This window comes from Hahella sp. CR1 (assembly GCF_029813005.1).
Classification (GTDB): domain Bacteria; phylum Pseudomonadota; class Gammaproteobacteria; order Pseudomonadales; family Oleiphilaceae; genus Hahella.
This window is the reverse complement of record NZ_JAPELK010000006.1, coordinates 287,869-345,539: the sequence shown is the minus strand read 5'-3', so window position 1 is coordinate 345,539 and position 57,671 is coordinate 287,869. Positions and strand designations below refer to the sequence as shown.

The following is a 57,671-nucleotide window of genomic DNA, read 5'->3' as shown; positions in this document are numbered from 1 at the left end:
CAGCAGATTCGCGACGGACTCGTTGCGAATGGAGATGCCTTTGGGCGCGCCGGTGGTGCCGGAGGTGAAAATAAAATAAAACTCGTCTTCGGGACGCCGTTGCGACCAAAACGCCGGCAGTGGGGACGGGACATTGCTGTCCGTTTGCGTCGCCAGCGACGCCTCTATTTCCAATAGAAGACAGCCGCTATCCGCGCCTAATTCGGCGATCAGAGCCGCGTCGCACAGCACGATGCCGCAGCCTGCCAGCTCCAATAAGGTCTGCTTGCGCGACGTCGGGTCTTTCGGGTTGAGATAAAAGTAGCTGCCGCCGCTGAACAGGATCGCCAGAATCGCCACCGTCGATCCCTCGCCTTTCGGCGCATGCACGCCTACCCGGTCGCCGACCACAAAGCCGGCGCGCGCTAATTGCGCCTGCACGCCGGCGATGCGTTGCGCCAGTTCGCGGTGGCTGATGCGGCGTTCGCCGTCGATCAGTCCGACGTGATGCGGCGCCTCGATCAGACGTTGACGGATACCCTGCAAGGCGGCGTTGATGTCCGCCGTTGCCGTGGTCGCTCCCGCCACCAGATGGCACGCCTGCGCCTGATCCGGGACCAGCTGTAACAGGCAGTCCGCAATCGGCGCGTCGTCCGCCTGCGCGACCAGATCCGCCGCCAGGCTGTCGAAGGCGTGAAACGCCGCGGTCACTGCAGCGGGATCGCCGCTGAAGGTTTCGCCCGCGCTTAACTCGACTTTCCAGGCGTCCGCGCCGGAAACTGTGAGGGTCAGGCCGAAATGGGTGGTTTCCTCGGTATGCAGATCGGTCAGGCTGGTGACGTAGGACGCGTCCTGCAAACTGGGGTCGATAGGATAGTTGTCGAACACGACCAACGAGTCATACAACTCTTCTCTCTGACCCGCGATTTCACGGATCAGCAACGGCGGCGTTTTTTCGTGGGCCTGAGTGCGCTGCAAGGTCTGGAACATCGCGCGCAGCGCCTTTTCCAGAGTCCAGGCCCCGTCCAGGGTCAGCAACAGCGGCGTCGTGTTGGTGAACAGTCCCAACGGCTGCTGCTCTGCATTCTGCGCCAACGCCGCCTCGCGCCCGGAAAACGCGCAGCCGAACGCCACGGTTTTCTGAAAGGTAAGTTTGCTTAAGGTCAGCGCCCAACACAGGTACACAAAACTCGCTGGCGTCACGCCGGCGCGACGGCACAGCGCCTCAATCTCCGCCTTACGCTCTTGCGGCCACAAACGCCCGGCTTTTGCGGTAATCTCTGCGAGCGGCGCGTCGTCAGGGTTTGATTTTGATGTCGCACGACGGAACAGGGGTTCATCCAATAATTTTGTGGTGACGGCCACATCCCTGTCGTCAGCGTCCTGCAACGCATCGCGCCAATACTCCCGACTGCGTTGCAGCGCTTCCGGGTCAAGCCCTTTCCAAAGCTGCTGCGAATACAGCCGCGACGCCAGCGGCGGGATAGGCTGGCCACGCAGGCCCTGCATCCACAGGGAGACCAGCAATGAACTGCTCCAGCCATCCATCAGTATGTGATGGAAACAGAAAGCGATGCTCAGCGTTCCTGCTGCAACGTCATGCAGGCAGGTGATGCGGAACACTTCGGCGTCCAGCTCAAACGGCCGCGCCTTGGACTGCGCCAGCCAGTCGAGACAGCGGGCTTTGTGGTCTGACGCAGCGAGAGGCGAATAGTCCAAAGCAATGCGGGGCGCCGCGTACACCGCCTGATGCGGCGTGCGCAGGCCACGCCACAGGAAGACGGATCGCAGAGCGGGCTGCGCCGCCTGGATTCGCCGCCACAGGTCGCCAATCTCCGTCTGGCTCGCCGGCGTGTTCAGAGTAAAGGACACGCCAATGTGATAGGCGCTGTTGCCGTCCTTCAACGCATGAAACAGCAAACCACTCGCTTGCGGAGTCGCCTGCAGCAACTCCTCAATGTAGTTTGACGACTTCATGCGCAGCGCTCCGCCGCGTCATAAAGGTGCTGCAGCCTACGCTTGTCGATGGCCAGAGAGACGGCTCCGGCGTCTTCGATAATGTTCAGCCACTGCTGAGTGCGGGCGTGGATGAAGGCGGCCTGTCTGTCGTCTTGATCCTGATGGCGGTCCGCATCAGCCAGCGTCTCCTTTACTTCGTTTCTGATGCGTCGCAGCTGTTGCAGGGCGCCGGGATCATCCAGAACCGGCAGTTTCGCGCTGTACAAGTGATAACAGCAGCGTTGCAGAAACTGCTCGCGGCGATTCTGCGGCGCGCTCATCGTTTGTGCGAAGGCGAACAGGTCCTGCGGTTCACAAACCGATTGCATAGGCAGGTTCGCGCGCTGGGTAAGATAACTCAGGACGGATTTAGGGGAAATTTCCAGATAACGGGTGACGCCGTTTTGCGCCACATACTGCAAACTCCGCAACCACTGCACCGGCGACGTCAGGTGTTGCAGGATGGACGTTTTTATCTCCGCCGCCGGCGTTTCCGCGCCGCTCACATTACAGACCAGGCGGGACAGCTGCTCGACCGGTTGCGCGGTCGGCAGGAAGTCCAGCTCGCGCTCCAGTTGCGCACGCGCCTCCGCCATCAGCGGAGAGTGGAAAGGTCCGCCGATCTTCAGGGGATACAGCAGACCGCCCAAAGCCTCCATCCGGGGCGCAAAACGTCGAATCTCCGCCATTTCTCCAGAGACCGTCGCCTGATCGAAGGCGTCTATGGCGGAGATATAGATATTCACCCCGTCCTCTGCTCTCGCCTTCTCCACTTCCTGTGCGACAGTCGCGGCGGGGGCGTGCAGCACCCAGCACATTTCGCCTTGATCAAACTGACGCGCGCAGGCCTCGACGATTTCGGAACGCAGATTGACCACCTGAGTGAGCGTAGCCAGATCCAGATAGCCGGCGGCGCACATGGCGGGATATTGCCCCAGGCTGTGTCCCATCACGAAATCGGGAACCAGCCCGCCGTGCTTGCGCAATATATCGGCGATGGCGACGGTGGTCGCCGTCAGCGCCAACTGAGCGATGCGCACCTGTTTCAGCGCGTCGCGGCGCTCGCCGTGAATCACCTCCTGCAGGTTGACCTGGGACAGCTCCGACACTTCCTGCAGGCGCTCCCGATACTCGGGATAGACCAGGAATTCGGCGAACATATCCGGCTGCTGGGCGCCCACTCCGGGAAAAAGAAAGACGGTTTTAGCTGAATCCATAGCGGTTCTCATACTGCGGCTCCGTTAATGATGAGATCCAGCTCCGTCTGTGAGAGCTGGCAAAAGGGAAAATCCGAGGGAAGCAGGACGGACGGCGCGGCAGAAATCGCGTCGCCCTCGCCCAGCAGTGCATCGCGCCAGGCTGACAGTCCGGCGTTCAGTTGCGTCAGGTACTGGATGGCGCGCGCCTCGCTGGCGCCGGGAACGCCTAGACGCAATTCCACGCAAACCGCACCGGACTCGCGCTCGTCAAACACCAGCAGGTCGAAGTCGGCCACACTGCGTTCCTGCGGATGGCGGAAGCCCCCGGACAACGCCGGCGTCAGCGTGAAGTGACGCCACTGCCCGCTCAGTCCACCGCCAATATCGTTGATACAGAGCAAAGGTCTGACTCGCTGAATCTGCGCGCTCAGGTGACGGAACCAGTTCTGGCGTCCGTCGCAACAACGGGACTTGATCTCTCGCAACTGCGCCGACGCGCCTTGCGCAAGCGGATTCAGGCTCACCTGATGAAAGCCAGTGAACCAGCCCACCGCATTGGCCAGCGCGCCGTCCCATTCGTGGGGAACGTTCGCTTCCGAAAAAACGCGACCGTGATGTTCAAACAGCGCCACAGGCTGCGCCGGACTGGCGTTGTCTTCATCCAGCGCCGCCATCAGCGCGGCGGCGAGCAACTGGGTGCGCTCCGCCTTAAGCCGCCGCTCCATGTCCTGAATGTCCGCGCCCGACAGCGTCAGCGTCAATCTGACCGGCTCCGCCGTCGCTGTTGCCTCCCCGCAGTGCGCCATTTGCGCCGCACCGCCGTGATCGCGCAACCATTTCCCCCACAGGAACGCGCCAGCCTCTACTTCTCCGCTGGCGGTAGTCGCGTCGCTCAGGGCCTGATCCAGTTCGTCCAGTAAATAGATCCAGGAATGCACGTCGCAAATCAGGTGATGGCACACCCAGATCAGATAGTTCTGGTCCGACGCAGGGTCGTAAACAATTTCATGAACGCTGGGCTGATGTTGCAGGCTGACTGCGCCCTGCAACTTACGCAACCGCGCCATGAGCGACTCCCCTATCGCCAGTTCATGTACGGCCAGCGAGGTTGAGGCGGACTCAAAATGACAGGCGCTAAGGTCGGCGTTGGTTCTTAGCGCAAAGATTTTATGACGCGCCTGCACCGCCTGAACGGCGGCGTGAATGCGCTCCGGCGTCAGGGACGACGGCGCCGCCAGGGTCACCCCCTGTTGCAGGCGATTCGGATAGTGAAAGCCTTGCTCCCGCATCCAGCGCACGCTGGGCAGATGGGTGATCCAGTTCGCATCGACGTCCTCAATGGCGATGGCCTCACCGGCATTCTGCGTCTGACTGTTAGCGCAGGCTTTCTCCAGCACGGCGCCCAGGGCGGCCATGGACAACAGCCCCCCTGCGCCGACGCGGACGCCCTGCTTCGCAAGCAGCGCCGCCAGACGGATGGCTTTGATCGAGTCGCCCCCCAGCGCCAGGAACGACGCCTTCAGGTCCACGCCCTGGGGCCAGATCGGCGCGAAAAAGTCGTCATTCAACCACTCAGGCAGCGAATAGGTTTGTGCGGCGTCGGCGTTCTGCCCGCCGATGCTGCGCGAGGGCGTCAGCGTCGCCGCCAGGGCGCTGTGAGCCGCCGCCGTCAGCGCCTTCATATCCACTTTGCCGTTGGCGTTGACCGGCCAGGGCTCCACCGTGCAATACAGGCCGGGCAGCCAGGCGTCGGGAAGTCTGTCCTGCAGGCGCGCCTGAAAATCCGGGTCGTCGTGAGGGATCGGTTCGCTGCTGCACAGCGCCACCAGCTCGCGACTCTCGCCTGCCCCGTCCGACGCATGCGAGGCGTTGGCGGCCGCCAGCTTCAACGCTTTTATTTTGCCCTGGCGATCCTCCGCACCCAGCGCCGCCAGCGCGCTTTCCACCGCTTTTTCGATTTCCGTGGGATGAATGCGATAACCGCGCACCTTGAATTCTTCATCGATGCGCCCGAGACAGTGCAGCTGGCCCTGGGCGTCTTTTACGCCCAGGTCGCCGGAGCGATACCAGCGATGTCCGTCCTGACGACTGCGCACGAATTTGGCGTCAGTCTGCATGGGGTTGTTGAGGTAACCCTCCGCCAGCACCGGGCCGCCGATCCATAACTCGCCCTGAAATCCTTGCGGCATGGGCTCGCCTCTGGCGTCGCGCACCGACATCAGCGCAGCGCCAAGCGGCGCGCCAATGGGCGTGACGCCTCCGCTGTCTTCGGCGGCTACAGTCGAACTGTGACGGGTATGAATGCAGCAGCCCACCGTCGCTTCGGTAGGACCGTATTCATTCACCACGCAGCTGCCGGCGGGGAAAACGCGCAACGCCTGCCGCACCAGCCCCTCGGACAGGTTTTCGCCGCCGACCACAAAGGTCAGCGGGTGGCGCCGCGGAACGCTGTGCTCCGTGAGCAGAGACAAATGGGAGGGCGTGCATTTCACCCCGGACAAGCGTTCGTCGGCCAGCAGCGTCCGCAGTAACGCGGGGTTATCGCGAATATCCTGTTCATGAGGCTGCATAAACCCGCCGGACAGAACAGGAACCAGAATGCTGGTCTGCGTGAGGTCGAATCCAAAGGAGGTGAACAACGGCGTATTGAACGGCTGCTCTCCCGCGTAAGCCTTGGCGGCCGCCACGGCGTAATGCGCCAGCGCCACAGGAGAAATCGCCACGCCTTTGGGCTCTCCCGTCGAGCCTGAGGTGTACAGGATATAAGCTGGTTTATCCTGGACTGCGTCCGTTAGGGCGTCCGGCGTCGGCGCCGTTGTTGCGGACCAAACCGATGACTCTGACGCCTTGTGAGTCGACCATTCCAGCGGAATGGACATGTCCAGCAGCGCCAACGGCAGTTCCAGGCTTTCCGCCAGACTCTGATCAGGCGCTACGTACAGGCACAGAGACGCCCCGGAATTTCGGGCGATAGTTAACAGCCTGGCCGCGGGCGTCGTGGGACAAACAGGAACCACGGTGATGTTATCGATCAGGCACGCCAGATACGCCAGCACTGTCGCCGGCGTGCGGCGCCCAAGAATCATGACGGGCCGATCGTCGCCGCCGCGCTGCTGACGAAGGTGTTCGCGCAGCCCGCACATCCAGTCCCAGCCCTGGCGGTAATAAATAGGAGCGTCATCCGGGCCTGCGCTGAATAACAGGTGGTCGGAGTAACGCTGGAAAGCGTCCCGAATGCGCGCGCCAATAGGCGTCATGGTTTCTGCAACGGACTGCGCAGCTTCCGTCTCGTGGGTTTTACGCGTTTTATGTGTTTTATGCGTTTTACATATTGTTTCCGCGGCGGTCATCACTTCCTCAGCCGCTTCCATGGCGTAGTCCACTACCGTCTGCAGAAAGGCGCGGCATTGAGGCTCCGACCACTGGCGACGAAAATCCGCTTCCAGCGTGATGCTTCCATCCTCGAAGCGATCATGAATATGTAGGGTGGCGAACAGCGCTTCCACCGCCTGCAAATGGTCGATTTCCACTTGCGCGCCAGAGACGGAAGGCTGAAACGCGCCGGTCTGATAGGACACGCCGAACGCAGGAATGACCCGTTTCCAGTCTTGTGAGGCGAAGTCTCCCCAGCGCGCGCCGGGGGCGTATCGGGAATGCGCCAGGGCTTTTTGCAGCCCCTTGCGCAGGACGCGATAGCAGTCCGCCACGGTCTCGCCCGCCGCACGGGATACCGGAACCAGCACTGGCGCCACGGCCATCGCAATGGCGCGTTTTTCGTCCTCGCTCCAGCGGTTCAACATCGGCGCCTGCACCAGGACCGCATCGCCGTCTTCCACCACCATTTGCGCATAGGCGACGGCGGCGAAAAACAAACGGAACACGGAACCGCCGCCCGCTCTGAACTGACCCAGCAATGCATTCTGATCGGCGCGCAAAGACAGGCGCACGCGCCTGCTGCGCGCTTCCCCGCCCCGGTAGTCGCCAATGGGCTGGCGGCTGCTTTGCAGAGCGGCGGGAGCGGATTCGCCGAACAGGCTGCGCCAGTATTCCGCGTCCCTGCGCCACCGTGGAGACGCTTCGTACTCCTGCTCCCGCTCCGCCATGACGGAAAAAGCAGGGCTCCCGACCTGCCCACAGGCGTCGCCTTCCAGCGCCGCCGCCAGACGCTCCATTAATAACGCCAGCGCGGCGCCGTCTGCCGCGGCGTGGTGGGCCTTCACGAACCAGCCGGATTGCTGGTCGCGATACTGGACGGCGAAGACGCGGATCGGCGTTCGCGACAGATCCTCTTCCAGCAGCAGCTGACGCTCGGCCCACTGGGAGAACGCCTGTTCCGGATCAGGATGCTGGCTGAAATCCACCTTTTGCACGTCCGCCAGTGGCGCCTCATGACGCACGCCCCGCCACTGCGTGTCGGACGCATCGGCGACAAAGCCAATGCGGAAGACATCCTCGGCGTGAACGACCGCTTCAGCCGCCAGCGCCAGACGCTCCAGCATCAGACCGCCATGCATGCGCGCCACGCCGCCCAGATAAAAGCGCCGCCCGGACAAATGAAAGGCTTCCATCTTGAAAACGGTCTGTTGCGACCGGGACAACTCAAATGTCAGCTTATTCATAAGTTACGCCACCGCCTCCGCAAAGAAGTGGTCTCGCATGCTGTCCGCAATGGATTTACGGTTGAGTTTGCCGGAGCTGGATCGGGGCAACTTACCGGCCTGCCAGAATCGGGTCGGCAACATATAGGCAGGCATTTGCGCTGCGAGGAATTGGCGCAGCTCCTGCGCTTCCAGGGTTTCTCCCGTTGTAACGATGGCGGCGACCAGCCATTGTTCGCCTTCTTCATCGTCCACCACACAGGCGACCGCTTCCGTAATCGTTGGATGATTGAGCAGATGATGTTCTATCTCGCCTAACTCGATGCGCAGCCCGCGTAGTTTCACCTGGGTGTCCTTGCGTCCCTGACAGAAAAACAGATCTCCGTCTTCACGCCATCCCAGGTCGCCGGTCAGATAAATACGTTGTTGCAACTCTGGGTGAAAAACAAAGGCTTTGTCCGTCAAGTCCTGACGGTTGTAGTAACCTTCAGCCAGACAAATTCCGCCAATGGCGATTTCTCCCTGCTCCATATCCCCTTTCAGCGCTAATGTTTCCGGGTCGACAATGTATAACTCGCAACCGGTAAGCGCCTGTCCGATGGGCACGTTTTTCGACGCAGGTGCGACGCAATCGTAGTAACTGACGTCGATAGCCGCTTCCGTCGGACCATACAGGTTAGTCAGCAGACAGCTAGAGCCGAACTGCGCCTGGAACTGTTCGACCAGACTGGCCTGTAGCGACTCGCCGCTGACATAGACACTGCGCAAAGTGGTCGCCGCATGCTGCAACTCCTGCAGCACCGGCTTGAGCAGGCTGGGCACAAAGTGCGCCACGGTGATATTTTCACTTTGCAGCGCCGCCACGATGCCTCTGGGAAAAGACTCCAGACCTGGGCGCAACAAATAGTGACTGGCGCCGTTTAACGCAGGCAGGAACAGTTCCCACAGAGACACGTCAAAGGTCAGCGCGGTGCGCTGCAGAATGATGTCCGACGCCGTCATCGCACTGTGTTGTTGATGCCATTGCAGACGGTTGATAAACGCGCCGTGATTGACCAGCACCCCTTTCGGGGTTCCTGTCGTGCCGGACGTAAAGATCAGATAAGCCGGGTCCGACGCCTGCAATTGCGGCGCATTCCGCATCGCGTCTATTTCAGGTTTGCATACATAAATATCCTCCAGCCGCTCCGCCAGAATCAGCGCCAGATCCGGTCCCGCCTGGGAAATCTGGCCAGCCTGGGCGGCGCTGCAAAACGCAACGCGACACTGCGCCGTCTGCAACATGGAAGCCATGCGGGCAACCGGCGTTTTCGCATCCAGAGGGAAATAAACGCCGCCTGCAAGCAGCACGGCGTAGGCCGCCACCACAAACGCCGGACTTCGCTCCAGGCCAATGGCGACGCATTCGCCCTGGCGCAGGTCACGCTCATCAGTCAGATATTGAGCCAGTAGCCGCGCGCGCTCATGCAGTTCGCGCCAGGATAGAGTCTCCCCCTTGCCCCAGCGTATCGCCGGATTGGGGTTGTCTCGCGCCGTGTCCTCGAAAAAATCAGTAATAAGTCGACCAGTGTCCATAGAGCCGGAGTCCTTTGATTGCTGGCTGTGTCGCTCCTGAGCCATAGCGCGCCCGGGGTTACAGACGAACCCAAGGCGACAGGCATCCGTCAGCCGAGACCCTGGGTCTCAAGCCTGGAGGATAGAAATGGTGAGAAGCGGATTATGAAATAGTCTATACAGCGCTATAGCTGTATCGATTACATACTTCCTTGCCGATCAGCATTTTTTGCAGTTCATTGCTGCCTTCGACGACCTGCAAAATTTTCGCATCCCGATAGAGACGGCTGACGCCGTTACTCTCATCGCAGCCATGGCCGCCGTGAATCTGGACGGCTTTGGCCGCCGCTGTACCGGCTTCATGTGATGCAAAAAGCTTGGCCTGAAGAATCTGCTCCAGGGCGTCTTCGTCCCGGGATTCCTTGGCTTTTGTCGCTGACAGGCAAATGAGTTGGGAGGCAAGCAGACTACTGGACATTTCCGCCAGATAGCCGCGAATGATGCCTTGGTCCGCTAGCAGCGCACCAAAGGTGGAGCGGGCGTTGGCTCTGCGCGCGGAGGCCGCCAGCGCCGCTTGTTGAACGCCTAGCGCCGCCCAGGCCACGCTGATGCGGCCGTAGTCCAGAGCGCTGTTGGAGATGAGGTTCTGGCCGAAGCCCGGTTTCCCGATGATGTGCGACTTGGGAATCCGCACGTCGACAAAGTCGAGCACCGCCAGATAGGCGCTCTTGAAGCCAAGCATGTTTTTCTTGGCGGTGATAGTGAATCCTGGCGTCTCTTTGGGAATCAGAACGGCGGTGTCCAGCCCCTGATATTTACCGAACACCAGAAACAGATCCGCGATCTGAGCGAACGTGATCCAGGTCTTTTGTCCGTTGACCAGCAGGGCTTCGCCGTCGTCGACAAACTGCGTCGACAGGTTCTTTGAATCGCCTCCAGCGCCGACCTCGGTTTGCGCGAACGCGCCAATGATCTCGCCTTTAACCAGCGGCGTCAGATACTGTTGCTTTTGCTCCGGCGTTCCCCATTCCTCAATGGTTTTCAACACCATTGAGTGCACGTTCAGCAAGCCCGTCAGTGAGCCGCTTCCCGCCCCGATCGCCATGTTAAGAAGCCCGAAAGTGGTGGCGTCGAAGCCAAGGCCGCCGCTTTCCTCTTTCGCCAGGCCACCCAGCCAGCCGTTATGGGCGAGTTTTTTCACTACCGAGGCGGGGGTCGCCTCATGTAGATCCCACTCATCGGCATAAGGCGCGACTTCATCGGCGGAAAACTGTTCGAAGGCGTGCAGCCACTGGTTTTGAGAAGGCGATAGAAAACGGTTAAGCATTTACCACCGCCTTTCTCTCCAAGAAATTACAGACAGCCTGAATACTACAAAAGTTGGCGTTATCAAGGTCGTCAATCTCTACCTTGATTCTGAAGTTTTTTTCGAGAAAGGAGATTAATTGGATAGCGGCCAGGGAGTTAACCAGACCTGTTTCGAAGATGTCGACTGAGTCGTCCAAATCCTGTTTTCCAGCGAGTTTGCTCAGGTATTCAGACACTAATTTTTTACGCGCAGATACGTCCATTACTACTTTCCTTTGCGAGCTAAAATTCCATTGGTCTTTCCATTGATAAATCGATTCGGCTTTTTATGAAAAGGCTTTCTTTTTCAAGCCCCATCTTGGGGCGCCGAACCAATCTGCAGCAATCATATATCAACCCTATCGATAGGCGCAATCTCCCACATCACTGATTTTATTTAAAAAATTTAATGCTTTGCGATGAATTCAAAAACCTTCGTTATCCCTTGCTATACGCGCAAACCGAGCGATTTCACATGACCGGTAACGACGAAATCGCTCTTTTTTATTTAAGGAATATCAGAAGGTATGCATCTTTCCCGAATAATTTGGGACAAAGTTGGGACTCCGCATATAGCAACCTCCGGGCAATGAAAACGCGCCTCAAAACGCGCCTGTTAAATCATCTGCCTAAACCTCAATGAAGACTAGGTCAACTTACCTTACCGAAAGGTTATGATGCGCTTCGGATTCCCTCCCTGCCCCAACGCTTTAGTTTAAGATAACCGGAGCATGACCGGGCGCAGTTTCATCATTCTCTACCGCCTCAACTTCCAGCCTCACCTTCGCCGTCGCCAGCGCCGACACACGTTCTGCTTCCGCCGGAGTTGCGCCCACGGTCATCAAATATCCGGCGCGGTCATTACTGTCGTTCAGAGAGGTCACTCTGTCACCGATGCGGGGATAGATTTTCACCTCCCTGACGCCATCCAGCGACTGAGCCTCATCCAGGCCTGAGATGCTTTTTAATACGCCATTTTCGGTGGTAAAGAATTTGAGTAAAACCGCTTTGCTCCCTTCAGCATCAATAAGATCTGCAACGTCAAACTCCCTGCCCAAAGCCGCCAGCAGGGTTGCTTTGGCGAGGTTAAATCCGGTTGCGGCGCGAACGAATCTGGCTTCTTCGCCGCCGCCGATTCTGGGCATGACTTCGATGATGCGGTATTGGTTTGCGGGGGAGGACGTGACGATCACCTGGGCGAAAAACGGCGAGGTTTCGACGCCCATTTGTTGCAGCGCGGTTTCCATGTCGGCTCTGAGTTGATCGAGTAACGCAGCCGGAAGATCTGTCGGATATTGCTTGGTTAATGCGACGCCAAATCCCGCTTCCGTCCGCGACGGGCTGCCTCGGTATGAGGTGATGAAGGGCGCGACCCGCCCGTGATAGATAAAACCACTCAGACTGTATTCAACACCTTCCACAAACTCCTGAATGATCGCCCGCGATTTCACGGAGGCGTTCAGTGCGGAGTTAACTACCGATTGCAACTGCTCCGGATCGGCGGCGGCTCCCACGCCTTCCTGTCCCGTACCGTCAACCGGCTTGACCACCACGGGATAACCCAAGGCTTCCGCCAGCGAGGCGGCCTGCTCATAGGACTCGACAAAATCATAGCGGGGCGCAGGCAAACCAGCGGCTCTCAGCAGCGCAGCCATACGCAGTTTATCCAGCGGCAGCGCGGCGGACGCCTCCGACACATAAGTGCTGATTCCGCATTGGGCGGCGCACTCCGCCATCAACTTGATCGAACGATCGCTGCCGGCGGACACGATCCCGTCGAATGCACGTGTAGACGCGTACTCGACAATGCTTTTCTTATCATGACGGTTAAAGGGAACCCGCTGAATGCGCTCAGCAAGCGCCGGATCAATAATCCCTTCCCTGTCATCCACCACAAACACTTCAAACCCTAACTTCACGCCTTCCTCGATCAGCGGGAGCTGTATATGCCCTCCCCCAATCACCAGCACCTTGGCTTTCTTCACGCAAAACTCCTTAACTCACCACTCAGTCGGCGTTCCCCTGTGAAACAACCTCGACTCGCCTTTGCGAAGCTCAGTATTAATGTGGCCTTTCATGGTGATTCCCAAGTGTTTGCATTACACGGGATGCATTTCAGTGACACTGGGCAAGAGTATTGAGTAATAGTGTTGAGTAAGAATATTGAATAAGAGTGTTGGATGGCGCTGCGCTTATCCAACCTACGGTTTATAGATTGTTCGCTACTTGTAGGTTGGAAAAGCGCAGCGCCTTCCAACAACTGAGTCTGAATCAAACCAGACAGGCCTGATCACCGAAATCAAAACTTCCCATTGTCATTCTTCCATTGCGACCTGGGAGGGATGGGTTCAATGGTGTCCCAGTGTTCGACTATTTTTTCTTGCACTCGGAACAGGTCGTAGAATGAGCTGTGCGTATCGCGCCACAGGCCTTCGCTGACGCTGAGAACAAAGTCGCCTTCCGCCAGGACTCGGTGCAAGGTTGTGTAGGTTAAGGCGTAACGATCATTTTCGCGTAAGGACAGAGCTTCGTGGAGGGATGCAACGCCGTCGCGCATCTCGGGATTGTGCTGGATAAAGTCTGTGCTGGAGACGAACTCCTCCAGCCGTTGCAGTTGTCGATTTATCAGTACTTCGTTCACGTATTCCCGCACCACCGTTCTATTGGTTTCCGTCAAATGTAAGTCGCTGGATTGTTGTGGACCATCCAGCATGCCGTGTCCGGAAGGGTTTGGACCCGCCAGAGGCTGGAGATTGTCCCAGTGCTCCACCGCCAGGCCGTCTTCGAAACGAAACACCTCAAACGCCGCCTTAACTGAGGAGAACTCGTATTTCATGTGGGCGAACACAAAATCCTGATCTTCAAACGCCCGCACCATCGTCACTTTAGGTCCGGTCTTGGCGATTTGCTTGAACAGCTCCGCCAGTCCCAGGCTGCCCTCGCCGGTATGAGGATTGTGCTGCACATACCGTTTCTCGTTAACGACGCTGGCGGCGTCCGGGTCGCCGGTTTCTATGCCTTTCAGCAGTTTGAAGACTTTCTCTTTGTTGCTCAGTTCACTCAACATGATGCGACTCCTTTTTTGATTTTGATGCAGCACCAGCTATACCCGGTTATAGCAGTTATATCAGTTTTAGCAGCTGTGGAAGCCAGGCCCGACCTACGCAGACCTGGCTTTTTCGGAAGCACGTCTGCGGGATGATCAATCCTGCGCAGGACGCCAGGGGAACGGCCCCATGAATTCATCCGCCAGGATGCGCCAGACGTTCATCGACAGCCATTCATCATAGCCGACCCAATCTTTGTATTTGGGCAACCGCAATGTGGAGGCGATGGCCATGGGCGGCGTGCCTTTCTTAAGTTCAGCATAAAACTCGGCGCGCAGGTCCTGCAGGTAGGTCAGTTGCGCTTTGACATCTTCTTTGTCGCCGCCTTTTAGAGGCTCGGCTTTTTCGTTGTGAGAGAAAATGACGGTGTCGAAGTCGAGTTTAAGCACTTCATTCAGGGTTCTCTCCCACTCCCGCAGATTGAAGTCCGGCACGACGGAGAAGATAACCCGGTTCGGCGTCACGATATCCGCCAGATAGGCGGTTTTGCTTTGCGGCAGATAGAAAACGGTCATGCCCAGGCCGTGATTCATGCCGAAATAATGCAGGTCGATTTTCAGGCCATCCACATCGAACTGCTTGTAGTCGCCCTTCCAGGTTAATGTCGGCGCCGTCATGTCGGGATAGGGATTGGCCCGCATCCAGGCCGCCGCTTCTTCATGAGCGACGGTTTCCGCGCCGGCTTGAATAAACACCTGACCGCCGCTGGCGTGATCCCAGTGGTTGTGGCTGTGAAAGGCGTATTTGACGGGCTTGGCGGTTATCTTTCTGATAGCGGTCAGCATGGCTTGCGCATGTTGAGAGTTCATCGTCTCGAAAACGACGACGCTTTTGTCCGTGATGGCGAACATGGAGATATAACCGCCGTCCAGGCTGAAGGAATACAGGTTATCGGCGACTTTATAGACGGTTTCCTGCACCGCCGCCTTGGCGGGCGCGCCAGTCAGAATGGTCGCCAATGAGACGACGATGGATGCAAAAATGCGTTTAAGTGAATGTTTCATACCAGATACCCAAATGCGGATTAATGTGAATCTGCATCCAGTATATTTAGTTGCACTTATTGATATGAATACCTAGGATTGCAAAACCTAAATGCAAAAAGTGCAATAAGATGGGCTCTCCTGAAGCGATCTTTATTCGCGTCGTCGAAGCCGGCGGCTTCAAACAGGCCGCGTTGCAACTGAACATGGAGCCTTCGACGGTGAGTCGCAAGGTCGCCAAACTTGAGCAACGCCTGAAGGCGAAACTGCTGAACCGCTCCACCGCCCAAACCACGCCGACCGAGCTGGGCAAAGCCTACTATCAGGGCCTGCGCAGGCTGTTGGACGAGCAGGACGCTCTGGAAGAAGAGATTTTCAGCAACAGCAAAGACGTCAAAGGACATCTTCGAATCGCCACCACCGTGGATCTGGGAGACACCTTCATCGCTCCCATTGTCGAGCAGATGCTGAAACTCGCACCCGAGCTAAGCGTCGAGCTGATCCTGGGGGCGGACATCGCAGATCTGCCAAGAAGCAACATCGACGTCGCCATCCGCCTCGGCCGCATCGAAGACTCGGAAATGTACGCCAAATACTTGGGCGAAATCCCCCGAGTGCTGACCGCCAGCCCGGAATACCTGAAAGCCCACGGAACCCCGAAAAAGATCAGCGATCTGGCGCAACACCACTTCGTGCTCTACTCCCAACTGCAAGCCAAATCCGACATCCAATTCCAGGACGGCAACCACTTCCCCGCCGCCAAAATCCGCAGCGCCATCATGGCCAACAGCCTCAAATCCATCGCCTACTTCGTAAAAAGCGGCCTGGGCGTCAACTGGGGCCCAAGATGGCTCTACGAACAAGACCTGCAAGAAGGCAAACTAATCGAACTCCTCCCCGCCACCCCCACCGAAAACTTCACCGTAACCGCCCTCTACACCACCCGACAATTTCTGCCCTATCGGGTGCGGTGGTTTTTGGAATTGCTGGGGGAGCGGTTGGAGTTGGGTTAGGATGAATTTGATGGGGTTTTGTATTATTTTCAGAGAGTAAAATTGCGGTACGAAACTGGAAAAACCTCTAAAATTTCTCGTGGGTACATAAATGTAACGCTAAACTATAAGCGCTCGCCAGTTCTACTGAGAGCAATATTCACCCTTGGCTTATATTTTTTGGCGCAGCATGCAAGCGAATTATTGAGTAAAGCAAGAGCCCCTTAAATTAGTACTTCTTGCCTATTTAAAGTCTGCTAAGATCGAAAAGACACTTACTCTAGAGCCGAGTGTCACAGATGATGAGGGCTAAGGTACAAGCCTTGAATAGCACATGGAATAGAAATATACAAAGCTCATTAAATACAAAGTGCAATTGGAAACAAATAATCATGCCTTCACAAGACTTAGTGTTGACACCATTTTTGAAATGGGCCGGAGGAAAGCGATGGCTTGTTCAAAAATACGGAAGCATACTCCCTAAAAAATTTAACCGGTACATAGAGCCTTTTCTTGGAGGTGGGTCGGTATATTTTTATCTAAAGCCAAAGAGTGCAGTTTTAGGAGATATAAACTCAGACTTAGTCTCTGCTTACAATGGAATTAAAGAGAACTGGCAATCTATTCAAAGGCTATTAAGCATTCACCAGAAAAAGCATTGTGACGAGTATTATTATAGTGTGAGGGCGAGCAACCCAACTTGTATAATAGATAGAGCGGCACGATTCATATATCTAAACAGGACATGCTTCAATGGAATATACCGAGTTAATCTCAGAGGTGAATTCAATGTCCCTAGGGGGAGTAAAAACTCTGTAATTCAGGATACGGATAACTTTGAGGAGCTCTCCAGAGTCCTGAGCAATGCAATAATAAAAACCTCGGATTTCGAGACTCTAGTCGATCTAGCGCAAGATGGAGATCTAATTTTTGCAGACCCTCCCTATACTGTCAGACATAACTTAAATGGATTCATAAAATACAATGAAAAATTATTTTCATGGGATGACCAAGTAAGATTAGCTAACGCCTTGTTTCGTGCAAGAAACAGGGGTGCTCATATTGTATTAACAAATGCAAATCATGAGTCCGTAAGAGAGCTATACACAGAAAGGGATTTTGATATTGAAACCGTTAGCAGGTATAGCTCTATATCGGCAAAAAGCTCCAGCCGAAGCCAATATGAAGAAATTGTAGTACAAGCATAGAAAAGGAAGCCATATGTCTACCACAAGTCTTTCCAATCTCGTAAACAACACTTCAACTCAAGACAACCCGATAAACGCATTACGTGTATTCCTCAGTAAAGAGGAGCGGTTAGAACAGGCTAGAAATGTTCAGGAAATGAGATTCGTCGGTTACGTACTGGAACTTGGCTATGAATCAGCAAAAATAATAACCAGCGACCCATACAAGCTTGCAGTCGGAGGCATTCCGAGAGGGTCTTTCTTAATAATGGCACCGACTAATCCAGGAGACCTTCCGTTACATTTTACTCTATTAAGAGTCACCGGAGTTTGCCCAACACCTCTTAGCAACCAAGTTCAGCAAACTTATTTTGAATTACATAAAAAGTCTATGCCAGAACTAGATGTATGGACACAAAACGAACTCCAATGGGGCGCTTTAGATTGCGATGTATTGGGCATGTTCTATGCAAATCCAAATGATATGTGCATGCTTGCATTTTCTGGCGATGTTAACAATGTAGTAAGTGCACATAGATATAAAGTTTATTCGCCAGATGATGCATTACTTAACCTAATAGTAAACGGTACAGTTAAACTCCAAAATCAGTTCGAGATTGGTGAATTAAGAACTATGGAGTGCGGGCTAAGGTCCGGCGGAAGCAATACCAGTACACCAGTAAAAATCTCACTAAATGATTTTAAAGGCTGTAGAACAGCCATGTTCGGAAAAACCCGCTTAGGAAAGTCAAACGTTGTTAAGTTAATTGCTCAAGGAATGCTCGAAGCAACAAAAACAGATAATAGTGTTGGTCAATTAATATTTGACATTAATGGTGAGTATGCAAATGACAACCCCCAAGATGGAAATGCATCTATTCGTTCTGCATTTGAGAGTAGATGCAATGTATACGCTCTAACAGAAAGAAAAGAAACACCTTCAAAGCCATTGCGCCTAAACTTTTATGAAGATCCAAGCGAATGTATTGAAATACTCGCATCTCTACTTAGCCAGGACAACCAATCATCTAATTATATTAAAAATTTTTCCTCTGTTAAGCTTCCCACTATAAAGTCTATATCAGCATTAGGTTATTCAGAGAAAGATAGACCAATAAGAAAAATCCAAATGTATTGGTCAATTCTAAAAAAAGCAGGATACATTGCTGATGAGACCAGATTAAAGTCTTTGGGATTGCTGTCGAAAAATGCTAAGAATTTCGATCCGCATTTCAACAATAGCTTACGCGAAAAAATATATGGAAAAACAGCAAATATCCCTAACCCTCCGAATAGCCTTGACACTCTCGTTGGAGAGTTTGAATCTATAGCTAAATATATAAATGAAAATGATGCATCAAGTTTAAAATCCTCAAGTGGAGGATCAATGTTTGATGCAGATGACTTAGCTTTATTGGGCTTCTTGAAACCAGCGTCAGGTTCTGGCCCATCAATTCTTCGCCCATACATGATTTATCATCACCCTCAAGCAAGTGGCTTCATCAACGAAATTCTTGATCTCTTAGACAAAGGGAAAACTGTGATTCTGGATTTAGGAAATGCAACAGATCAAGTCAGGCGCTATTTTGCTGACATGCTATCAAATGCTGTTTTTTCACATCAGGAGAAAAAGTTTGTAGGCAACAGTTTGGGAAGCAGCTTTGTTCAACTATATTTTGAGGAGGCCCATAACTTATTTCCTCCTGAAAGCAAGGATCTTACCGGTGTTTATGCCCGCTTTGCTAAAGAGGGCGCGAAGTTCCACATAGGAATGGTCTACTCAACGCAATCACCCTCAACTATCAATAAAGACTTATTGGCACAAACAGAAAACTTTTTTGTTGGACACCTCTCTAGCCAAGATGAAGCTCGTTCTCTTTCTAGAGTTCAAGTTGCTTTTTCTGGGATTGAGCAGGATATTTTAAGAGCAAAAACTCCAGGATATATGCGAATGCTAACGCTTTCGCACAGGTTCGTAATTCCGGTTCAAGCCTATAAATTTGAAGTTACTACAAAAGTAAGCTTTGTCTGATCAATAGGAGAAAAGGATATGGCATACCAATCATCTGGAAGGCTTCCTGGTGAGAGCGCATCGAAGCTTGGTCATTTAACTGTTACTAGAAGTGACTGGGTGAAGTCACTAATTTCTGATTTTGAGAGTTCCCTTCTTTCCAGTGAGGATCACAGCAAGACTACATGGCACGAGTTCGATTGCGCCTCGGCAAATACCCTTAAGAGTGTGTGGGCTACAGATGGTTCTTTTGCAACAATTAGAACTAGTAGTCAACCATCCAAAGAAGTCTCTTTTGTAAAAACGGCATTACTCACAGTAGATAAATGCCGTCTAGATGCAATCGATAAAGAGCATCCCCACCCTTTATTATTGCAGGACATTATGGCTGATAGTGCTGTTTTCCACGCCACCGTGTTTCCGTTAAAAAATGTCCGAACTTCTCTTGGATCAAACTATGATGCTATACGGCATATCGTTAAAGATTCAATGAAAATTGATGAAAATGGTGCGTTTTTCGAAACGTTAAAATGGATCGTATATAAGAAGTGGAATAATAGTGAAAAGTGTGCCTCCCCTGCTTTCAGGTGCCCATGTTGTGGTGAGGAGGTCAAGTCAGGTTTTCCCTATGACTCAGATGAAATGACGTGTCCGCTGTATGGTTGTGGCGAGAAGATCTTTCTGACCGATATGATTGGATTTCATCTTGACATGGATGAAGATAGCGCACCAGACTCAATTGCTTCCTCTTATATGCTTATTATGGAGCATATGATGCTTTTTACTGCTATAAGGCTCCTTTGGAATCACAGTGATAAGACTATACTCAGTCATACTCTTTTTATTAAAGATGGGGCGCTTACCCTACGAAGTCAATACTCCAAGTTAGTCCCTCCAATCCGAAGCTTTTTACAGTTTGCAAAGGATACTGGACGCCCTGTTCATATTATTGGTCAGGAAAAATCAGGTGCATTTTTTGACCATCTATCAACAATAGCTAGGTTTCCGAAGCCACATACTCATGAGGAAAATTTATCATACGCGGTTCTGACACATGATTATGTTAGAAGTGAAGTATACAGATCTCCAGATATGACAAACCCTTATGGAAGCAGAACAAACTGGGGGGAAAAGGTATATGTGAAGCTAGATCCGGCTACACATTTTGTCCTTAGTATCCCTACGGGAAATTACAACCCTGCTGGTGATTTCCCTGCATCTCATAATTTAATTGGGTTGGAACGAATTTTAGCTACATTGCCAAGTTTAATTAGTAGAAAATTTGAGGGGGCATTATTTCCTGTAGAGCTAGCTAATGGAATAGCCTCGATGTCCAGCTACCCGTCAGCAACCGTTTTGCAAAAATTTACTGAATCAAGCAGCACCTAGCTGATTTTTGAAAGCTGGACTCTCACTACAATTCAGACTGCCGCCTTGCTTGGGTTTCTATAACTATCACCGATATCGCCCCCATATCCCCTCAATCTCCCCGCTATCAAGCAACTCCTTAATCGCCGCATTCAACCGGTCCAGTGCGGCGGCTTTGTTGGGGTGGATGCGTAGCATGACGTCTACGCCGCCGACTTCGAAGCCGGGTTCGAGGCCTCGGTAGACGGGGTTTTCGCGCATGCGGTAGAGGACGAGGTCTTTGTTGATGATGACCTGGTCCAGGCGGCCGGCGAGTAGCATGGTGAGGAGTTGGGATTCGCCGTTGACGTCGTAGCGTTCGATGGCGCCGCTTTGGAAGAGTCTGGTGAAGGTTGGATATTGGTAGCCGCGCACGACGCCGATGCGTTTGCCGATTAAGTCCGAGGGCGCTTCGACGGGCAGGCTTTTATTGCGGCCGAATAGCAGGATGTCGACGGATTGCGCATAGGGAATGGTAAACAGCCCCAGGGTTTTCTCCCCTGCCCGCCATGCGGGATTCACTCCCGACTCGATATCCACCAGATTTTCATTGAACATCATCAAGCCGCGGGCCAAGGGGTGTGTTTGAGAGATGAAGGTGTCGCCCGTGATGCGGCTGATGGCGTCGAAAAAGTCTTTGTAGAAGCCGGTTGGGACGCCATCCTGGTAGAAATAATAGGGGGGAAATTCCGTGTTATGAGCCAGCACTCTGAACTCTTCCGCGTGCGCCCCATCCTTCGGCGGCCATAACCCGATCAGGAGAACGAGGAGGCTTCTCAGAAAGATACCCGCCAACAGCTTTCGTAGGGTCATTCTTGCTCTAACTTCTTTGACAAAGGCATGTGAAAAAGCGTGGCTTTCCCTGCGTCCGTTTGACGCCGCCTTAGCGTAACGCGCTTGCTGCCGGTATACGCCTCGTACGTTAGGTAGCTACCGGTTAAAGCAGTCTGCTCTGATCATCTCCTTTTTGGCATGACACATTTGTAAATCAATGCAAATTCAGCCGCCAGACAGTCCCGCCCGTTTTCACGAGACCGGCTTGTCTGGCGGCCGATATGACAGTAGGCGGGTTATTTGACTCCGTAATCCGCCAGGATCTTGTCGTAGGTTCCGTCCGCTTTGATGGCGGCGAGACCCCGATTGTAAGCCTCGATGATTTTCTGGCCCTGAGAGTTAGCCTTGCCGGTGGCGACATGCAGGTCGTTCACTGACAGGGCGTTACTGGTGAACTCCACCGAGCCCAGGTCGATGCCGGCGTCCTTCATGACAGACTTGGCGACGATCTCATCTTCCAGGGTCAGGTCCACGCGATCGCTCAACAGCTTTTTAACGTTGGCCTCAATCGTCCCCGCTTCCGGTCTGGAGAAATTAGTGGCGTGAGTGAACTCGTCGCCATAGCCGTAACCGCTGACGATGCCGACCTTCTTCCCGCTGAGACTATCCAGCCCATTGAACTCAAACGGGTCGCCTTTGCGCTTGATAAACTTGATGCTGTTCTGCGCGTAATAGTTGCTGTAATTCAGCACCTTGGCGCGCTCCTCCGTGAACCAGGCGCCGGGCAATATGTCGATATTGCCGTTGATCACGTCATTCAACGCCCGTTTCCACGGCAGGATTTTGAAATCCACCGTGTAGCCCTCTTTCTCCATCGCCGCTTTCAGCAGCGCGATGGAAATTCCGGGATCGCTCCCCTCCTGTATAAACGGCGGCCAAGGGTCCTGCGCAGCTGTGACGGTCTCCGCCTGCGCGGAAAACGCAACGAGCATGGTCAGAATCAAGGTAGAAAGAGCCTTCATGCTTATACCTCTCTGTTTGAGATAGATCATTGGCGTAGGCCGATAAACCTCGGGGAGAAAGTTCATCAGGCGAAGGTCAAACGGCGTTGTTTACAAATCCCCAGGGTGGCGTGGCGCAGCGGCCAGTAACCGTAATAAGGTTAGTTTATAAACAGGTCGCCAACAAATTGCAGCGCCGCCGTGTGTAGGCTTTTGGGGAGACAATATTGGGGGTGGCGGTAGTTTTTAACGTGGGAGTCGCCTTGAACGTTTGGATGTTGGAAGGCGCTCCGCTTATCCAACCTACTTTGGGAGGCGGTGTTAATTGTAGGTTGGATAAGCGAAGCGCCATCCAACTGTTTTCGTGAAACGAAAATACAGCGCGGATCTTGGCGGGGCTTATTGAGAAGAAAGTTTGAACGCGGCGGTAGTTTTGAACGTTTGAATGTTGGAAGGCGCTGCGCTTTTCCAACCTACTTTGGGAGGGGGTGTTAGTTGTAGGTTGGATAAGCGGAGCGCCATCCAACTGTTTTCGTGGAATGAGCGCCGGAGTTCAGTTCGACTCCGGCGCATGAGAAAGGCTAGCGATCGCTAATCAGATAGACGTTGTCGGCGGAGCCTTTGGGCAGTTCGGTGGCGCTTTGGAACAGGAAGTTCTGGAAGTTGTTTGCGCCGTTGAGCACATGAATTTCCGTACTGTTCACGCCATTGCGTTTAAAACCAATCAGGTCCGGCGCGCCGTCGCCATTGAAGTCAGCCACGCGGAAGCTCCAGTTGTCATCGGTGGCGTGCAGCGCTGTGGCGGAGTGGACGACGAAGTTATCGTAACCGCTTTGCGCGCTCAGGATGTGCACCTCCGTTCTGTTGGAGCCGCCTCGTTTGGCGATGTACCAGAGGTCGGGCCGGCCGTCGCGGTCATAATCGCTGATCAGGAACTCATCCGACGAGTTCGGGCGCAAGCCCAGCCCTGTGGCGTCATGCAGCAGGAAGTTCTGCGGGTTTCTACCGTCCAGCACATGCACCTCCGTGCGGCCGCTGCCTGTTGTGTTATGCAGGATGGCCCAGATATCCGGCTGGCCGTCGCCGTTGTAGTCCCGTATCGCCATATGATCGTTGACGTTTATGTAGCCTAATGCGGTGCCGGACTGGAAGATAAAACGCTGCAGCCCGCTCTTGCCGTCCATGATATGCACCTCCGTCGTTCCCGTGCCGGTGTTGCGCTTTTTGAAGCCGGCGATATCCATGTAGCCGTCGCGATCCCAGTCCGTCATATCGAACTGCCAGGCTTCGTTAGCGGCTTCCAGCGCGCTGTTCTGCGCGGCGGTGGAGATGAAACTCTTGCTGCGCAACAGCTTCTGGAACGTGGTTCTGGCGCCGCCTTGTTTGTTCAACACATAAACATTGGGAGCCAGCGGACGATTGGCCCCTGGCGCGCACCCGGGATTCAAACATACGAAGATAGAGCCCAGTTCGCCGGGATTTCTGAAATCCGCGCCAGCAGGCGCTTTGAAGCGCACAAACAAACTGCCGTTCTCATAAGCCCAGGCGTTGCCGTCAAACGCGCGCAACGCCGCCCTGGCGCCGACCGAACCCAACTGAATCAGCGGACCGGAGAATCCGTATTGCCCCGCCGGCGTTCCCAGATAGACATACACGTTAGGCGCCACGCCCGGCAGCTCCAAGGTCACATACTCGCCGCTGCTCATGCTGTGATAATCGAAGCGGGTGATGCTGGGAATCTGGTCGTGATAGATGTAGGCGTAGTTATAAGCGCCGTCGACCATGGGCAACAGACTGACGCCTTCGATTTCCTTGCGGGACTCGGTATAACGGGCTCCGTCGCTACGGAAAAAGGTGCTGTCCTGACGTCTGCGGCTGACCAGCGGCGCCGGCGGTAGCCAGATTTCATCAGAAGGACGCACCTCCACGTAGGCGAAACGACGGCGACTTTCCATGCCGCTCAGCCCATCTTTGATGCGGCTGCTGTTACCGTCGACCAGCATGGGATGGTCCTGGGTGATGGCGGTCATAGGCTGGCCGGTGAATGTCCCGTCCACATCGTAAATCGCCCCGTTGAACCAGACCGGGCCAATGTAGTCGTTTCGATAGCGCACCTGATAACTGCCCGGAGATACCGTGGTGTTGTGCAGGGAGTGCCCGGAGTATTTGATGTTGGCGCCCCATTGGTCGAACAGGGTGAAATTGTCCCGCTCGAAGCCGGTGAAATGGGAATCGCGAATACGCACCGGCCCATCATACAGAATATGCCCGATCGCCAGACCGATCACGCCACTGGACGCGGATAGACCCAGCGGCGCCACAGGTTCGTAGTTTTCCGAAGCGCCCACCCAGAGCACGCGGTTGTAGTCCGTCACCCAGGTGCTGGCTTCGCCTTCATAGTTATCCGCCACGATCAGGTCGTTGTAGGTGCTTTTGCCGCGATTGCCGCCTACGCGGGAATACATGCCCAGGTAGTTTTTGTACACCGTCAGCCCATTAATGACCGGCTCCTGCTGGGGCATGTAGTCATTGTTCAGGTTAGGCGTTTGCGAAGCGTCATTGGGGGTGGGCGCCATGCCCAGCAACCAGCCGTGGAAACTGGAGTGCGCGGTGTTATTGTCAATAGCGCCGGCAGGCAGGTTCTGCACATTGGGATTCAGCCCCGGAACGAACACCGGACTGTTGGGGTTCTGATGAAAAGCGAACCAGAAACCGGAGCCGTCGGAACCGGCGGCGTGATTATTTTGCACGATGTTATTGGGATTGGTGATCCAGAAGGTGGACGGACCGCTGGCGTTTCTCAATCTGCCATTGGTGAAATCACTGGGCAGCAGCGCGTATTCCGGCGCGGGCTTGCGAGTCACCATGCCCAGATTGCCGACGATACGGTTGCCGGTCTCGTTGCCGTCCTCCATGAACAGGGCATGCCCCAGGTTGTCGTAACAGACGTTGTTTTCCACTGAGGCGTTGTTCGTGCCATGAACGGTAATCGCGCGATTGTAGGTGTGGTGGATACTGGAGTTGCGAATGTATTGCCCGGCGGCGTTGCCGGCCAAATGCCAGTGGAAAGGATAACGTCCCAGCTTGCGGCGCTGCCCCATGCGAGTCAGCTCGACATTGGAAAGACGACCGAAAGCGCCGCGCATCACCATGATATTGCCGCCATAGGCGATGCGGCCGCTGTCTTCGTCCCCCTGAATCCGAAGATTACGGGACAACAGGCCCACTTCCGCGCGTTCGTCCAGCGTCCAGCTTTGTCCGTTGTCGCTGTATTGCTGCAGTTTGCCGAAGTGGTTATAGGCAAGGCGGTCATTGAGCGTGAGCGTCTTTCTGTCGCCGCTAAGGCTGACGATGGTGAATTCTTCCGCGTGATTCATGTCGAAGTCGCTGGAGGCGATGACAATGCGATCTCCCGCCCGCCAGTTCACCGTCTCTTTCAGCGTGATGCTGTTGTCGCCAATCGCAGCGGAGGCGCCCAGTTGCGTCCAGGACCGCTGGGGCTGGCCATGCATTTCGATACGTCCGCCGTTCATGGCGTGAATCAGCTTGGATTCCGCCGCCGGATTATCTCCCAGCAAAGTAATCACGCCCTGGCCATTAAACGGCGCCTCTTCCCGGCCCAGCTCCAATAAGCCGCCCGCCATGACGTGGATTTCCGCCACATCCAGCGTAAAGTCGCGGTTGACGGGCGCGGTGAGAATCCCCTCGTTGATGATCACACTCGCCGCGTTCAGGTTATCCAGCACCATGGTGGAGCCGGCGGGAATATAAACTTCTTCGCCAGGCCCGGGAACCGAGTTCTCCAGCCAGGACGACGCCTCCGACCACATCGGCAGCTTCTCCAACTGCACGTCGTCGACAAAGGCGGTGTTATCGCCGCTTGCGCTCAGGCCGCTCAATAATAATTGGTATTTGCCGGGCTCCAGCCACATCGCGGTGGAATGATACAGGCGATAGTTAGTGTCCTGCGGGCGGATTCGGCCAACCTGACTGCCGGCGAGCGATACCCGCAGCGTTTGACCTTGAGAAGAGTTGATGCAGCCCCGTTGCGCTCCACGCAGATTGACGCGGTAAGCGCCTGCGCTGGGGATGGTAATGGTTTTCTGCACTTGCCCCGTCTGCTGGATAAACAGCGCCTGCTGGCCCTGAGGCGTGGCGGGATTGCATGAAGTAAACGCAGAGCCGTTTTCGGTAATGCCCGCGCTATCGGCGAAGGCCCACTCACCGCCTTTGGGAAGATATTGATAGCCTCCCGAGGGAACATCCGGCGTCTCAAAACCGGAATCGCCAATAGGCGTCACCACGCCCTCACCGACCGCCGTCACCGCCATGGCGCTCTGACAAAACGTCAGCGCCGCGACGGTCGTCAGGATGGAAAGCGCCCCCTTGCGTTTTAAGACTGAGCCGCGAGTCGGCTCGTCAGTATGATTATTCGTGTCACCCAAGTTCATTTTATAGTCTTCCACAGTGCATTGATTCTTAGCTCTGGCTCGCCTGAACCCCGATTAAAGGCGTTAGGAATCTATGCTTCAAACAGACATAGAAATCCCCTATCCAAAATCACCCTTAAACGTTTCAGATTCGACATAGATAAATTAAGTAAAAAGTTCGGCATTGCTATCTTTGTCACCGAAACCAGAACCTCATCCTTTAAGGCGAATAACCGAAATGCATCAAGCCAATAACCGCTGGCGCGGCAATCAAATTAATGCGGTGTTTCCGTTATCCGTATCCCAGGCGAACATTAACATAAGTTCACAGTCAATCCATTAGGGCAATGTTTATAACCCATACGGCATAACGATGAATAAAGAATTATCAGAGTTAATATGCAACTTAATCTGCATCACCAATGATAGGTTTTCATATTTTAATTATGCGTCGTTGCAACCTGTTTCGTATGATCCCACAGTCCTGCTGACAGGCCCTGCAAGCCTGATTTAGGCTATTCAGCGACATAGCGACATATAGAAAGGGAGAGCTTTTCGTGTCAGAACTTATTAGTGAAATGAAGAAATTCGACGAAACCTGGGAAAAGGAAGCGCTTAAGGCTTTTTCTCGTCTGTTTTCATCGCAGCAAATAACGGAGTTTGATCAGGCTTTGTTCGGCGATCAATTTGATAACTTTCGTCAGGGAATGAGCGTCATGTTTCCTGATTCGGATGATATTAATTTTAAAAGAATAAGGTCCAACAGATTAAAGCTTCTCGGTTATAGCTGGCAGGCGGATATAAAGACATGGATCAAAGTGCCGGATTAACTGCATCATGATGCATAAGCCGCCTGCTTTTCGTTTAAACAATCCGATAATCAGGCGGCGACATTCAAACACTGGCCGTTGGCGGGACAGCGTTGTTTATTGACTAATCTGCGTATTTCACCTGCCGCGCCAGACTCAGTTGTTCTTTACAGCAAACCAGAATCGCCAGGCAGACGCAGAGCAGCGCCGAGACGATGGGGGCGCTGACGCTGATATTGGCCACAAAACCAAAGGCGAAGCCGGAGAATCCTGCGCTGAAGGCGGCGATGGCGGCGGCCATTCCCATGATGGAGCCTTGCCTGCTCGCATCGACGCTCATGGATAGCTGCGCCATCAAGCCACTGTATGACAGGCCAAAGCCCACCGCGCCCAATACCGCCAGCAGATACAGCACATAGGGATGCGTGTTAAGCAGAGTTCCGCCGATGCAGAGCGCCATCAGGCCCAACGCCAGTCCAACCATGCCAAGCGGCTTCAGCATTTTCATGGCGGCGCCCACCAGAAACAGGAAAGCCGCCGCCAGGCCAAAGCCGACCCAGGAGACGAAACTGCTCACTTCCTGCTGGCCGAAACCGAGCCCGCCAGTCAGATACAGACCGATAAACTGGAAGAAGGTATTCCAGCCCACCAGCATCAACAGCAGGAGCAAGGCGTAAGTGCGGATATCCTTGATTCTGACTGCGTCGAGCAGGTTCGCAATGGGGTTGGGAAGCGTCATCGCCCCCTTATCGGCGTCCGCTTGCTGGTCCTGAAACACCAGCAGCAGGATCAGCAAATTCACCACGGACAGCGCCGCCACAAAGATAAAAGGCGTCTGCAGATTGAACCAGGGAACTAGCGCAGGATCGCTCAGATAGCCGCCGATCAACGGGCCGACAACATAACCCAGGGAGACAAAGAACATGATGTAGCCAATGTACCTGGCCCGCTGTTTCTCCTCAGTGACATCGATAATAGAGGCCTGCGCGACGGGCAGACTGCCGGAAAAGAAACCGCCAATAAGTCGCCCGGCCATGAACAGCCACAGGCTCTTGAACGCCAGGGCGAGCGCCAGCAAGACATAGCTCATCGCCAGACCGCTCAGGCACAGCAACAGCGTCTTCTTCCGTCCCAGGCCATCAGACAAAGCGCCCAGCAAGGGCGCGCCAAAAAACATGGCGATGGAGAACGCGCCCAGCGCCACGCCGTATACGCCATTACGGAAACCTTCAGATCCTTCGCTGATCAGCCCGGCCACGGGATCGTGGGCGATGGGCGTCAACATGGGAATAATCAGGCTGGCGCCCAGATTATCAATGAAGATAACCAGATAAATGCCGATTAAACTCAACATCCTTATGTTTGTCATAAAACCTCTCGTACTGGAGCGCCCTAGGAGAACGCCCTATATTTTTCCCATTATTTGCTATTTGATTTGGCGCTTTATTGGCTTCTTAATCCTGGCCACTGCGCCGAAACGTCTTCGTCTTAACCGATAACCTCTCCATTGAGAAAGCGGAGTAATTGCGTATTAAAAAACCGGCTCGCAGTCAGGGGGATAAAATGTCCGTGTCCCTTTACGACCAGTTCGGCGGCTTGAGGAATGCGGCGTAACTGATCGAATGTGGCGTCATCGATAACGCAGTCGTTTTGTCCGTGCGTCAACAACACCGGCATGGCGATCCCGCCAAGGCGCGCATTGACGTCGAAGCGCATCAGCGCGTCGTAGTAATAACGCAGCACGCTCATTGGCGCGCCGGCGCCCAGGCTGGCGACAATATCCTCCGCGCCGTCAAACACGATCTCCAGCATGTCGCGATGCGCCTTCAGTTCATCATGCAGGTCCAGCGTGTTGCCGAATACGTCCTCGCCGAAGCTCGGCGCCGTGCTGATCAAGGTCAGCGAACGCACTATATCCGGGTTGTGAATGGCGATCAGACAGGACAGACATCCCCCCAGAGACCAGCCCACCAGATCGACGACGCCGCTGTTGAACTCCTGTTGCATAAAAAACGCCATGTCTTCCGCCAGTCTCTCCAACGAGAAAGCGGCGGCGTCGAAAGGACAGTCCTTGTGGCCGGGATAGATCGGAATTAACACCCGTCGCCCGGACTGAGTCAGGGCGTTGATCTGCTGTGTCCAGGCCTCCGCGCTGGTGTTCAGAGGCGGCGCCAGGATAACGGGACGCCCTTCCCCATAGCTCAGCCATTGCGCCATGGGGGCGGATGCGGTCGGAGACGCGCTTTCTTTCGGCGCTTTCGTTTCTCCTTTCTCCTCCAGAACAGCCGCGCTATCAACTCCTGACGCGGCGCCTGACGCAGCGATGGCGGCGGCGAGATCCGCCAGGGTTGCATACTTGAACAAGTCGTGAGCCTGCAACCCGGGACCGCGCTGTTGATAGGGCGCCAGCAGTTTCAGGGCGGACAGGGAATCCAGCCCCAGATCTTCAATTAAGACGTCCCTGGGCAGTTCATCCGGCGCAAACCCCAGCAGGTCTGACACCGCGGCGCGCAGCTCTTCTACTATGGCTTCGGTGGAAAGCGCCGAATCAGCTTGGGTGAACGCAGAAGCGTCAGCAACTTGCTCATCTTCCCGGTCATCAATCCAATAACGCTTGCCGTCAAACGGATACGCCGGCGCGTTGACGTCTGGATTCAGTGACGCGACCGCGTCCAATCGGCGCCGCACTTCCCCCTGTTCGCCCGCCCGCCACAGCGTCATCAGGGCCAGTTTTTCCGTCGACAGGGTAAGTTCTCGCACGGCCAAAGGCGCATTTCGCAACGCTTCTCCGGCATCCAGCTCGTGCGTCAGTTGCGCCAGTGCGGATAGCAAATCTGACTTATTCGCGGCGATAACGACGCAGTGCTGTCCATAGCGGGGACGACGCAACAGCAATTGGCTGAGGTCATAAAGCGCATCCTCGGCCAATGTCCCGACTAGCTGACGAAGCCCCGCGATACTGGCGATCAGACTGTGGCGACTCTGCGCCGAGAGGCAAAACGGCAGCGCTTCCCCTGTCCAGTGGTCATTCGATTCCCGCCTTACAGAGGGCATTTTCTGCAGTAATACATGGCCATTGGAGCCAGTGAAGCCAAAGGCGCTGACTGCGCACAAGGTTTTATCCTGCGGCCATGGCTGGGGTTCGAAATTCATGCGAAAGCCGGCGAAGTCGATCAGCGCATTGGTTTTGCGCAGAGGCGGAAACGGCGGAATCGTCTCGTGCCTGAAACTCAGCAGCACCTTGATGACGCCGGCGAGCCCGGAGCACACCAGGGTGTGGCCGATAATCGGCTTCACCGCGCCTAATAGACAGTCGTAGTCCTTGCCGCTGTGTTTGAAGGCCTCGGTCAATCCGCGCATCTCAATGGGATCGCCCAAATGGGTGCCGGTGCCGTGGGTCTCCACATAGGCCAGCCGCTCGACATCCACCTCGTGACGACGATAGAGGTCGCGGATCAGCTTGCTTTGCGACTGGGCGTTGGGGGCCATTAAACCGTTGCTTTTGCCGTCATGATTCAAGCCCGTGGCGACAATCGCGCCGTAGACGCGCAGCCCCCGCGCTTTGGCTTCTCCGTAACGCATCAGGATAATCGAGGCGCATCCCTCCGCAGGCGTGAAACCGTCCGCATCGTCGCTGAACGCCGCACAGCGCCCACTTGGCGACGACATGTTGGAGCGTTGCGCAAACTCAAACAGCTCCGGCGTGCTGAACACGGACGCCGCCGCCACGATCGCCGCGCCGCAATGGCCCGCCTGAATATTGAGGCAGGCTTCATGCAAGGCGCTCAGCGAAGAGGAACAGGCGGTATCTAGGGTCAGCGACGGCCCGTTAAAGTCATAGAAATAGGAGATCCTGCCGGACAGGGTCGAGGTGGCATTGCCAAGAAAGCTATGGGTGCTGAACGCCTGTTCAGGACGTCCCGCCACCACGAATTTATAGTCGCCGGGCAAACTGACCGCAAACACCCCGCACTGCAGCTCCCGCAATTCGTCAAGTCCCAGGTAGCTGTCGTCAATGGCGTGCTGCGCGGACTGCATCAGCAGGCGTTGCTGCGGGTCCATGCACTTGGCTTCATTGGGAGAGATTTTGAAAAAGCCCGCGTCAAAGTGATCGTAGTCGGGCAGAAAGCCTCCCACAAACTCCCCTGCCCCCTGACGCGGCCAACGCTCTGTCGCCGTCAGTTGGGAAGTCCCCTGCATGATCGCCCGCCAATATTCATCCAAGCCGTCGCAACCGGCGAATTGGACCGCCATGCCCACGACAACAATGGCGTCATCCTGGATGTCGTCTAGCGGATCTGCGCCCTGAGCCGCCTGCGTGGTCTTACTCGACTGGCCCGACGCCCCTGTTTGCGGCTTATCCGCCAGCGCCTTGCTGATGCGCACAGCGAGCCCGTCGATGCTGATGCACTCGTAGATATCCGTCGGCGTGATCGCAATGTCGAAATGGCGGTTGATCAGCTTGCTCAGTTGCGCCGCCAGAATGGAGTCCACGCCGAGGGAGGCGACTTCCGCCGCTGTCTCAATATCGCCTGGGTCCGCCAATAGAGCCTCTGCAAACAGCGCGACAAGGCGCTCTTTAACTTCCATGATTCACCTCTTTCATCGCGGCGCTGTCCGCCGCCTGTTCAAACCAATAAGGCTTCGTATCGAAGACATATCCGGGCAAATGCAAACGACGATAATCGCCGTCCGCAAACAAGGGCGTCCAATCAATCAAGGCGCCCTGTTGATATTGCGCCTGAGCCTCGCGCATCACGGTCGTCCAGTCGCTTTGCGACAGGTCCGGCGTCCAGTGCGAAGTTTTGCCTGCGCACTTTTCCTGATGGGCGGCGTCAGTTCCGCGAATCTGCTCCGCCAGATCCGCCGTGGAGTGCGCGATCCAACTCAGGCGGTAAGGAAACACTTCGCGCCCGGTGTTCAGAGTAAAAGCAATGTCCGCCAACCCGTGATCGGAGGTTTGCAGGCGGTCCAGTAATTGCGCCGTCATGCCCGCCAGCGAGTATGGCGTTTTGGCGCTGAGGGTCACCAGCCAGCAAGGCTTCTCCGACCGTTTGACGACCGACGCAGGCTGCCCCTCTGACACAATGACATGCGCATTGGAGCCGCCAAATCCGAACGAACTGATCCCGGCCACTCTCGGGGCCGCCGCCTCCCAGGCGCAATTCTCGGTCAGCAGGCGGAACGGGCCTTCGCTGAGGCGAATCATGGGGTTCAGACGATGGAAATGGATATTCGCCGGCAGTCGCTTATGTTGAAGGCACAGCAGCACCTTCAGCAGCGACGCAATGCCCGCCGCAGGCTCCAGGTGACCGATATTGGATTTCACCGCTCCCAGCGCAATGCTCTCCTCGCGCCGGTTCGGAGCCAGCGCGCGGAACGCCTGATGCAGGGCGTCGATTTCAATGGGATCGCCCAGTTGTGTGCCGGTGCCATGGGTCTCGATGTAACTGACTCGCTGCGCCAGTTCCGGCGTGTAGGCTTTCTGCAACAGCGCTGACTGCGCCTGTGGATTTGGCGCGGTCAACGAGTTTGCGCGCCCGCCATGGTTTTCCGCAGAGGCTTCAATCACGCCGTAAATGCTGTCGCCGTCACGCTGCGCATCCGCCAGACGCTTGATCACCACGCACCCTACGCCTTCCGCCCGTACATAGCCGTTGGCGCTGTCATCAAAGGTCGCGCAGCGGTAATCAGGCGACAGTACGCCCATGCTTTGCGCCGCGTCGCTGATGGCGGGGTCGATCAGCAGACTCACCGCGCCTACCAAGGCCACATCGCATTCGTTGCGCTGCAATGACATCACTCCGCGATTCACCGCCACCAGCGCGCTGGAGCAGGCGGTGTCGATAGTCTGGCTGGGTCCATTAAAGTTGAGCAGGTACGACACCCGGTTAGCCAGCATGGCATGGGCATTGCCGGTGGCGGCGTAGGGGTGCGAGCTTTGCCCCCAGGTCTGCAGCAGCGTCTGGTAATCGTTGAACTGCACCCCGGCGAACACGCCAACATTACTCAGTAATGCCGGCGCGTACCCGGCGTCGGTCAGGGCGTTATAGCTGGTCTGCAAAAACAGACGGTGTTGCGGGTCCATCAACATCGCTTCGCGGGCGGACAAACCGAAGAAGCGCGCGTCAAAACACTCGATATCGTCAATGGTTCCCGCGTAATAGGATTTATCTCCCCAACGCGCCACAGGGCGAATAGCGCTGCGGTTTTCCGTCAAAAGCTCCCAGAATGCGTCCAGATCCGCCGCCCCCGGCATGACGCCGCTCATGCCAATGATGGCGAAGCGTTGCTCTGATAATTTTTCCTCGGAATGCGCTTCTGCGGACATCTGCTTTGTCAGCGCAACAACGCCTGTTTGGGAAGACTCTCCGGACAACGCCGCCTCAGTCTGCGCAGCAGCGCCGTGCGATTCGTCGGCGTCCGCCAGCGTGGCGCCCTGTTGCTGCAGATATTCCGCCAGTCGCTGGATGTTGTTGTAGCTGAACAAGGCGTTAGGCGGAACCTGAGCGCCAAAGGTCTTGCCAATATCCTGCGCCAGGGTCTGCATCATGACGGAATTCAGACCCAGGTCACCCCAGCTCTTGTCCGCGCTGATATCCTCCTCAGAAAGCCTGGTTAAGGTTTCCACCAGACGAGTCAGCCCCGCCCGGATCTGCGCTTCGGAGGCGGCCTGTGAGACATTTTGACTGGCGTTTTTAGCCTGCTGTCCAGAATCCTGTTGCGTAGAATCCTGGACTGCAGACGAGGTGAAACGCTCGCGAATCTTCTCCTGATCGCCCACCAGCCCCATGACCTGGTCATACTGATCGGGGACGCCGTTGATCCAGGTGATGAAAAGCCCCGCGCCCTGAGCCAGCGTCAACGGGACAAACCCGTAATGACGCCGCAGGTAATCCGCCAGAGAGCGATATTGATCCATCAGGTTTTCGCTATCCTGATCGTCGATCCACAGAGGCCAGTTGATGGATAGCGTATGGCCTTTGCGCGCCCCTTGCTTGACCGAACGATTGCGCTCCGCCGCAAACTCATCAAGGAAACGATTGGCGGCGACATAATCGCACTGCCCCACATTGCCCATGATGCTGGACATGGAAGAAAACAGGCAGAAGAAATCCAGTTCCAGATGGGCCGTGCAGCGATCCAGTTGCCGGGTTCCCGCCACCTTCGCCGCCATGACCGCGGAGAAGTCGGCCAGCGACTTGTTCTGCACCTGGGCGTCTTTCAATACGCCCGCGGACTGAATGACGCCATTTAAACGGCCGTGCTTTTGCAGGACCTCGGCAATCAGCCGCTCCGCCTGAACCGGGTCGGCGATATCCGCCCGCAGGTAACTGATTTCGCCTTGCGGCCACTGCTGCAACCAGGCTTCCCGCTCTGGCGACAGGGCGGAGCGTCCGACCAGAATCACTTTGGCGTGGTAGTCCGCGTGCAGACGTCGGGCGATTTCTCTGCCGATCATGCCCAGGCCGCCGCTGATCAGATAAACGCCATCCTGACGCAGACGCATTCCTTGAGCTGGTTCAATGCAGGTCAGGCTACGCTCCCGTTGTTCACCTTCCCGGCGTTCCACTTCCTTGAATTCGTCCCCGGTTTCGGCCTGTTCCGCCAATAGCCAGCGCCAGTCCTCCAACTCCCAGGACCCAGCGGGTTTGACGATCTGCGCCTGCCTGTAACGAACCCGGGTATTTTCCAGCGCCAGCACTCTGAAAACCCCGCCCATGGCGATGTTTTCAGGGGTCTGTCGGCTATCGCTGACATTTAATATTACGCAAGGGCGCGAACAGTCCTGCATCGCCTTCGCCAGGTTCAACGCCGACGCGTCGCTCCAGGAGACGTTACAGTTAATCCAATAAATCTCTTGCTGATTCAGTTCATTGGCGATGTAATCCAGCGCCTGGGTGAAATCCTCCAGGTAATCAGGCCGCAGGGTCAGGACGTCGTGTTGGAAACTCAACGCCGTTCCTGGACTGACGCGCAGAACCCGCGCGCCGTCGATCATCGACGGCAACGCCTGCTCTGACGGCGCCATCACCGCCACCAGCGGGATTGGCTTCAACAATGCTGGAGGGTCCCTGTGTCGCCATACCGGCGTCAACAATACCGCGGGCGTCGAGTCCGGCGTCGGCGCTAAAGTTGGCGCGACGGGTTGAACAGGATTAATCACCGCCGAAACGACTTCCGCCTGCAGCGTCGGAGCCCAGTAAACATCACGGGCGAACGGATACTTAGGAGCCCCTCGCAGCAGGGACTTCACTGGAAAGCTGCCGGCGAAGTCGACGCTGTCCCCTTGCAGGTAGGCGCGCATTAACGACGCAAATGCCCCGCTCGTCGGCCTGTTCGTTTCGGGCGTATCTGCGCCTTCCAGTCTGCCAATCAATGCGGGGACTGACGCCACGACATAACACTCCCGCTCGGCGTGGTGTTGTCGGGCGCAACACAGGGTGTAGCTCAGACTGTATAAGCTGACTTGCGGTTGATCGCGCAAATACGCCGCCAGTTGCTGTTTCACCCGTCGCAGACCGCTACGATTGGGCGCCGACAAGGCGATAAGAGACTCCGATTGCGCCGGGATCGCAGCGGACTCACTCGCAAGATATTGCTGCAGAATAACGTGTCCGTTAGCGCCCCCCGCTCCAAACGAGCTGAGCCCGGCGAAGCGGGTGGCCGCTCCCGCCAGAGGCCAGGGCTGCTTCTCCCGCACCAGTTGAAAGCGGGTTTGTTCGATATTCAGGTAGGGATTCTCAATGGCGCAATGCAGCGTGGGAGCAAGCTGCTCGTGGGCGAACTGCTGGACCACCTTGAAGAGTCCCGCCATCGCGGCGGCGGACTCCAGATGCCCGATATTGCTTTTCACCGAGCCGAGGTAACAAGGCGCGCCCGCACCCTCCAGATCAGCGCCGTATGCGTTTTGCAACGCCTGCAGTTCAATAGGGTCGCCCAGGCTGGTGCCAGTGCCGTGGGCCTCGATGTAGTTAACCTGGGCGGGATTCACACCGGACTTACGCAAAGCGTCCTGAATCACCCGTTGTTGCGCCCGCGCTGACGGAACCGTAAAGCTGCTGGTTTTGCCGCCGGAATTAATCGCCGTGGCGCGCACGATGGCGTAAATCACGTCCTGATCGCGTATGGCGTCGGCGACAGTCTTCAACACTACTGCCGCAGCGCCTTCGCCGGGAACATAACCGTCCGCCTCCACGCCGAAAGCGTGACAATGTCCGCTGGCGCTTAGGAACTTGCCTTGCGACAGCAACCGGTATTTGCCCGGGTGCGCCATGATATTCACGCCGCCGGCCAGGGCTATGCGGCACTCCCCCAGACGCAGGCTGTTGCACGCCATATGCAACGCGGTCAGAGATCCTGAGCACATGGTGTCCACGGTCAGGCTGGGGCCTTGCAGATCGAATGCATAAGACACGCGATTGGCGATGGCGGCGAAGGAACTGCTCACGACTCTGCCGGGGGCGTTCATGTCCTGATAATGGCCGAACATGGCGGCGGCGAACACGCCCACCTCCTGGCTGGGGGAAACAAAGTACCCCGCGTCTTCCAGGGCATGGTAGCTGACTTGCAGAAAACGTCTTTCCTGCGGATCAAGCAGCTCTGCGTCTACTGGCGCAATGTTGAAAAAAGCCGGATCGAACTCCGCGACGCCCGGCATAAAACCGCCATGACGGCCATAGGCGGCGTCCGCCTGCGCCGCGGAGGCGGAGTAATCCCGCCGCCAGTCCCAGCGATCTTGCGGGATGACGCGCACAGCGTCTTCGCCGTCCGCCAGAGACCGCCAGAACGCTTCCGGCGTCGCGCCATTGGGGAACTCTCCCGCCATGCCGATGATGGCGATGTCGTCGTCCCGATAAGCGTCCGTCGAAAGTTTGGGTTGGTTGGTCAACGTTGGTGCAGCGCCGCCGCCATGAGTTTTGACATGCTCAGAGTTAGCCTCTTTGGCGTCAGGCGTATTGTCTGTGGCGTCAATTTGCGCTTGTTCGGCAGGTGCTGTTTCCACTTGCTGGGACGCCGCAGCGCCGTCCGTGTCCGCCAGACAGGCGCATAGCAGCGGCTGCGCCCGCTCCATCAAATGCTCCGCCAGTTGCCTGATGGTGGAGCACTCAAACAAGATAGCGCGACTGAGTTTGAAGTCGCCCTGGGGCGATAACTGCGCCGCAATGTCCGTGCTGATCTGAATGCTGGCGACGCTGTCGAGGCCTTTGTCCAGCAGGTTGTCATCATCCTTCAGCGTTTTTAGCCCGCTATGGCGACGGACGATTGCTTTCAGCCAACGGCGCGTTTTCTCTTCCAATGCGCCCTGATCCATTGTCGATACAGGAGAGTCCGTGGACGCCTGAGATTGCGTCTCGCTCGCTGGAACCACGATGTCCGTGCGCAACGCCGCCATTCCTTCCGCCGCGCCTTCATAGATCACCAGATGGCGTTCTCCCGCGGCCAAGGCGGACAGCATGCGTTCACAGGCCGGCTGCGGCTCCATGGGGCGCAGCGCCGATTCGTCCGTCATTTGCATGCCCTGGGAGCGCCACAAGCCCCAGGCGAAGCTGTACCAGTTGGGTAGCTGCTCCGACGCCAGTTCGACGAACTCATTGGCCGCCCCGTAGGCGCATTGCCCCACATTGCCGATGGTCGCGGTCAGGGAACTGAAGTTGACCACGTACTGCGGCCGGTAATCCTGCTGCAACGCCGCCAGATTCAACACCACGCCGACTTTGGCGAGCAGCGTCCTGTGCAGACGTTCCGCATTCAGGTTGTGAAACAGACAGTCGTCCAGGGTTCCGGCCAGGTTAAACACCGCCTTGATAGCGCCGAATCCCTGCTCGATATGGGTGAAAGCCGCTTTCAGCACGCCATAGTCCGTGGCGTCGACGCGCAGGTAGCTTCTCACGCCATACGCCTTCAAGGTCTGCGTTAATGCGGCGTCAGGCGCTTTACGGCCCAATACGAATACATTCAGACGACGGGAGGATTGCAGTACGCGGATCAGTTCCTGACCCACGCCGCCGGCGCCGCCGATCAGCACGATATTATCGCTGTCATTGAACGGGGCGCCTCCGGCGTCACCCTGCCCGGCGGCGATCCAGGATTCTAAAGACAGGCCGGTCTCATCAAAACACAGGCGGCGTCCCGGCCAGGCGAGCGCAGCAGCAATACGACCAGATAAAGAAGCGCCAATGGGTCCCGAGGGAATGCGTGCGGAAGTGAAGACACAACGGGGCATTTCCAGACAGGCGGAGCGCGCCAGCCCGTCGAATAACGCGGTGAGCGCATCTTCCTGAGCATGAAATGACAGCAAACGCATTGGACGGTTTTGCGCGAACACCCAGCGCAGCAGCTCAAGGCTGCGACGACTGCAAGACATCCAGCTCGCCTGAGTCAGCGACGCCAGGGGCTGATTGCGACCGACAATGACTGCAACGACGTCCCGACCGCCGTCGATGCCAGCCAGCTCCGCCCGCATCGCCGCCTCATCCGCGACCTGATCCAGGCGTAGGACCGCCGCGCCCATATGGCGTGCGGCCTCCTCCGCCTCGGCGCTGTCCGTCGCCACCAGCACTCGCTCCGCCTGAATTTCGCCGTAGGGAGGCGCGGCGACCTCCGTCAATTGCCGTTTTAATATTTCCATTCAAACACCACTGTAAATATGCGTTGAGTCTTCCGTGTTGCTGCGCCGAAGCCTTCTACAGCCAAACCATCCCCATAGCGCCGCCAGCGACGCTATGTTTTCGCCCACAGCCAGGCGCGATTAACGAATGTAGCGCCCATCCAGATATTTCATCGCCAGATCCAGATAATTGGGGTATTCGGAATGCCGGATCAGCTCGAAGAAGAACATTTCCCGGGTGATCAGTTGCACGCCGTTTTGTTCGAGACGTCGCAGCGCCGCCTGATGGTCGGTTTGCGAGCGCGCTGAGCAGGTGTCCGCCAGCAGAAAGACTTCTTTGCCCTGGGCTTTCAAACGCAGCGCGGATTGCAGGATGCAGACGTGGGTTTCCGCCCCCGCCAGCACGTAATGGTCGCTTCTGGCGGCTTCCACAGAATGGGCGACGGCCTGTTCCTGCATGAAATCGAAGTGGGTTTTCTCTAAATATTCCGCCTCTCTGGCCACCTCAGTCAGAGACTGCGACAGCTTGCCGAGCTTCTTGTGCTCAATGATCTGGGTGGGAACCTGCAGATCGCAACACATGTCCGCCAGCCAGCGGCAGTCGTTCAATAACTGGGTGCCGTTTTGCAGCAACGGAATCAGTTCCAACTGCATGTTGAAAATAACCACAGACGCTTTTTCTTTTTGTAACAACATTGTCCGACTCCTTTAAACCATTAAGTCCTTGATGAATTTGTGGGATTGTTCTTTGTGCAGGGATAGCGCCTTGGCCACCTTGAAGATCGCATCGCCGACCCAGGAGGCGAATTTTTCCCCCGGCTTGTTGACGCCCATGATTTCCTTGATGACTTTGAACTGTACGTAGGCCAGCGTGTTGTCCCGGTAGGGATAGGCGGCGCCCAGCCGATCCGCGATCACCATCGCCGAGACAATGGCGCCTTCGTGCCCGGTCAGGCTGGTGTCTGTGCCGCAGAACCAAAGATTATTGACGCCCTGAATCTCTTTGATGCGGGTCTTGCGATAGAAGTCCACGGGCCTCAGCTTGGGCAGCTTCCACGACCTTTCGCAGGCGATGCGCTCCGGCCTGATCTCCGCCTTTGGATCGAACGTGACCAACAGCGGTTTGTCCACGCCCCGATACGGCGGCAGCACGTTGTTGACCCGGGTCAGCGTGCCGAATTGCGCCTCCGGCGCCGAGATATCGAAACTGTCCGGCATTTTGAACTGGCAATAGAGCCCCTCTCCCTGGGCGCTGATCCAACGTTCGTCATGATGCAGGTAGCTCTTCACGGGAACATGTTCGAAGCCGCCTAAAATTTCCTGATAGATGGTTTCCGTGGCGCCCAGCATGGAGAGCGTCACATCCGCGTGGGTGGCGAATATCACCTGGTCGAAGCGCTGGCTTTTCCCGTTGAACTCCACGGTGACGCCCGAAGCGGACGGGGTGACGCGCTGCACCGGCGTATTCAGTTTCACCCGATCGCCCAGTTCCTGCTCGATGCGTTTCAGGTAGCCGTTTATCCCCCCCTTGGCTTTGCGCCAGTAGCCCGGCGAAAAGAACGACAACAGATTCATGTTGAAGGAAATGGCGACGTACATCAGCGTGTAGTCGAGGGACGGCGCGTTACAGCCGGAATAGACGGTCATCAGCGGCGCCAGCGCCTGATGTTTGAACGCCTCCGAATAACCGTTTGTGTCCAGATACTGGCCGATGCTCATTTTCTTGTAGCGCTCGTCCCCGGAACTCAGCACGGCGGCCATATCCAGATGAAAGCGGTCAAATTCCTGCAGCAGCTCTTCGCCCAACTCACCTTTGCCGTTGAGATTGTTCCAGAAGCGCCCTTCCCCGGGAAAATCCACATGCATGGTCAGCGGCGCCACATAACTGTCGACGCCAAAATGCGTCAGCAATGCGCACAAGTTAGGAGACAGGCGCTCATTGAAATACTCCACGCCCATGTCGATATACTGCGTTCCCGTCTCGGTTTCGACAGGATGACTGTAGGCGTGGCCGCCCAGATAGTCGGCGGCTTCGAACAAGGTGACCTGATTGTCTTTACTGAGCAGCCACGCGGCCATTGCGCCGGCGCCGCCCCCGCCGATCACGGCGATGTTGCTTCCTTTCATTTTGATTACCTCTATGGGTTAAGCCTGTGCGTGCGTCGCAACCGCATGCTGAATTTTTCCCTGCAGATTGGTAAGCACCCGTCCCGGCCCCAGTTCGACAAAACGCGCCTGCGGGTAGCGCCGCAACAGGCTCTGAATGGTCAGCGACCAGCGCACGGGTTTTACCAGCTGAAACGCCATTTCCTCGATGAGATGCTCGCCGCCTATGGCGCCGCCGCTGGTGCTGGAAATCACCGTTTTCTGCGGCGCTTTCAACTCAAGGCCCAGCAAAAAGTCGGTGAACTGCACCCGGCAGGGCTCCATATAACGAGAATGAAACGCCCCACTGACCGGCAACGGCACACAGCGAAGCCCCTCCTTTTCCAGCAGCGGAGATAGCCGCTGCATGCGCTCTTCCTGGCCGCTTAGCACCACCTGGCCCGGCGCGTTATCGTTCGCCACATCCACGTCAAAACAGTCCAGCTGGATCAGCTTTTCTCTTAATCTGTCGGCGCTGACGCCCAACACCGCCAACATGCCGCCGCCACGGATGGCCTGCATCAGCTCTCCGCGTTTGGCGACAATGCGAAGCCCGGTCATCAGGTCGAACACCCCCGCTGCGAACAGCGCCGGAAACAGCCCCAGGCTGTGACCGAGCAGGCGCCCCTCAAATGAGTCATGAAAGCGGCGGCCGGACTGACTCAGGTAGTCCAGGTAGGTCAGGCAGCACACAAAGTACAGCGCCGGCTGCGTATAGGCGGTCTGATTCAAACGCCCTTCCCGATCATGCAGACACAGGTCGACGAGGGAATAACCCAGGACCGCTTCCGCCTCCTGGCGCTGCGTCGGGTAGCGCTCGAACAAATCTTTTCCCATGCCCGGATGCTGCGATCCCTGGCCGGGAAACATCAGTATTTCCATGATTTCAACACTTCCATCGTTGTGATTTATCAGGCGGTTTCACTGCCGTTTGGACCGGCCTCAGCTAAGGTCAAACACTTCAAAACGAGGCTCCGGCCGCACCTGTCGGGGGCGTGTATCGACCTCGTCTTCCGCGTGTGGACGCACCACGACGGACACCATGTCTTCCAGCATGATCAGCACCTCTCCCCGCCTGTCGGTGAAGTAGAAATCAAAGCGTCTGGCTTTGCTGGCCTGGGCAGTGGTTTTTTCCAGGCAATAGCCGTACACCGCTTCGTTGTCCGGCAGCCGGTTCACCACCAGACGCCCCAGGTGATAAGGCATAAAGACCGCCGTTACGCCATCGCCGCTGCTCTCTGCAGCGCTCGCCGGCGCCAGAATCGCCAGTTGCAGGCCGGCGTCCAGCAGCGCCGGAGACACCAGGCGCCCCCAGTCGTGGTCGACCTGTAGAAACGCCCTGACCAGGCCCGGTCTGATCTGCGCCCAGCGAATGCCCTGCAGCGGCGCGCCATAGTCATAACCCCGTTGCTGGAAGTCCCCATAAATTTCCGCCTGAGAGCGGCGGGGAGCGTTATTTATGTCTTTCGCCTGCAATGGGTTTTCCATGCCCAGACGCGCCAATACGGTAGAGATATGTTGTGGAACGTTTTCGTCGCGGGTTCGCTCCGCGCTGCAATACTCGGTAAAACCGCCGCGTCCGACGAAAAGCGTGCGACCGCCCTCCTCGATCACCTCCACGTTGTGGGGATCAGTGATCATGTCTTTCCACATAATGTTGGCGAAGCCGCCGTCATCGGCGCTGTCGCACAAGGTCGACAAGGTCCAGGCGGCAGGCGCCATGGTGCGGCCGTTGATGCGGTGCGCCTGCGTCAACGAGTGGAAGCCCTTGAAGTTGGATTCAACCGAGTCAATCCAGTGACGATGGCGAATGAACACATACTCCGGGACCGCCGCCAGCCGGCGCTGCGGATAGAAGTCGCGCCAGGGCAAATCATTTCCGGCTTCATACATGGCGGCGACGTTTTCAGCGTTATCGCGGGTCAGACGTTGTGGGGCCGCCTGTTGCGCTTGTCCCGATGTCCCTTTCCGTGACGCGACGCCTGTCATTTGCAGATCCCGTCCCAGTTGTTGAATCAGATCAGCCTGATCGCGACACACCAGCGCCCGGCGGAAGCGCTCGTGATCCCGCGCGCAGGCCAGCGTGTACGCCAGCGCATCCATATCCACCTGCCCCTTCTGCAGCCAATCGCGCAGGCCGTCCAGGGTCTGCTGCAGTCCCGCGCTGCTGTGATGGGACAACGGAATGACATAAATCTCTTGCCTGGTTGCGACTTGTGCGGTGTCGGTGATCGTCCCCGGGGAAGCTAGCGCCTGCGCCACGCCCTGTATCACCACATGGGCGTTGCCGCCGCCGGCGCCGAACGAACTGACGGCGGAAACCCTGGGCGCCGCCGCGTCCCATTCACACCGCTCCCTGTTCAGCAAAAACGGCGTCTGAGTGAAATCCAGATGGGGATTGAGCTGCTCAGCGTGCAGTGAGGGAACCCACTCGCCGTGTTGCATCTGCAGAACGGCCTTTAGCACGCCGCAAAGTCCCGCCGCCGATTCCAGGTGGCCCACGTTCGACTTCACCGAGCCCAGACGAATACTCTGGGGCGCGGCCGCCCCGTAGCTTTTGCTCAAAGCGCGCAGCTCGATGGGATCGCCCAGTTCCGTACCGGTGCCGTGCGCCTCCACATAACCCACCTCCTGTGGGGTTACGCCGGCGGCTTGCAGCGCTTTGCCGATCAGCGCCGCCTGAGCCTCAGGATTGGGCGCGGTATAGCCGTTGGAGCGACCACCGGCGTTGATGGCGGAGCCCTTGATGAAGGCGTAAACGCGATCATTATCGCGAATGGCGTCCTCCGCCCGTTTCATCGCCAGGCAGATCACGCCTTCGCCATCGACAAAACCGTCCGCATTGGCGCCGAACGGCTTGCACTGTTCGCTGCGGGACAGCATGTGCAGGCCGCACAGCTGCTCATAATGACGAGGATGAGTAATGAGATTCACGCCGCCCACTACCGCCTGTTCGCAGTCGCCGTTTTTCAGCGCCTGACAGGCCAGATGCAATGCGGTGAGCGAGGCGGAGCACGCCGTATCCACCGCCATGCTGGGGCCGCGCCAGTCAAAAAAGTAGGACGCGCGATTCGCCATCGACCAGAACAAAGAGGTCGCTGGCGCTGTGGACGTTTCTACCGGGGTGTGCCAGGCGTAATCGCCGTTCATCACCCCGACGAACACCGCCGTGTCGCTCCCCGCCCATTGTTTGCGGGTATAACCCGCGTCCAGCATTGAGCGGTAAGTCTGCTCCAGCATAATGCGCTCTTGCGGGTCCATTCTGGCGGCTTCGTTGGGCGTCAGATTGAAAAACACATGATCGAAGGCGTCCACGTCATCAACAAATGCGCCGCGATTGGTGTAGCTGCCGCGACCGTTGAGAGGAGCATCCGTGAGGAATCCTTCCTGCTTCCAGCGTTCCGCCGGAATCACGTCGGTGCAGTCGCGACCCTGACGCAGATTTTCCCAAAAATGCGCTACATCCCGCGCCTTCGGCAATCGCGCCGACATGCCGATAATGGCGATATCGCCGGGACGCCATAGCGATTTTTCTGTCGCGTCAGAGGATAGCTGCGCATCCCGTTCAGGTTCATCTACAACACGGTTGCCTGCATGTTGGTCTGTCTCAGAGGACTGAGCTGGCGTGCTATCTGATGCGGTCTCCTCTGAAGGTGAAGTCGCCACCGTGGTCGCCAGATATTCCGCCAGTTGGCGCAGACTGGGATATTCAAACAGCACCGTGGCGGGCAGATAGCCGAATATCTCCTTCAAAGGACGAATCAACTCCAGCGAAATAATAGAATCAACGCCGTATTCCTGAAACGGCGTATCCGCCTCCACATCCTCCGGCTCCATCATCATGGTGTCCGCAATGACCGTGCGAACCTGGTTCATGATTTCCGCCAAACTGTCCCGGCTCGGCAGCGTATCCTCCACCACTGGGGCCGCAGTCGGCGCTGCGCTCGACTCCCCTTCACGCCAGGCCAGCCCGGAGGTCAATATATGCTCCGCCAGCTGTCGGATAGTGGGATACTCGAACAGGATGGTGGCGGGCAAATATCCCGTTTTCTCTTTGATCGGCTTCAACAGCTCCATAGAGATCAACGAGTCGACGCCCATTTCACTGAAAGGCATATCGCGCTCGATTTCACTGGGATCAAATTGCAGCACCTCGGCGATAACCTGCTGCAAAAACGCTTCAATAGACGCCTGACTGGCGACCCCATCCTGAGACGCAGTTTGCGCCGCCGCACTGCCTTGAGATGGCTCGATGGGGGCAGCTTCCGCCTGGGGCGCAGTGTTTTCGGACACAGCGCCTTGCTGCGCGTCGGCTCCGGCGAAGCCGACGATAACCTGCTGATCTTCGCCGCCATGGGCGTCCACGCCCTGGAATCCCGCCTGCAAAATCAAACGCCGCCAACTATCGCCGGACAGCAAAGGACTGTTGGGAATGCGATACGCGTCCTGACTCAGCCACCAGCCGTCCGTCAGGCCGAAGGTCAACGTCGCGTAATCCTGGCAGGAAGTGATTTCGTTGAGCACGAATACACCGTCGTCACGCAGCAGGCGACGCACCTGGCACAAGGTTTCCGGCAGGTCCGAAGTGGCGTGGATGACGTTGGTGGCGATGACCACATCGAAAGGTTCTTCGAACGCGGGCGGCTTCTCGATATTGCAGATTTTGTATTCCACAAAGGGATAGTCAGCGAACCGGCGTCTGGCCTTGTTCAAAAACGCGAAGGACAGGTCGGTAAAGGTGTAGCTCACATGGTCCGGGGCCAGTTCCGGCAGCACAAACTGGGTGGTGCTGCCGGTGCCTGCGCCGATTTCGATAATGCGCAGAGGGCGTCCCGCGCGGGCCTTTTGCAAGTTGGCGACGATCCTCGCCACGACCTGGTTAAAGTAGTCGGCTATGGGATTGTCCCGGTATACCGGTTCAACCAGCTCAAAGCCGCCATCGGGGAAAATCACGCTCAGCGGGTTGGTCTCCCCGCGCAGAATGGCGGGCAGATTCTCGATACATTGATCCAGCAGACGGATATGCCCTTGCAGCTCCGGATAGCGGTGTATCACTTCCTCGCGTTGCGGGGAATGTCCCGCCCTGATGCTACGGAGCGCCGCCGCCAGCTTGCCGAACTTCGGCGCAATGGCTTCCGGCATAGGCGTCTGGCTCAAGCGCCAGCGCGCATACTCCTGCAAGGCGGCGGACATCGCCTCGTTGCGGGCGACTAACGGGTCCTGCGTGCGATACGCCGGGATCAGGTCGGCGTTGGAGCCGTTTGCGGGCGTTGTATTTTGATTTATTACATGAGGCGTAATATTCAGGCGTTTCAATGCCAGATCAGACGCTTTCACCACCGTAATTTGTCTGCGCTCGGTCACCAGAAAACGTTCAATAACGGCAAGGCCCTCGTCCACTTCAATAGAGCCGATTTGCAGCTTTTTCATGCGCTCGCGATAGTGCTCCGAGGCCACGACGCCCACCGAGCCCCAAAAACCCCAGTTGATGACCTTGCTGTTGATCATCAGTCCGTTGTGCAATAAATCCGCAAAGGCGTCTTTGGCCACGCAGGCGGCGGTGTAGTTGCCCTGGCCCGGATTGGCGATATAGGACTGAATGGAAGAGAAAAACAGGCAGAAATCCAGCGTCCGACCCTTCAGCGCCCGCGCCAGATTGTAGGCGCCGTGAACTTTCGGCCGCAGTACATTGAACAGGGTCTGCTCGGACATCGCCGCCAGGGACGCGTCCTCCAGCACCAGAGCGGAATGCACCACGCCATGAATCACGGCGTACTGGTCCAACACGGCCTGCAATGCGGCGCGGTCGCCGAGATCGACGGAGTGATAATGCGCCTCGACGGCGCCCAGATCGCGCAGTCGCATCAGCAGGTCGTGCGCCTCAGGCCGACGCCCGAGAATAACCAGTTTCGCCTGATAGCGGGCGGCCAGATATTCCGCCAGCTTGCCGCCCAATCCGCCAGCGCCGCCGAGAATCACATAGGTTCCCTGCTGACGAAAAGCGGATTGCGCCGGCCATGGACTCAAGGTCGTCGGCTGCATCTCGGCGACGCCGTAGCGTCCGTCTGCGATACAGACCGGCGTTCCGGCGCGTGTCGGAAGCGATACGCGCAACAGGTCTTGCAGCGCGTCCGCCGTCAGCTTTTGCAGCGAGAAACTGCGTACAATCCATTCCGGACGCTCCTTGGCCAGCGTCTGCGCCAGCCCCACGTAGACGCCGTCCACAGGATGGGTGACGCTCTCAAACAATGGACTGGCGACGGCTTTGTCCGTGAATACGTCCAGCTTGACTGCAGGCTTGTCGCCCAGCGCTTTCAGCAGATGGAAAAAGGCGCTGACGTCTTCATCCGGCACGGCGGCGCGCCAGGGAGTACGGGTTACGAAACATAGACGCAAAGCAGCGGAGCCCGCGACGGCACGCGCCAAATCATCGATGGACTGAGGGGTTAGCAGACGCACGTCAGCCTGTGGCAAACGGTCAGCGATTTCCTGGCGCAACGCCGCTTGCGACGGTGGAACAATAATGATCCGGGGCTCCTTCTCTTGCTCCTTTATTTGCTCCGCCGTGGACACCGCCGGTAAAGGCAGAATTTTCCATGCAGGAGAAAATACCAGCGAATCGATAGCCGTTTGAGAAATTCCGGCAAACTCCATATCCCTCATACTCCTTTATTGTAAATGTGATGGTTTGACGCCCAGGTCAAAAACAGACAGCAAGGGGGTGTAGGTTTCGTCAAAAATAGTGAGGTTGGTGCGAAACGGAGACAATTTCTCCGTCAGCACGAAGGCGCTGCCCAGGGCCTGATCGGGCAGCGCTCGATGCAAGGTCAGCCGACCCAGGGAATAAGGCATCAGACTCTCCCGACGCTCGCCGATGGATATCGCCATGCCGGCCTGAAACGCGCAGTCCAGCAGGCTGGCCCAGCCCAAAAAAACGCCGTCGTAATTACTGAGCCAGGACAACGCTTTGTTGGACAGGCGTTGCACATAGCTGATGCGTTGAAAGTAAGGGCCGTAGACGATCCCCATGTCGGCGAAGGCGGCGTAGACCTCGCTTCGCGGAAAGTGATCCCGGGTCTCAGCGCCGACCTGACTGCGTACGCACAACGGCGTCGCCAGAGGATCAGCGCGCCCGGATACCGTCTGCGCATTTAAAACACCGCCGCCGCACATCTCTCCCCCATGCTCTATGCGGAACTCAATGCGCGTCGGGCTGATCGGCTCCAGTTGCACATCGATCTCCGTCTCAGGCGTATTCGCGAGAACGGGCCGCAGCCAGACCACTTCGTCGACGAATCCGGTTGTGAAATCCGGCCGCGACTTGGCGACGGCGCTCAGGGCCAGCTCCAGATACACCACACCGGGCAGGACTTTCCAGCCGCGCACGCGATGGTGTGAAAAGTAAGGGTGCTCGTCTCTCAGGCTGACGCGGAATCCATCGCCGGTTGGCAGGCTGCGCCAATGTCCTTCTGTATCGAAAAAAGAGTCTCTGGCTCTAATACTTGCGCTCATAATCTGTCTCGCCATCCTTAGCTGTTGTCGTTACCTGCGCCAATCCTGTTTGCTGTTTGGCGTACCGCCCGGTCTGGTTTTTGGCGTACCAATAGTCGCGTTCGTCGAACGCATAGGTCGGCAGCCTCATTTTGGCGGCGCCGGCGCCCTCATACAGACGCCGCCAGTCGATATGGCGTCCTTGTAGAAAATTCGATCGCGCCTGCGCCAGATAATCTGGATCGTCCAGTGTTCCGGGATAGGTCGCCTCGTCCGCAGCCAGGCCTTGATTATCCTGGCTTTGTTCATTCAGGGATTGACCGTGTCGAGGCGCATGTACGCCAACGTGGCCTGAACGGAGTTGCGTCAGTAATTCATCCGCGCCGCTTACCAGCCAGGCGTGTCGATACTCGAAATGTTCGCGCCCGCAGCTCAACGTGAAGGCCAGATCAAGCAAGCCGCTCTCCCCGAGTTCTGCGCGACGTTCGGCCACGAAACGCGCCAGCGCCGCCATACTTTTCTGCAACGCGCTTTCAGTGCGGGCGGAAACGGGAATCAGATATTGGTCATGATGATTGACCGACCGCCGCTCCCGTCGCGGAGGCGCGGACAAGACCACATGCGCGTTGGCGCCGCCGAAACCAAAGGAGCTGACGCCCGCCGTCAATGGCTGTTCGCTGCGCCAGGGAATATTGTCCGCCAACACCTGAAACGGTGACGATGACAGATCGATCTCCGGGTTCAGTTGCTGGAAATGCAGATTCGCGGGCAGTTGTTCGTGCTCGAAGGCCTTGATGACTTTCACCACTGACGCCACCCCAGCCGCCGGCTCCAGATGGCCGATGTTGGATTTGACCGCGCCCAGCCAGACGGTTTGAGCCGCTTCGCCATCGGTGCGTTCCTGCAAGGCGCGTTTCAGCGCCGCCACTTCAATGGGATCGCCCAGGCGGGTGCCTGTGCCGTGGGTTTCGATATAGCTGACCCGCTGCGCCAGTTCCGGCGTGTAAGCGTCCAGCAACAGGCGATATTGCGCGTTGGGATTCGGCGCAGTCAGCGAGTTGGCCTTGCCGCCGTGGTTTTCCGCCACGCTTTCAATGACGGCGTGAATGAGGTCTCCGTCCGCCTGTGCGTCCTGCAAGCGTTTCACCATAAAACAGCCCACGCCTTCCCCTCTTACGTAGCCATTGGCGCTGGCGTCAAAAGTGGCGCAGCGGCTGTCCGGAGACATAAAGCGCCCCGCCTCCAATCCTTCGTTGATCTGCGCATCCAGAATCAGATTGACGCCTCCCACCATGGCGGCGTCGCAGACCTGGGCCTGCAGATCCCGACAGGCCTTCACTAGCGCCGTCAGCGCGCCGGAGCAGGCGGTATCCAGGGTAAAGGACGGGCCATTCCAGTCAAAAAAGGCGGAAATACGATTGGCCAGGATGCTCAGTGAGTGTCCCGACAAGGAGTACGGCGTCTGTTTTTCGCCGTCGCGAGCCTGCAGTAAGGCATAGTCGCTGCCGGTGGCCGCCATATAACATCCGATGCGGCCGCCAGCTAATTGAGATGGCGCATAGCCCGCGTCTTCCAATGTTCTCCAGGCGGCCTGCAGCAATAATCTCTGGCGCGGGTCCATCCTGGTGGCTTCCAGGGGAGAAATGGAGAAAAAGCGCGCGTCGAATCCCCTGACCGAAGAAATGAAACCGGCGCGGTAGCCCGGCAAAGACCGGTCCGCCGGAGCCTCGGAGATACAATCCTTACGGTCCAATAAGGCGCGCCAGAAACTTTCCGCATCGTCCCCGCCCGGCAAGGTGGCCGCCATGCCGACAATCGCCAGTCGGTCGTCTCCGTTGCCGTCACGACGACGGTCAACGCTTCGCTCTTGCGATCTGGCGATCCGCTCCGGGGATTGACGTTGACGGATAGCTCCGGCTACCTCATTGATGGTGTTGAACTGATAGAACTCGTAGCTGCGAAACGCAATATCGAACTGCTGTTGAATCGCGGCGGCCAGCAGGTTGTAACTGATGGAGTTCAGACCCAGCCACCCAAGAGGCTGATCAAGATCGAGGGCGGATACGTCCAGCGTATCCAGCAGAATGCGCTGGATCTCCTGCTGAATTCCCTGCTCCTGCGGAACCGCCGCTGGCTGCGCTGACGAGGCTGACAACGTCTGTGTTCTAAGGGGCAAATCCGTCAACGCGGCTTCACTCATTAGTTTGACGTCCGCTTTACCGTTGGCGGTTAACGGAATACGACTCAAACGATGCAGCGCTTTCGGCGTCATGTAATACGGCAAAGCGCGTCGACACCATTGCATGGCTGCGTCGACGTCGAATGCGCTGCTCTCAGGGGCCCAGACAAAGCAGCACAGATGCGCTTCCGGCGTGCGCCTGACCACGGTAAAAACGGCGGCGTCCGGGGCGAATTCTTTCAGGCGGTGACTCACCTCGCCGGTATCGACCCGATAGCCGTTCACTTTGTACTGACTGTCCCGGCGGCCGACGTATTCAATGTCCTGATGGGACAGGTAATGCACGATGTCGCCGGTTTTGTAGGCGCGAACGCCATTCGACAAAGTGACAAAAGCCTGCTCTGAGGGAGCGTTCAGATAGCCTTTGCCAACGCATTCGCCCGCGATCGTCAGTTCGCCCTGCATTCCCGGCGCTACGGAGTCGCCCTGCGCATCCAGTATGTAGTAGTCAGTGTTGAACACCGGTTGCCCCAAAGGAATCCGTTCCGCTTCCGTCACCCGGCGGCAGCTGGCCCAGATCGTCGCCTCAGTGGGGCCGTACATGTTGTATAGCTGTCCGCTCTGTTGCAGCAGGTATTGCGCCAGCTCTTTATCCAAAGCTTCGCCGCCGCACAGAATGGTCATTTCGCCAGCGGCGCGCCAACCCGCCTGCTGCAGCATACGCCAGGTTGACGGGGTCGCCTGCGCGACGTCCGCCCGCCGTTGATTGAGCACCGCCCCCAGCAATTCAGCGCTCATGCGGACCTGATCGGAGACGATATGCAGCTCACCGCCGCACATCAGCGGCAATAGCAATTCAAGGATGGAAATGTCAAAACTGACAGGCGTCAGGGCGAGCATCCGTTCGCCAGCCTGAAACCCCGGCGTGGCCTGCATCGACAGGAGAAAGTTCGCCAGATTGCGTTCACTGATCGCCACGCCTTTGGGCCTGCCGGTGGACCCGGAGGTGAACATCACGTAGGCGGTGGCGTCTGGGTTCGCGTCCGCCGCCAATGCCTGTTCAAGACCCTCTGCTCCAGTGGCGGACTCAGTGATCGCCAAAGCGAGTGAAGCGTCGACATTGATGATCGTCGCGCCGGGAAACAGTGTTTCCGCTCTGGCGCGCGTGCGCTCATCCACCAATAGGACACCGACATTGGCCACATCCATCATGTAGCTGAGCCGTTCATCCGGCAGCAACGGGTCCATGGGCGTGAAAGCGCGCTGAGACGCCAGGGCGCTGAGATAGGCCACTGACAACGCCGCCGACCGCTCCAGAAATACGCCTATGCTGATGCGCCCAGCAGAGGCACTCGTCGAGCCATTCGTAGAGACATCCAGATGCGTCTTGATTTCGCTATACAGAAGACCGACGGCGGCGCAGGTTTGACGATAAGTCAGACTCGTCCGTTCATCACTAATCGCAGGCGTATTGGCGTGCTGTTTGCCGGCCTGGGCTACCCTCGCCAGAATGCGCGCTTGCGGCGCAGCCTCGTTGCGTTCGCCGCAGATAACCGGCGTCAAAGGCTGACTGATACGGCATTCACTCAGTGCACGCTCTGGCGATGCGGCGATAAAAGTCGCGACCTTGATAAAGTTATCCGCCAGCGTCGTCAGGGTTTCCCGCGCCAGAAAGCGGGATGATGAATCGAAAGACAAGAACAGCTGATCGCCGTCGCTGCTGAAGTTGATGGCGAGATCATTCTGACCTCCGGTATCCGGGCGTTCGGTCAGCTCCAGGTCGCATCCCGTCAACACCGGATCGGCGTAAGGCACGAGTCCGTCAGAGGCGTTCACCACCAGATTAAACAAACGACCGCCATGATTGGCGCGCGGGTCCGCCCATTCAACCAACTGCAGCGCGGGCGTATGTTGATGCGGGCGTACAGCCTGTCGCGCCTGTTTGACGCAAGAGAGCAATGTCGCGCCGGCTTGATCGGGGTTAACCTTGACGAACAGCGGAATCAGGTTGGTGAAGCAGCCATAGGCTTGCTGCTCGCTCCGACAATTGACCGTATGAGCGATAGTAACGGGCTCTTCATCCTGATCTTCCGTCGCTGAATACAGTCTTATGAAAGCAGCGGTAACCGCAACGACGAACTGAAACAAGGTGAGGTCACGCTGTTCCAACAGGGCGCCGATTGCAGCGACGCTCACTCCCTCCGATGTCGTATCCTCCGTCAGCGTAGGCTTGGCCAATGTACGTTTGATAAGCGATGTACGCTTGATAGACAGCGTACGCTTGACCGAAAGATACACGCCTTTCTCTCTTGGCGTTTTGAAACAGAACGGCAGCGGCTGCGACAGACGCGCGCCTTGCAAGCCCGCCTTCCAATAATCAACGGACGTCTCTTTAACCGGCGACTCACCGATTTGCAGGAACGATATGTCCGCGTCTTCCCTGGCCTCGCCAACCAGGCTTTCCCGACGATTCCAACAGTCAGACAATGTATTTATAAAAGGTTGATAACACTCGCCGTCAAAGACTAAATGGCTAAACTCTAATTTCAGGCCAGTGATCTTTTCGTCTTCAATAAAGCAAGTAAATCTGAATAACTTATCGCCGGCCGGATCAATAGGCTCTGATTGCGTCCATTGCGACTTATCAGTGACGATATCCACCACTTTATCCGGCAATCTATTGTCGCCAACGAAAAGCGCATCGCCCCTTTCTAAAAAGTAACTTAACAGGCCGTTAAATCCTTTTAAAAGCGTCGCTTTTAAAGCGGCATTTAATACCTGAAACTCAATATTCCCGGCCACTTTAAACTGGTACTTTAGTGTCAGACCGGGGTCGTCAGGGTTACGTCGATAGCACAGCCACTGAAACTGTTCATAACGGGTTGCTTTACGTAATTTCATGAAACTTTCTCAAGCATTAAAATCCCTAATTTCACTTGATACGATGCCGACGCAAAGTTGCAGGGAACAACTAGCGATAAAACAACAGCCGAAGGAAACAGCACGCAGTCGCCGTTCCTCTCAGAAGCGTTGGAAATGTTTGAATGGCCCGCGCCATCTGCGAAAAATAAGCCAAAAGTCGCTCAGATAGAGTTTCTAAGCACCTGTTTTTAAATGGCTATTTTTCTGAATTAAAGTGCGGGCGGACGAGTGCGTCCTGGTGAAAGTCGGAAAAGTACATCCATCACTTATTTACTCCTCGCGGGGAAACCCCAGCTTGATACCCTTCAAGTCACAATATTGATATGAGACTGTATGCAAAAAAAAGAAAGTATGCTTTCCTTTATGTACATAACACCTGAAGACATCCTCATTCTGCTATGTCTTCAGTGAAAAGTTTATGAATTTAACATTAATAAATGTTAGGAATTGGATGCATCAATGCACTCTCTAAGTGCTACAACTCCCGTGTGTTATGTATGTCACAGCAGTCAATATACAGCCAACTTCCAAAGACCATTTCCAACCAATTGTTCACAAATGGCCAGCTCACGTTAGCGCATTATTTAAAACAGTTCAACCGGTAAAGAACAAGGTTATTAATACTTGGGAACGTTTACTTAAATTGATCTGATATTAATTTGATTTGGCGCATTCTTTTAAATTTTATCTTTGTCAACCGTAGAAAATAGCGTTGCGCAGTATGAATTGGCAGCCAATAGCGGATTATCTTTAAATATAGTAGCTCTATTTATAATCAATATTAAAAATTAGTTAACAAATACACGCCATTCAAGTCACAACATTACCTCATCTTTTCAACGCTCCAGCGCCACGGCGCCCACTCCCTAGCAGAGGGGGATCTCACCGGCCCGCACACACAGGATCGCCAGCAAGTCCAACCAGGCGAAGTACGGAAGAAACGGCAAAGCGCCATGGGCATATCGTGGTGAAGTATTGCGACCGCAGTCGCAATAACTGGCCTGGGTTCTGGCGGGCTTTCTTCGATATAGCCCCAGGCTTACGCTTTTTTGCTAGCATCGAATGATACAGACGTCTGGTATGATCCGAAGGTGTTAAACGCCTCTTTGGCGAGCATCCTAACAACAAAAATCACGGAGTCTGGCGAGATGCATATCGGGCCGAAGTTTTTACTTGCCGCCATCAGAAGAAGAATTAAAGACGAGGGGCTGAGTTACGGTTATTTGTCCGAGAAGACCGGTATTCCCCTCTCCAGCATCAAACGTCACCTGCATAACCCGTCCCTGGGGCTGGACAAGATCCTCATGTACGTCAGCTTTCTCAATACCGATCTGGTGGAGCTGACCAAACTCGCCAACAAGCTGCAGCACGAAAACGAGCTGTTTATTTCCGACAAACAGAGCGAGCTGTTTCTGGAGCACCCCTACCTACTCGACTTCATCAATATGGTGACCTCTCATAATATGACGCCGGATGCAGTGGCGGAGAAACACGGACTCAGCGAAACCAGCCTGCGCTTTTACCTGCGCATCGCTGAAATACTTGGCTATATCGATGACTTTGGCGACGGCTCCTTTTACCAGTCCGGACGTCGCTATCTATTGGAGGAAGGCTCCGCCCTGGACAGCCTGTTTCGCCGCCGCTTTCAGGAAGAGTCCCTGTCCCACCCCATCCACCCCGGCGTCTGCGTCGGCCGCATCAGAATGACGGAAGCGCAGAGAACCCAACTCGAAGACGACCTCTACGACAAACTGGTCGAACTCAACGCCGTGAACACCTCCAACGACGAAGGCGAACCCACCAACGTACTCATGCGCTGCACCCCAGGCAAACTGACCCAGTTTTCCAACGGCCTGCCGGATATCGATGGGCAATTGCTGAAGTATGTGTCGGAGATGTTTGCTAAGGCTTAGGGGGGATTGGGCGTGATTGTGCAGGGAGGGCGGGGAAAAGTATTACTTAATCTTTTCGCTTGACGAATTAAGGTTACCAGAGAAGTCATATTGGAGACCATGAAACCTCTGAATTAGCCCTAATTATCGCAATGTCCCTCTCCATTGTGAGCTTGACCCAGCCAAATATACTTCCCGGCAACTTTCGTCCTTTACAGGGCGGAAGCAGGTCCCACCGCCCTATATAAATAGCTATTTCCTTACCATAAAAAAATAACAATTCTGGACTGGTTATTAGGGCTTTAGCAACCTCAGTTAACACTTAAGTTCGAAAGACCTACGAACGAATTTGGGCCTCTGTTCCGCCTTATCTGCCCCTTGGCACTTTCATGTATTCTTTAATTAGCATTGTAGTATGACCTGACACAGCAATACCGTCACTATCAGCTATTTTCTTCAGCTTATTGTTAGCCCATTTTGCAAAATCTTCTAATAAACCGTAGTAATGGATGGCCGAAGGGGTCGGGGCATTTAAGCAATCCAGATACCTCACAAATTGATCTCCCCCTCGTTTACATTTGACTTGATACCTAATAACGTTACCCAGAAAGCGCCCAATACCCAAATCTTGAGTGCGGGCCGAAATGTTCATCACAAACTGTTCTTCACATCTGTACATATGCAATGCGCTCTCAATTGCTAACTGCTCCGTATTATTACCTCTCAATGCAGCCACAATATTTGAAGGGTTATCCTCTCCACGCATTGAATGGGCAAGCAAATGACACCATTCGAATTGGTCCCCTTCTTGGAGGGTGAGGTAGTTGGTCTGAGAGCAATAGAATTGGACATATTCCGTAGCAGAACAATTTCGCCCGGTTAGTCTAAGCATAGCATCGGTCATGCCCTGGTTAGGAGTTCGACGCGTATCACTCCTGGCATGCGGTAGAGGAATCCAATCCGTTGAAATATAGCCGCCTTGACCGTTATTGAAAACGTTTTCTAGAGTCGCCTGTGAACGAGTGCGTCCGTTAAATCTAACCGTATTATTGAAATCGACCCTGCCATAAATCGGAGGTAGCCTTGTGATGCCAGAGGGTAAAGGTCTAACTCCTAATTGCCCGGCCTCGTCAGTTTCGATACGAAAACATATATAGCGGCCATATGTATCACGAGCAAAAACCGTGTTATTCGCAGTCCGTTTGTACATTGTAACTTCTTCAACATTTATCATTTTTTCCTTTTACCTTTGACTATTCAAAGCTCCTGATAAATTAACCTCTTGCCGCTCCATATAAAGCAATGGAAGCGCTTTCATAAAACGGCCGCGGATGCTGTCATCTTGTTCCGACCATGTCAACAGAACCTGGATAAATTAAAGAGAGATGATTGATGTTTACGGGGAGTATTGATCGGCTGCTCAGAAAGTTTTATGCCACATTTTCGTTTTCTCAGTTGAGAAATAGTGGAAAACTGTCAGTAGAAGGGAGTTGGAATACTGCATTTGAAGGGACTATATGCTGTACAGGTAGCGCTCAGAATTTTGTGTTATTTTGAACACATGCAAAGAAGAGATAGCTCAAAACCACGCCTCTTAGACATGAAAGCCTCACTGAAAATTATAGCCAAACTTCCCCTCCCTCTCTGCAAAAAAAGAAAGATGAGCAATGGCTGATATTGATAACGATACTTTGATGGTCTCACTGCAGGCTGTCTTTGAAAGCATAAATAGATTTGAAGCTTTGCTGGAGTCAGAAACGCTCAGCGACCCGGAAAATATTACAGAATTACTCATGTCATACGATGAAGCCTTCAAAGTTCTCTCTACTGTTTACAAAGAACAGCTGGCAAAAGGAGCGGATCTGCCGCCCTATGCGGCAATCGTGAAACGATAAATTCATGGATATACGCAAACAGGATCGTTCAGGTACTCTTTGACATTTATTGATCCTATAGGAAGAAGGGATGACTTATGACAACGCGACCCTTCAACCTATTCACTCTCTACCTTGCAACCTTCTTAGCAGGGCCTTCAAAGAGGGGCAGAACGAGTTA

Annotated in this window: 29 protein-coding genes (1 of these 29 running past the window's edge); 7 read left to right on the top strand and 22 right to left on the bottom strand. The window is 55.9% G+C overall.

The window, feature by feature from the left end; all coding sequences use genetic code 11:
* From ONV78_RS17065 to ONV78_RS17025, 9 genes are all read right to left on the bottom strand, one after another.
* On the bottom strand, positions 1-1,956 hold the 5' portion of the coding sequence (locus tag ONV78_RS17065) for an AMP-binding protein (protein ID WP_279504899.1). Its footprint begins 1,365 nt before the window's first position; only the first 1,956 of its 3,321 coding nucleotides appear in the window; the start codon lies at positions 1,954-1,956; its stop codon lies off the left edge, out of view.
* A complete protein-coding gene (locus ONV78_RS17060) occupies positions 1,953-3,206 on the bottom strand; it encodes an ACP S-malonyltransferase (protein ID WP_279504898.1) in 1,254 nt (417 codons plus the stop codon). Before ONV78_RS17060 ends, ONV78_RS17065 begins: the two co-directional genes overlap by 4 nt.
* A complete protein-coding gene (locus ONV78_RS17055; protein ID WP_279504897.1) occupies positions 3,203-7,795 on the bottom strand; it encodes an AMP-binding protein in 4,593 nt (1,530 codons plus the stop codon). The genes ONV78_RS17060 and ONV78_RS17055 overlap by 4 nt, the downstream gene beginning before the upstream one ends.
* Positions 7,796-7,798: 3 nt before the next feature.
* A complete protein-coding gene (locus ONV78_RS17050) occupies positions 7,799-9,349 on the bottom strand; it encodes an amino acid adenylation domain-containing protein (RefSeq protein ID WP_279504894.1) in 1,551 nt (516 codons plus the stop codon).
* A 154-nt stretch (positions 9,350-9,503) separates the two neighbouring features.
* On the bottom strand, positions 9,504-10,655 hold the full coding sequence (locus ONV78_RS17045) for an acyl-CoA dehydrogenase family protein (RefSeq protein ID WP_279504893.1): 1,152 nt from the start codon (positions 10,653-10,655) through the stop codon (positions 9,504-9,506).
* Positions 10,648-10,899, bottom strand: coding sequence for an acyl carrier protein (locus ONV78_RS17040; RefSeq protein ID WP_279504892.1), 252 nt, complete (start codon positions 10,897-10,899; stop codon positions 10,648-10,650). Before ONV78_RS17040 ends, ONV78_RS17045 begins: the two co-directional genes overlap by 8 nt.
* Before the next feature lie 486 nt (positions 10,900-11,385).
* The gene (locus ONV78_RS17035) at positions 11,386-12,660 is read right to left on the bottom strand and encodes an ATP-grasp domain-containing protein (RefSeq protein WP_279504890.1); all 1,275 of its coding nucleotides are present in this window, start codon (positions 12,658-12,660) and stop codon (positions 11,386-11,388) included.
* 314 nt (positions 12,661-12,974) lie between these two features.
* Positions 12,975-13,742, bottom strand: coding sequence for a hypothetical protein (locus tag ONV78_RS17030; RefSeq protein WP_279504887.1), 768 nt, complete (start codon positions 13,740-13,742; stop codon positions 12,975-12,977).
* Between the two features lie 135 nt (positions 13,743-13,877).
* Complete coding sequence (locus ONV78_RS17025) at positions 13,878-14,786, bottom strand: MBL fold metallo-hydrolase (RefSeq protein ID WP_279504886.1); 909 nt, start codon at positions 14,784-14,786, stop codon at positions 13,878-13,880.
* A gap of 110 nt (positions 14,787-14,896) precedes the next feature.
* Between ONV78_RS17025 and ONV78_RS17020 the strand changes: the two genes are divergently transcribed.
* From ONV78_RS17020 to ONV78_RS17005, 4 genes are all read left to right on the top strand, one after another.
* On the top strand, positions 14,897-15,778 hold the full coding sequence (locus ONV78_RS17020) for a LysR family transcriptional regulator (RefSeq protein WP_279504884.1): 882 nt from the start codon (positions 14,897-14,899) through the stop codon (positions 15,776-15,778).
* Positions 15,779-16,149: 371 nt separating this feature from the next.
* On the top strand, positions 16,150-16,965 hold the full coding sequence (locus tag ONV78_RS17015; RefSeq protein WP_279504882.1) for a Dam family site-specific DNA-(adenine-N6)-methyltransferase: 816 nt from the start codon (positions 16,150-16,152) through the stop codon (positions 16,963-16,965).
* 13 nt (positions 16,966-16,978) lie between these two features.
* Positions 16,979-18,976, top strand: a complete 1,998-nt coding sequence (locus ONV78_RS17010) for a DUF87 domain-containing protein (RefSeq protein WP_279504881.1) — start codon at positions 16,979-16,981, stop codon at positions 18,974-18,976.
* Positions 18,977-18,994: 18 nt separating this feature from the next.
* Positions 18,995-20,344: a hypothetical protein gene (locus tag ONV78_RS17005; RefSeq protein WP_279504879.1), complete on the top strand. Its 1,350-nt coding sequence runs from the start codon at positions 18,995-18,997 to the stop codon at positions 20,342-20,344.
* Positions 20,345-20,410: 66 nt separating this feature from the next.
* Here the strand turns inward: ONV78_RS17005 and ONV78_RS17000 are convergent, their stop codons facing one another.
* From ONV78_RS17000 to ONV78_RS16990, 3 genes are all read right to left on the bottom strand, one after another.
* The gene (locus ONV78_RS17000) at positions 20,411-21,175 is read right to left on the bottom strand and encodes a transporter substrate-binding domain-containing protein (RefSeq protein ID WP_279504877.1); all 765 of its coding nucleotides are present in this window, start codon (positions 21,173-21,175) and stop codon (positions 20,411-20,413) included.
* Between the two features lie 257 nt (positions 21,176-21,432).
* On the bottom strand, positions 21,433-22,158 hold the full coding sequence (locus tag ONV78_RS16995) for a transporter substrate-binding domain-containing protein (RefSeq protein ID WP_279504875.1): 726 nt from the start codon (positions 22,156-22,158) through the stop codon (positions 21,433-21,435).
* 560 nt (positions 22,159-22,718) lie between these two features.
* Positions 22,719-26,588 carry a G8 domain-containing protein gene (locus tag ONV78_RS16990; RefSeq protein WP_279504874.1) on the bottom strand — a complete coding sequence of 1,290 codons (3,870 nt, stop codon included), beginning with the start codon at positions 26,586-26,588 and terminating at the stop codon, positions 22,719-22,721.
* A gap of 536 nt (positions 26,589-27,124) precedes the next feature.
* Between ONV78_RS16990 and ONV78_RS16985 the strand changes: the two genes are divergently transcribed.
* Positions 27,125-27,397 carry a hypothetical protein gene (locus ONV78_RS16985; protein ID WP_279504872.1) on the top strand — a complete coding sequence of 91 codons (273 nt, stop codon included), beginning with the start codon at positions 27,125-27,127 and terminating at the stop codon, positions 27,395-27,397.
* Positions 27,398-27,500: 103 nt separating this feature from the next.
* On the opposite strand, the gene ONV78_RS16980 is transcribed toward ONV78_RS16985, so the two are convergent.
* From ONV78_RS16980 to ONV78_RS16940, 9 genes are all read right to left on the bottom strand, one after another.
* Complete coding sequence (locus ONV78_RS16980) at positions 27,501-28,745, bottom strand: MFS transporter (RefSeq protein WP_279504870.1); 1,245 nt, start codon at positions 28,743-28,745, stop codon at positions 27,501-27,503.
* Between the two features lie 119 nt (positions 28,746-28,864).
* Positions 28,865-31,966, bottom strand: coding sequence for an alpha/beta fold hydrolase (locus ONV78_RS16975; protein ID WP_279504869.1), 3,102 nt, complete (start codon positions 31,964-31,966; stop codon positions 28,865-28,867).
* Positions 31,956-39,008, bottom strand: coding sequence for an SDR family NAD(P)-dependent oxidoreductase (locus ONV78_RS16970; protein WP_279504866.1), 7,053 nt, complete (start codon positions 39,006-39,008; stop codon positions 31,956-31,958). The genes ONV78_RS16975 and ONV78_RS16970 overlap by 11 nt, the downstream gene beginning before the upstream one ends.
* 120 nt (positions 39,009-39,128) lie before the next feature.
* Positions 39,129-39,683, bottom strand: coding sequence for an isochorismatase family protein (locus ONV78_RS16965; RefSeq protein ID WP_279504864.1), 555 nt, complete (start codon positions 39,681-39,683; stop codon positions 39,129-39,131).
* Positions 39,684-39,695: 12 nt separating this feature from the next.
* Complete coding sequence (locus tag ONV78_RS16960) at positions 39,696-41,114, bottom strand: FAD-dependent oxidoreductase (RefSeq protein ID WP_279504862.1); 1,419 nt, start codon at positions 41,112-41,114, stop codon at positions 39,696-39,698.
* A gap of 18 nt (positions 41,115-41,132) precedes the next feature.
* Positions 41,133-42,014: an ACP S-malonyltransferase gene (locus ONV78_RS16955; protein WP_279504860.1), complete on the bottom strand. Its 882-nt coding sequence runs from the start codon at positions 42,012-42,014 to the stop codon at positions 41,133-41,135.
* A gap of 60 nt (positions 42,015-42,074) precedes the next feature.
* The gene (locus tag ONV78_RS16950) at positions 42,075-47,786 is read right to left on the bottom strand and encodes an SDR family NAD(P)-dependent oxidoreductase (protein WP_279504858.1); all 5,712 of its coding nucleotides are present in this window, start codon (positions 47,784-47,786) and stop codon (positions 42,075-42,077) included.
* Between the two features lie 15 nt (positions 47,787-47,801).
* Positions 47,802-48,644, bottom strand: a complete 843-nt coding sequence (locus ONV78_RS16945; RefSeq protein ID WP_279504857.1) for a polyketide synthase dehydratase domain-containing protein — start codon at positions 48,642-48,644, stop codon at positions 47,802-47,804.
* Positions 48,628-53,703, bottom strand: a complete 5,076-nt coding sequence (locus ONV78_RS16940) for a beta-ketoacyl synthase N-terminal-like domain-containing protein (RefSeq protein ID WP_279504856.1) — start codon at positions 53,701-53,703, stop codon at positions 48,628-48,630. The genes ONV78_RS16945 and ONV78_RS16940 overlap by 17 nt, the downstream gene beginning before the upstream one ends.
* Before the next feature lie 1,169 nt (positions 53,704-54,872).
* Here ONV78_RS16940 and ONV78_RS16935 point away from each other — a divergent pair.
* On the top strand, positions 54,873-55,637 hold the full coding sequence (locus ONV78_RS16935; RefSeq protein ID WP_279504855.1) for a transcriptional regulator: 765 nt from the start codon (positions 54,873-54,875) through the stop codon (positions 55,635-55,637).
* A 346-nt stretch (positions 55,638-55,983) separates the two neighbouring features.
* Here ONV78_RS16935 and ONV78_RS16930 read toward each other — a convergent pair whose 3' ends face one another.
* Positions 55,984-56,850, bottom strand: a complete 867-nt coding sequence (locus ONV78_RS16930) for a hypothetical protein (protein ID WP_279504854.1) — start codon at positions 56,848-56,850, stop codon at positions 55,984-55,986.
* Positions 56,851-57,283: 433 nt separating this feature from the next.
* On the opposite strand from ONV78_RS16930, the gene ONV78_RS16925 reads away from it, so the two are divergent.
* Positions 57,284-57,511: a hypothetical protein gene (locus ONV78_RS16925; protein ID WP_279504853.1), complete on the top strand. Its 228-nt coding sequence runs from the start codon at positions 57,284-57,286 to the stop codon at positions 57,509-57,511.
* Positions 57,512-57,671: the final 160 nt, after the last annotated feature.

What these genes read in the sequence shown, in the direction of transcription:
- ONV78_RS17005 (WP_279504879.1), top strand. Translation starts at nt 18,995, where the DNA reads ATGGCATACCAATCATCTGGAAGGCTTCCTGGTGAGAGCGCATCGAAG.
- ONV78_RS17055 (WP_279504897.1), bottom strand. Translation starts at nt 7,795, where the DNA reads ATGAATAAGCTGACATTTGAGTTGTCCCGGTCGCAACAGACCGTTTTC.
- ONV78_RS17010 (WP_279504881.1), top strand. Translation starts at nt 16,979, where the DNA reads ATGTCTACCACAAGTCTTTCCAATCTCGTAAACAACACTTCAACTCAA.
- ONV78_RS17000 (WP_279504877.1), bottom strand. Translation starts at nt 21,175, where the DNA reads ATGACCCTACGAAAGCTGTTGGCGGGTATCTTTCTGAGAAGCCTCCTC.
- ONV78_RS16940 (WP_279504856.1), bottom strand. Translation starts at nt 53,703, where the DNA reads ATGAAATTACGTAAAGCAACCCGTTATGAACAGTTTCAGTGGCTGTGC.
- ONV78_RS17030 (WP_279504887.1), bottom strand. Translation starts at nt 13,742, where the DNA reads ATGTTGAGTGAACTGAGCAACAAAGAGAAAGTCTTCAAACTGCTGAAA.
- ONV78_RS17050 (WP_279504894.1), bottom strand. Translation starts at nt 9,349, where the DNA reads ATGGACACTGGTCGACTTATTACTGATTTTTTCGAGGACACGGCGCGA.
- ONV78_RS16955 (WP_279504860.1), bottom strand. Translation starts at nt 42,014, where the DNA reads ATGGAAATACTGATGTTTCCCGGCCAGGGATCGCAGCATCCGGGCATG.
- ONV78_RS16925 (WP_279504853.1), top strand. Translation starts at nt 57,284, where the DNA reads ATGGCTGATATTGATAACGATACTTTGATGGTCTCACTGCAGGCTGTC.
- ONV78_RS16950 (WP_279504858.1), bottom strand. Translation starts at nt 47,786, where the DNA reads ATGGAGTTTGCCGGAATTTCTCAAACGGCTATCGATTCGCTGGTATTT.
- ONV78_RS16980 (WP_279504870.1), bottom strand. Translation starts at nt 28,745, where the DNA reads ATGACAAACATAAGGATGTTGAGTTTAATCGGCATTTATCTGGTTATC.
- ONV78_RS17060 (WP_279504898.1), bottom strand. Translation starts at nt 3,206, where the DNA reads ATGAGAACCGCTATGGATTCAGCTAAAACCGTCTTTCTTTTTCCCGGA.
- ONV78_RS16970 (WP_279504866.1), bottom strand. Translation starts at nt 39,008, where the DNA reads ATGGAAATATTAAAACGGCAATTGACGGAGGTCGCCGCGCCTCCCTAC.
- ONV78_RS17020 (WP_279504884.1), top strand. Translation starts at nt 14,897, where the DNA reads ATGGGCTCTCCTGAAGCGATCTTTATTCGCGTCGTCGAAGCCGGCGGC.
- ONV78_RS16965 (WP_279504864.1), bottom strand. Translation starts at nt 39,683, where the DNA reads ATGTTGTTACAAAAAGAAAAAGCGTCTGTGGTTATTTTCAACATGCAG.
- ONV78_RS17040 (WP_279504892.1), bottom strand. Translation starts at nt 10,899, where the DNA reads ATGGACGTATCTGCGCGTAAAAAATTAGTGTCTGAATACCTGAGCAAA.
- ONV78_RS16935 (WP_279504855.1), top strand. Translation starts at nt 54,873, where the DNA reads ATGCATATCGGGCCGAAGTTTTTACTTGCCGCCATCAGAAGAAGAATT.
- ONV78_RS16995 (WP_279504875.1), bottom strand. Translation starts at nt 22,158, where the DNA reads ATGAAGGCTCTTTCTACCTTGATTCTGACCATGCTCGTTGCGTTTTCC.
- ONV78_RS16960 (WP_279504862.1), bottom strand. Translation starts at nt 41,114, where the DNA reads ATGAAAGGAAGCAACATCGCCGTGATCGGCGGGGGCGGCGCCGGCGCA.
- ONV78_RS17015 (WP_279504882.1), top strand. Translation starts at nt 16,150, where the DNA reads ATGCCTTCACAAGACTTAGTGTTGACACCATTTTTGAAATGGGCCGGA.
- ONV78_RS16930 (WP_279504854.1), bottom strand. Translation starts at nt 56,850, where the DNA reads ATGATAAATGTTGAAGAAGTTACAATGTACAAACGGACTGCGAATAAC.
- ONV78_RS17045 (WP_279504893.1), bottom strand. Translation starts at nt 10,655, where the DNA reads ATGCTTAACCGTTTTCTATCGCCTTCTCAAAACCAGTGGCTGCACGCC.
- ONV78_RS16945 (WP_279504857.1), bottom strand. Translation starts at nt 48,644, where the DNA reads ATGAGCGCAAGTATTAGAGCCAGAGACTCTTTTTTCGATACAGAAGGA.
- ONV78_RS17025 (WP_279504886.1), bottom strand. Translation starts at nt 14,786, where the DNA reads ATGAAACATTCACTTAAACGCATTTTTGCATCCATCGTCGTCTCATTG.
- ONV78_RS16990 (WP_279504874.1), bottom strand. Translation starts at nt 26,588, where the DNA reads ATGAACTTGGGTGACACGAATAATCATACTGACGAGCCGACTCGCGGC.
- ONV78_RS16975 (WP_279504869.1), bottom strand. Translation starts at nt 31,966, where the DNA reads ATGGAAGTTAAAGAGCGCCTTGTCGCGCTGTTTGCAGAGGCTCTATTG.